Below are 57671 nucleotides of genomic sequence, written 5' to 3'. Positions count from 1 at the left end.
TTTACATTACGCCATTGAGGTCTTTAAATCGTGACTTACTGCGACGGCTTTACGCGTTGGCGGATGCCGTTGGTCTCTCCATAGCCATAAGACATGGCGATACAACACAGAAAGAAAGAAAGGCTATTGCCGTACGACCTCCCGACATCCTTATCACAACTCCGGAATCTCTACAAATATTACTATTGCATCGTAAACTTAGAGAGCATTTAAGAAATGTACGTTTTGTAATTGTCGACGAAATTCACGAACTTATCAATAGTAAGAGAGGTGTGCAACTAGCTATTGGACTAGAACGCTTGGTCGAACTTGCGGGGGAGTTCCAGAGAGTGGGGCTTTCTGCAACAGTAGGAGCCCCTCAGCTTGTGGCCGATTTTCTTGGTGGCGTTGGTAGAAAAGTAGAAATAGTCGATGTGTCGGGAGAGAAGAGACTTGAGATCGATACAGTACTCCCAATGCCGTCAGAGGAGGATCATATAGACGCTGAGAAATTTGACGTAACGCCAGAGACTTTAGCTAGAATTAGAAAAATCGCCGAATACCTAAGGTCTTCAAAAGGCGCCGTGTTAATCTTTACAAATACTAGAGACGGCGCAGAGTTTCTCGCGTCAAAACTAAGGAGTATTTTAGGCGATAGCGTAGAAGTACATCATTCATCTCTCTCTAGAGAGCATAGAATTTCTGTTGAAGAACGTCTTAAAAAAGGTAGGTTAAAAGCTGTCGTAGCCACTTCAAGTCTAGAGCTTGGGATAGATATAGGACACATCGATCTGGTTATACAATATGGTTCGCCAAGACAAGTTTCGAAACTAGTCCAGAGAGTTGGCAGAAGCGGACACGGACTAGACAAAATCTCCCGCGGCATAATTGTGGCGTCTGATTTTGAAGACTTGTTAGAGGCCGAAGTAATTGTAGAAAGAGCGTTAAAAGGTAGACTTGAGGAAGAGGTAGAATACCACGAAAATGCGCTTGATATATTACTTCACCAAATAGTTGGAATCGCTCTGGAAGCTAAAATTGATGGTAAAGAGATAAACCTAGACTACATACTTAAGGTAGTAAGAAGAGCACATCCTTATAGAAACTTGACCGAAGAGGACATACGGCTTGTGCTAGATTTTGCAGAGCGACACAAACTCTTAAGGGGTTTAAAGCCGAGGAGACATAGTATACGATATTATTTTGAGAACGTATCTACAATACCTGATGAGAAGAGTTATAAAGCTCTTGATGAAACCACTGGGAGGATAGTTGGCGAGTTAGACAGCGAGTTTGTCTACTCAATAGAGCCGGGTACAAAGATTGTACTTTCTGGCAGAGTCTGGGTTTTTTCCAGAAAGGAAAATGACGCTGTGTACTTATACCCCGATTTCGATGTCAAGGGTGCTTTGCCTGCGTGGCTAGGCGAACAGATACCCGTCCCATATGAGGTAGCTCAAGAGGTCTGTATAAGGCGAGCCGAGGTTTTGCAAAAAGCGTTGGCGGGGGAAAACGAGCTGGGGTTGGATTTAGAGGGTTTAGAGGCCGAGCTTGTGCCAACCCCTGAAAGGTTGCATATACATGTATTGGGTAATAAGTATGCAGTAATACACAGTTGTTTAGGAACCAAGGGCAATGAGGCATTGGGTCTCTATCTTTCTCACGCACTTTCTGGATATGTAGGGCCTGTTGGATATAGATCAGATGCGTATAGAGTTCTCCTCATTTTTAGAGATTACGTTCCTATAAACGCAATAGAAGAAGTCTTTAGAAAGCCTCAGGAGTTTGTATACAGGACTTTACGAAACGCTATAAAAAATTCTAAAGTATTTAGATATAGATTTTTGCAAGTAGCTAGGAGAGTTGGAATTGTGTCAAAAGATGCACAAGAAATCCCTACGAAACTAATCGAGATCTACCTAGATGATTTGCCAGGGCTTGAAACTCTAAATGAGATGTTTGTAGAAAGAGTAGATGTTAAAGCAATGATATCTTTAATTGAGAAATTATCCAATGGACGCATCCCTATTGTAGTTAGGAAGTTGCAGAGACCTACGTTGTTAGAAAAGCCCATATTAGAAGAGGCGTTACGTCTAGATTTCTCATTTAGAGGACTTTCTAGGGAGTCTCTTGCCGATATTGTTAGGAGGCGTATTTTGAATAAATACGTCACTTTATTATGCCTTAACTGTGGTTGGACACTTATGACAAGAGCAGCCGCACTTCCAGACGATATACACTGCCAAAAGTGTGGCGTTAGAGCATTAGCTGTAATAAAAGGAGTCAATCTAGAGAAGGCAAGAAATATACTGAATAAGTTTAGGCTTAAGCAGAGACTAAGTGTAGACGAGAGGAAGATCTTGGAAAATCTACAACAGAGTGCGGCTATAGTGCTTGAACATGGAAAAGTTGGCGTTATTATACAACTTGCTCATGGAATAGGGCCAAAAACTGCTATAAAGGTGTTAAACAAGGTTTTTGAAGGCGAAGACCTCTGGCTCGCCATATTAGATGCAGAGAGGCAGTATGCGACAACTAAAGCATTTTGGGATTAGCTTATTCGATACCCTTCGACTTTAGAAATTCTTCAAAAAGTCTCTTGACGCGTTCGGCAACCGGCCCTACACCTTCAACACCAATTTCACTAACACGAACTTTGTCGCCTATGATGACGGTGTTTGTCTCTTCAAGATATTTCACCATCCCTGGAAATATTTTTTCTGCTTGTTTTGCAAACTCCCGTAAGTCAATTCTCTTTTCTATGCTGTCTATATGGACAATATATCTATACATAATGAATACTCTTGTATACCTCTCCCCAGTCTTACTAATAGCATTTGCAAGGACTATATTAAGCTGGTTATCTACTGCATGTAGTATGCCTTTATATACCTCCCCGTTAGAAAGGACAACTTGTACCTCTCTACCTATGACGTTATTGAGCTCAGCTACAAACCTCTTGCTAGCTTCTGCTAAAGTTGTTGCCATATTGAGGAGGCGTTGAACGGGCTTAAAAATTTATATGATGCCAATGTAAACTTTCTCACCAACTTTTAGCGGAAGTTCTTTCATAATATCTAGTTGTAGACCACCGATAGATATCCGCGTTATATTATTCCCCACGTAATATACTATGCCCCATGCATATACCTTATACTTATGTAATTCTTTATCCTTTTCTTGCTGTAATACTAATTTTACATTTTCACCTTTAGATAACTTTATGCCAAGTATGTTAAGTGGTAACTCTATAGTTATATCTACGTCGCCCTTCAGTTTTATAGTGTTTGGAAAGTCATTTGATATTTCTTCAACCTTTAGCAAAAATTCCATAGCGCCACTTTTGTATATAGTATAAAAACGTTTATAGGCGGTGTTACGAAACTTTTAGTTAACTCTCTCTCAATAGAAATAGATATAACTACATATTTTAAAATATTGAAATGTCCATGGACACATGATTTGTCCATATTGCAGATCTGACAAAATTATATTAAAAGACGGCGAATACATCTGTACAGAATGCGGAACAGTACTTGGTTTTGAAGTAGTCGCGCCCGTACCAAAGCAGAGTATATCAGTTATAAGAAGACGTACTATATTTCTAAGTCTTGAAAAAGAAAACAAAAAAACTATCAATATGAAATATAGCGATATAGTAAAATTTTATATTAGTAAAATTTCTACAGAACTAGCTATAGAAGATATTAGAGAGGTAGCATGGGATCTATTTCAAAAGCTAGATAAAAGGGTCTATCAGGGCAAAAACCCTAGGGTGATAGCAGCCTCGGTTGTCTACCTAGCCGCAGAGGCTATGGGGGTTCAGATATACAAACAGACTATCGCGAAGATAGTAAATATAAGTAAATTTACTATTAGAGATACAGTTTCGAAATTAAGGAGACATGTTTCTACTACTCACTAAGATCCTAGAGTGTATAGCATGTAAATACTCTTGTCAAGAGAAGGGACTTTGTAGTTTTAATAAACATGAACTTTCTTCAGTCATAGAACTGGCATCAAGAATCTTTTCAAGAGACATAGATGCTACTTTAGATCTCAGATATAAATTATTTGAGAAAATAGACAGAAAAATTGCCATAAGAGCCACGCTGGCCACTATTGGATTGTTAAAGATCGCCGAATTTGTAGAAAGCAACGACATAGAAGATATCCTTGTAATTCCCGGACGTCCTATATACATAACAAAGCATGCTGAAAAACTTAGAACTTCTAAAATTGCTGATATTACACTAGTAAAGAATATGTTAAAACTGGCACATATGAAAGGAATAGAACTAACTACGGCAAACCCATCGATTAGATATGGCGTGAGATTTGGCCCAATTAGAATGAGAATTTCGCTAGATCTGCCCCCAGTGGTTCCAAATCCACAAGCCTATCTTAGGATACATAAGTCTAAAATCACTATAGATAAACTATTAGATTCTAGGTTTATAACTATGGAACAATTACATGAAATTTATAGATTGATAAAAGAGGGGAAACATATTGTAATCACAGGGCCGCCCGGCTCTGGAAAAACAACATTTCTTGTAGCGTTAGATGATTTAATACCACCAAACCTACAGCGAGTCTACATAGACGAGGCTGATGAATTTGATGAAGATCCAAAAAAGAACCAGATAAAGATAAGAAATGTAGACAAGATAAAAGAAGTATATGCATCACTAAATAGAAATATAGATGTCATATTTATCGGAGAGTTACAATATGAGAATCATTTTCACGCATTTAAAACTGCAACAGAGATAGGTATACAGACTTTAGCAACTATGCATTCTACATCTGTAAATGATGCAATAGAGAGACTAGAGAAATATGTTAAATTGAAAAATATTGCCATAATACAGCTTGCCAAACAACCTAAGGAGGCAGTCAAGAGAAAAGTCGTAGAAGTATATGTTAAATGAGTATATAGCCTATAAGATCCAAGAGATTCAGGAGAAAACGTATGTAAAAACTGTACTGATTTTATCATCTATGTCTACTATTAGTGTCATAACTAGTGGAATAGCCTTAGTAACAAACCCGTTGCTAAAATACTTAGCTATAGTAACTCTAACAATCGGCATAGCTATGTCATATATAATACTAAGACAAGGCGAAAACAAAATTAGGAAAGTTCTCATAAATTTTACAAGAGAGCCGTTAGTTCAGAGATATTTTGCAGTGCTTAAAGATCTGTATAGCCCAAGAAACTACTTTAACAAGCTGATTTCAGAGCCTCTTATTGACGATATCGTAGTAAGAGCTGAAAGAAAAAACATAGAGGCATCAACGCCGCTTTTTAGAGCAAAATATAGAGCTTTAAAAAACAGAGCAAGGATTGTAATTTTTGCAACATCTTTTGCAATTACAGTACCACATATAATGGTGACAAAAGATTTTATCTTTGGAATTATTGTACTTATAGTTTTACTACTAGGAAAAAATAAGTTAAGTTAATGACCTGCTAACGGCGGAGCCCGCAGTATGGAGACCTTGGACGTTATCCCTCGCAAGGGTTAATAGGCTGGACAACATGGGGTGGTTCACCTCGTTCCACAGCTTAGCGGCGGCGTATGCAAGACAGTGTAGCTTCCACTTTTAGACCTTAGTGAGAGAAGGCGGATAGTCCGCACGGGGGCATCTTGATAGGGCTGTATCTCCGCTAGAGTCATCTGAGCACCGTCTAGCGGATGCTACATACTGCATATAAACGGAGAAATAAACCTCAATGTACAATAACAAAGACTGTCAAAATATGTAAAAAATGATAAAACTTGGCATATATATGACAGACGTGACAGTTGTAAGTTACGCGTCCCCCACAGCGATTATACTAAAATTGTGTAAAAATATTACTCTAAATAGTTTATCTATACTAGGGGGAAAACCTGAAAAAATTTAGTCAAATTCCTTCTTTTCTTCCTTCTTCTCTTCCTCTCCCTTCTTCTCCTCTTTCTCCTTCTCTAATTTAGATGCCGCGATTATCTCGTCTATTCTCAAAATCATAGACGCGGCTTCAACAGCTACTTTAAGTGCGTTGAGCTTTACAGTCAACGGCTCAATTAAGCCGAGAGCCATCATGTCTACAACCTTGCCTTGATATACGTCAAGGCCGTATCTCCAACCATCTGGCTGCTCGTGTTTGTGCGTCAACTCAGTCAGTATGTCTATGGGGTCTAGCCCGGCGTTTTCGGCGAGAGCCTTAGGTATGGCTTCAAGAGCTCTTGCAAACGCCTCTACAGCATATTGTTCTCTTCCGCCCACTTTTGTCGCAAAGGCTCTAACAGCTTTCGCAGCCTCTATCTCAGCCGCGCCGCCAGCAGGAAGTATGTAAGGCTCCTCAACTACATCGGCAACAACAGATAGAGCATCGTCAAGATTACGCTCGGCTTCGTCGACAAGTCTCTCAAAGCCTCCACGTACTAGGATCGAGACTGCTCTTGGGTTTTTACATTGTTCTACAAACACCATCTTCTCGTCGCCTACACGTCTCTCCTCAACAAGTCCCGCAAAGCCGAGGTCGGCTTCTGTTAAGTCTTCAATATTTGTCACTAGTCTCCCGCCTGTAGCTCTCACTAATTTTTCTATATCACTACGTTTTACTCTCCTCACGGCTAATATGCCAGCTTTAGCTAAGTAGTACTGAGCAATGTCGTCAATGCCCTTTGTAGTGAATAACGCAGTTACGCCAAGCGATTTAAGCTTGTCGACATAGCCCTTGAGGATTTTCTCCTCCTCTTCTAAAAACGCTCTCATCTGTTGTGGATCGCTAATTCTAATTTCAGCATCAATTTCCGGCTTCTCTACCTCCAATGGCGCATCAAGTAACGCTATTTTGGCATTTATAACACGCTTAGGCATTGCTGCGTGAACGACTTCTTTATCAACTATTACACCATAAACAAGTTGAGTATCTAGGAGAGATGCGCCATGCTTCTTAACTATCTGGATGTTGTCAAGATCGACGTAGTATTTCCCATTTCTCTCCTCTGCCACTTGTAACACCGCTTTTACAGCTAAGTCAGCGAAATACTCCTTTACAGTTTCAGAAATCTTCCCACCCATTGATGTCATAGCTATTTTTTTCAGCGTATCTACATCTGTCCTACTTACAGGAACGGCAACTTTACGTAGATGCTCTGTGGCCACATCTAGCGCCTTCTTAAAACCGCTTACTATTACAGTTGGATGGATGTTTTTCTCAAGTAGTTTCTCGGCTTCCTCAAGTAAAGCGCCGGCTAGCACAACCGCTGTAGTAGTACCGTCGCCAGCCTCCTCTTCCTGAGATTTAGAAATTTCTACTAGTAACTTAGCTATGGGGTGTTGAACATCCATTTCATCGAGAATAGTGGCACCATCATTTGTTATTGTTATATCGCCGAGAGAGTCAATAAGCATTTTGTCCATGCCCTTTGGCCCTAGTGTTGTCCTCATAACTTCGGCTATAGCTCTTGCAATCATTATATTTAGCCTAAGCGCCTCTTTGCCAAAAGCCCTCTGCGTACCTTCCTTTAATACAAGCACTGGCACTCCTCCTATTTGAGTCAATACAGCTTGACTCATGGCTTGACAAAAATTGTGTCTATAAAAACTTTTCGCAGAAAGATATTTCGTCGTTACTATATCAAGTCTAGTGTCTGCGCCAAAGGTATAGCGCCATCTTCAGCTACATATACAGTGTCCTCAAACTGTGCAACAAACCCCTTTGATCTCTCTATCAAAACCTCATACCCATGTAGAATACCATTTCTGTACGCTGTTTCTATCTCTACATCTGATATCTGTGGAAACCAACGTGGAGAAAAGGGCAAGGGTCCCGCTTCTGCGCTTATTATATCTATTATGTATTGGTAAGTCTTATGTCGCATACGGGCTAGGCGATATATCGTTACTTCTCCTCTGTCAGCAACATATCCCTCCCCATTTGTGACAAAAGGCTCTATTGCATACACATCGCCAGGCGCAAAGGCTTGGGATGCAGATTTGTCTGAGTAATTTGGTACTACATATCCGGCGTGTAAAATATAACGCTCAATTTTGTGGCCAGTTAAGTTATATATGGGATTGAAGCCAAAGCTCTTGATAGTTTTTTCTATAGTTTCTCCTATCTGCCACGCTCTTACCCCAGGTTTTATAGCTCCTAGGGCAGATTCTAAAGCTTTTTTGGCAGCTTTCTCTAGGTTTGAAAAAATGGGGCTTAAAGCCACAGACACTGCGGCATCTACAATATAGCCGTCACGTTGTGCACCTATGTCAATTTTGACAATACCTGTCTTTGGAAGCCTAAGAGTGTCGTTTCTTTTCGCCGTATAATGAGCCGCCACCTCATTTATACTTACATTAACAGGAAATGCCGGTCTCATACCGCTAGCTCTTATAAAAGCCTCGACTTTTTCACAAATTTCTAGCACAGGTGTATCCGGCTGTGCTAGATCTAGCGCATATTTAAGTGCTTTATACACTACGTCGCCTATTTGACGTAAAGTCTTTAGCATTGAAACATAGGGCTACGGAGTTTAAATACGTGAAGAAGAAAGAATTTATAACCTGAAGAAGAGAGAGACCCCTATGGGAGCTTTAACCATTGTAGCCAAATACATGATAGTGGCACAAATAGATGTAAATGGCAGTGTGGATAAATCCGATATAATTGGCGCTTTATTTTCCCAAACAGAAGGGTTGTTAGGCAAAGATATGGATTTAAGAGAACTCCAAATGATGGGACGTATAGGTAGGATAGAAGTCGAAATATCTGAGAAAAATAGCAAGACAAAAGCCAGGATATACATACCGAGTAATTTAGATCGTTACGAAACTGCATTAGTTGCCGCGCTTATAGAGAGCGTAGAGAGAGTAGGGCCGTATCTTGCCAACGTCAAAGTACTTGAGATAAAGGATCTCCGTGAAGAGAAAAGAAGGAAAATAATCGAAAGGGCTAAAGAACTTGTAAAATTAATAGAAGAAGAGATATTACCAGATACTAAAGAGATTATTGAGAGACTAAAGGAAGATGTAGCAAAGGCTGAGATAATTGAATATGGCCCAGAAAAACTCCCAGCGGGACCCGATGTAGATAAATCAGATTCTATAATAGTGGTGGAGGGCAGAGCCGATGTAGTTAACCTAGTAAAACATGGATATAGAAATGTCATCGCAATAGAGGGTATAAGCAAGGGAGTTCCCCAAACTATAATAGACCTGAGTAAAAAGAAGTCTGTAACTGTGTTTATTGACGGCGATAAAGGCGGCGAGATAGTACTAAGAGAGTTAATAAAAGTCGCGCACATAGACTATATAGCCCGGGCGCCGCCAGGGAAAGAAGTAGAACAGTTGACAGCTAAGGAAATAGCGAAAGCGCTTAGGAATAAAATAACGCTGGAAGAATGGCTTGCACAACAAAAAGCGGCCGGAGAGAAAACAGAGTCACAAATGCCGTCTCAACAACCTCAGCTTACGCAGACACAGCCAACGACTGCTGAGGTGCAAGCTCCCTTTGACCTATCCAAGAAGATAGAAGAGATGCTAGGTACTTTAGAGGCCGAGGTATACGATGCAAATTGGACGCTATTGAAGAGATTACCAGTTAGAGAGTTGCCCGATTTTCTTGCCAACTCAAATGATTCTATATACGCTGTGGTAATGGATGGCATTGTCACACAAAGAATTGTGGACTTAGCCACGAAAAGGGGAGTCAAAGTTATTATAACTGCTAGAGTTGGCCCTCTTACAAAAGTGCCTGAAGATATGAAGATAGTGACTTTTGATCAAATAACGCAGAAAACGTAGTTTTCTAACTTAGAAAATCTAGAAGCGACCTTTCCATTCTCCCCGTTTTAAGATCCGACTCTTTCACCCCTATAACCTCTGCTATTCTCAACGCCGCTGGTATTATCTGTCTCTCTATGTAGTAGTCGATATCTATCTTTTTTATATCGTCAAGGAGTATATACGGCAACGCCCTCTCAGATACTTTTTCGCCTCCTTTAACTATGACATAGCCTATCGTAGTGCCCTTGCCCACTCGATAGCCGTGTCTCTTGAGAATTTGCGCAGCGTGAACATGAGGCGGATACGCCTTATATTCGTCTAACTCTTTGTCTAGAGTTTTCCATATTATTAAATCATCAATGTTAAACTTGTAATTTTTCAGTCGTTCTATTATTTCTCTAATATATTTTATAACGCCATGTCTAGCTTCCACAATATCTCTTGACTTAAGTATAATCTCTATAACTCTTAGCTGAACGTCTTTGGCAAGTTCACTCCAGTCTCCCCTCACGACCTCGAATCCCACAATATCTATACGCCCATCTCTCAATAAGCCAGCGTACCTCTTCTTAGCCTCTGTGAAAAGCACCTTGGCGTAATCCTTGTCCACCTTTATGTCTATGCCGTACTTCTCCTCCACGTACTTGATCAGTTTGTCCACGTCTCCATGTTTTTTGACAAATAGGCTGTCTGTATCGCCATATACAACCACAATGCCCAACCTTCTAGCTTGTTCAATAACGTCTTTTAGAATCGCTCTGGCAAAAGCCGTCACAGACTCGGCTACCTCCCGCTTATACCACCGGGCCCCCACCCAACCCAAGTATCCATAAATGGCATTGGCCATAACCTTGAGGGCACGTTGTCTCTCGTCTAAGATCTTAAACTCTGGCGAATCTGGGGGGTATTTCTTCGCCTCCTCTCTTACCGCCTTTCTAAGCTCCACCAAGCTCTTCAACACCTGAGGGACGAAGCCTGGTGGGCTTCTCCTAAACCTATGCCCCACCTCGGGGGCCACGTTTACACCCTCGGGCGGATCCGGCTCGCCGGGCTCTAGGTACGTATCCGGCGATAGGTTGTACTTCATCATGATGTTAGGGTACATGGAAGAGAAGTCGAGCACAAGCACGTCTTCGTACATCCCGGGCTTTGGCTCAAGCACGATGGCCCCCTTATATGGTTCGTACTCCCTCTCCTCTCTGTTCGGAGCCACCTCGCCCAGGCGGTACGCGTACCTAAGAAGCATCCACTCCACCCTGTTGCCCACACTCGCCGCTGCCACCTGATCCAGCGGTAGCCCAGATACAGAAGATAGTTGTATTAAAAACGGTAGGAGCTTGTCGGCAAGTCCTAGAGTGGATCGTACGTCGTCTAGAACATACCGCTTAAGTAGAGGTCTTTTATTGGGGTCTTTCCAGTATTCGTAAATCTTGTGGCCTGGGATCAACACCCTCTCTTCTCTTTTCATTACACCAAAATATTCAGCAACACGGTCAAGAGTCTTTAGCTTAATCTCCGGGAACTCTTCCACGATGTTATAGAGATCTACATTTGCTCTACCAACGATAGACCAGTGTCCATACACGCTCTGTTGAGGGGGATTGCTCAGTCTATCAACTTTGAGCGGCACGCCAACGGCTTTCGCACGTTCTACTAGATAAGGCCAATCAAAGCCGTTGGAATTATAGCCAACAATTACATCGGGGTCATAACTTCTGATAAAATCCACAAAAGCGCGCACAACCCCCCTATCGTCTTTCCCACTAGCTTCAAAAACCTCCTCGTGCCCATCGTTTGTCTTTATGGCTAACATAACCACGGGATCTCTGATAGGATCGGGAGAGCCACGCTCGTTATAAACCTCGATATCAAACGCCATAACTTTCAATGAAGGGGGAAAGCCTTCGTCAATCCCGTACCACTGAGAGACAACGTATGTGGGAATCCCGCCAAGTCTACCCCCCTCTTCTACTTCTGCCACATTCCAACTACAGGGCACTACCCCCATGTCTATCATATATCGCATGTAAAAACGAATATCTGCTTCATAAACGCCAGAAACCCTTGGTATCGACATTGCGGCTTCTCTAAGTTTCCTGACATCCTCAGGAATTTTAGCAATAACTTTCAAAAACTTCTTAGGCCTTCCGAGGAACCTCCTTTCAACTATTTGTACATCGTCTATTGGTGCAACTCGCGACAACGCAGTCTTTAGAGCAGCTGGTTCACAAACGGCACAATCGACGTAGAAATACGGCTTAAAAGACCTATCGATAAGTACAACACGCTCACCGCTGCTTAAAATACCGAAAATCCTAATCTCAGGAACACTACCAACTACGGCATAAGTAATGTCGAGAGGCCAAACTTTTAGTTCCACAATGCTTGAAACAAATATAAAAATAAGTTGATTTACAGTATATGAACGCTGTGGCGGAATGCTTAAAACAATTACCTCGCAAACCGGGCACGGCGCACAACTATATAATTGAGTGGCTACTTAAAAAGCTAGAAGAGGTATGAAACTATACCTCTCCTTAGCTGTATTAACGGCGATATATATTATCGCTCTTACCCTTGGCGTTACCACAGCTCCTTCATCTCTGTTATGGAACGGGGTAATAGGATTTATGCTATCTATTTCACTTGTACTCTCCGTAATACCTCTGATAGGCCTTCTGTTTTATGAAACAGCTTTGCAGATACTGACAAGCTCTCTAAACCCCCCTGTGGATATAAGCCTATTGACGTGGATTTTAAAAATAGCCTCATTTATAATAAATATCTTGTTTACCATCGCTTTGGTACTCTACGTCTTACAGAAAAAGAGGGCATACGCTAGAAGAGTTATCAAGACATTGTTGTTCTAAGCCGTCTGTCCCTACGCCTAGGGACTTTCTCTAGCTCAGCCTTCGTTGGTAGTTGAGATGCTTCGGGTGTGGTCGTCGGGTATAGGACTACCCCTTCTCTATAGTGAATTTAAGCCGCGTGTCAAGCATAACGACAGCATGAGTCTGTGTATATACACCTTTATCTTTCTCAATCTTCTGCCGAATATCTCGGCGACATCTCCTCTTCTATACCCCTTAGAAAATGTTAAAGAGTGGCTTAGGAGGTCTAGAGTTAAGACATGGGCGTCTTAAGCGTGGAGTCGCTGGACTATCGCCGTCTATAACTCAACGCTTTCTTTACTAGCACAGAATTTTTCAGGAAAACTCACCAATACAAAATCTCTCATCGAATTTCAAGAATTTACGTCAACCCTAGCGCGAATCTCAAAACATGCCATTTAGAAGTCTTCTTGAGAATATTTAGCGGAAAACTGAAGAATAGAATAATATAACACCGGCGCATATGGCTGCGACAAAATAAAAAATGACGAAGCCCCGGCCGGGATTCGAACCCGGGACCTCCCGCTGTCTCGCTGACAGATACGAGGCATACGCGGGGCGTTACCCCAGGGCGCTCCGACCGGGCTGAGCTACCGGGGCTTAAACTAAATATCCTCTATGTTAATAAAGTTTTAGCCATTAATAGCGACTATTTGCAGAAAAGTTTTAAAATGTGTCAGAAGCAAGGGCTGTATGGTTCGACGCTTTAAACCCGCTGTTAAATATAGACGCGGTAGCAGGACACACGGCTGGGGCAGAGTAGGCCAACATAGAAAAAGCGGGAGCTCTGGCGGTAAAGGCATGGTTGGCTTCCACAAACACAAGTGGTCTCTAGTTATGAAATACGGCGAAAGTGGCACAGGATGGCCCTTCTACGGAAAACACGGCTTTAAACAACCCCCCACTATCGCCATCGAGTGGAGGCCTATAAATGTTGGCAGTCTCTCCGACATAATCAAAGAGCTTAAAAAAGAGGGAAAAATCGCAGAGGAGGGGGGCAAATACGTCATCAGACTCTTGGAACTTGGGTACAACAAGCTCCTAGGCGGGGGCCATATAGATGTGCCAGTTATAGTTTATACTCCAGCCGCCAGTAGAACAGCAGTTGAAAAAATTGAAAAAGCTGGCGGAGAGGTGAGAATAATTCCACTCATACACAAATAAATGGATTTTCTAACATTTATACCAACGGTCTCAAGGCCGCCGGGTAGAGTACCTCTTTCTAGAAGACTCTTCTGGACTACAGTAGTAGCCGCAGTATATATCCTAATGACGATCACGCCACTCTACGGAGTACAACATCAACCTCAGCAGGGGACTCAACAAGCACAACAACTACTTTCCATAATATTCGGCACAGCATATGGCACGCTTGCCCACTTGGGCATAGGCCCTATAGTTATTGCAGGAATCTTACTGGAGGTATTTGCTTTCTCAGGTATATTAGGATTAGATTTAAACAAACGCGAAGACCGGCTTAAGTTTACGCTGTTATTAAAATGGACAGCCTTAGGCATAGCAGCAGTTGAGGCAGTGGCATATGTACTAGGAGGACAATTCGGCCCAGTGTCGCCGCTAGTTGGAGCTTTTATCGTAATTCAGCTACTAATAGCGACAGTGATTATAATTCTCCTAGATGACCTAATGTCTAAGGGCTGGGGTATCGGTAGCGCTATAAGTCTTATAATATTCTTAGGCGTTGCTCGCCAGATATTTCTCAGCTTGTTCTCTTGGGATGTCGTAGTAGATGTCAACGGCCAGGCGCATGTTGTAGGGCTAATACCAGCTCTCGGCGCCGCGTTTTATGATCTATTTGCTCATGGAAATGTAGCTTCGCTAATTAGTTTAATAAATAGGCCGGTAGTGCTACAGGGTCAACAATCCGTCACCTATCTCCCAGATATCTTAGGACTACTCTCTACCGTCCTTCTGGGGTATATAATCTTATATCTTGAAATGATGAAGGTAAATATTCCAGTAACAGCTGGACAATATAGGGGGATAAAGTTTAGCATCCCACTTAGGTTCGTCTACGTCTCAGTTTTACCAATAATCTTTACAACGTATTCCCTTCTCTTGCTTGGCCAATTATTATTCCCCTTCAGCCAGTATAACCCTGTAATTTATTACATCGTACGAGTCATATTTCTGCCGCACCGATATTTCTTTGACATACCGTTGCTAATTATACACTACTTAATTTACGTAACGCTTGCTATAGCCTTTGCTTGGATCTGGGTTCAGTTGGCTGGTCTCAGCGCAGAGGACCAGGCAAAACAGTTTACCCAGTCGCAATTGCATGTCCCTGGCTTTAGACAAAGTGAAAAAATACTGGCAAAAATCTTAGAGAGACCTATAAATGCGCTTACAATAATAAGCGGGTTTATTGCTGGATCTTTCGCAGCACTTGGCAACATCCTCGGCGTATGGGGTAGCGGGACCGGACTTATACTTCTCGTCGAAATCGCACTACAATACTATGCATTAGTTATGCGCGAACAGATCCTCGAGATGTATCCAGGTCTAAAGGAGGTATTAGGCAAATAATTTTTAAAACTACAGATTATCGGAATGCTATGGGAGGACGGCAAAGGACAACACTATTTATGACTAGTGAAGAAGAGGCAAAGAAGTTAGGCTTGGAAACAGGAGAGGAGGAAAAAGAAAAGAAGAAAAAAGAGGAGAAAAAATCTGAAAAACAGAAAAAGAAGTGAGTTTTTCAATAGCAGTACCCCACGACTTTCTTTCAGAAGCCCCCGACGAGGCTAGCAAAGTGCGCAAACTAGGTTACTTAGCTAGAGCTGCGGCTATATTTAATGTTGAGACAATAATAATATATTACTACGGTAGTCCACTTAGGGAAGAGATCGATTTCGCCAAAACAATCCTAGAATATGTCGTAACACCACCATATCTTAGGAAGAGACTTTTTAAACTAGATCGACGGCTTAAGTTGGCAGGACTTCTCCCCCCTTTGAAGATACCGAGCCATACCGTGTCTCTTGAGCCAAGAGTTGGCGAAATACGCGAAGGTGTAGTCGAGCGATGGGACGGTTACTTTTCGCTGGTGTATATAGGCGGTGGGAAGTATGCAAAAATTCCAAAGCCTTATCCGGTGGGCTCACGTCTCCTGGTAAAAATAGAGGCGCCAACGGAAAGACCTGATACCTATAGAGCCTCTGTGTATAGAGGCACCCCCCCTGCGTATTGGGGCTACAAAGTTGAGGTAAGGCCTTTACAGAGTTTAACCGAGGGATTTGACGCCATAATTTTGACAGGAAAGGAGGGGAGGTCTGTATGTGAAGCTAAGCCAAAGGTAGGGAAGAAGACGTTGGTTGTATTCGGAGGCCCGAGAAAGGGGGTTGATGAGATATACAAAGAAGCTGGCGTTGAACCGCCTGGCGAGCTTATAAATTTCGTCCCACGTCAAGGCGTTGAAAGTATTAGAACAGAAGAGGCAGTTTTTATCGTCCTCTCAATTCTTAACTTGTCAAAGTGCTAAATCAGCGAAAACCCCTCTAGCCTAACACCTCTTTCAATAGTTCTATGCGGCCACACCTTTACATTTTTTAAATAGGCGCCCTCCCCCACAGAAACGTTATCGGCAATTACCGAATCTTCTATCACTACACCATCCCCTATATAGACATGTCTACCAATAATTGAGCGTCTTATTGAAACTCCACGGCCTACGTATGTACGATCCATTATTACAGACTCTTCAATAGAGCTTTTTTCTCCGATAATTACGTAGTTATCTATAACAGACTCCTTTAAATACGTCTCAGCGCCTATCTGTACGTGTCTTCCTATCAATAAGGGCCCCTCTGCTCTAATTATATTACTTCTGATGTTATCACCGATTTTCTCCTTTAGAGCCTTTGATTGTAAACTTGATCCTTGTATATATACATGCGACACTACCTCCTCGGCTTCTAACTCGCTAGAGTTCAAATGTCTCAACAAGTATCGCACTGCTTTGAGATAACGCTCTGGAGTTCCTATGTCAAACCAATAGCCCTTGGTAACATAGCCATATACAGGCAATCCGCTTTCAATACAAGTTGGTATAACGTCTTTTCCAAAATCCATTCTACCCTCTACGTAAAGTCTCTGTCCTACCTCCCCTCTGAAGAAGTTTCTAAAGTCTTCAGAAAGTATATAAAGCCCTGTATTTACCAAATTACTTGGAGCTTCCTCTCTCTTCTTTGGCTTCTCTACAAATTTTAATATGCGCATGTCCTCATCTACCGCAACGACGCCGAACTCTTCCAAGTTTTCTATCTCTTCCTTCAGCGCTATTGTTAAAAACGCCTTTTTAGACACATGGAAGTTATACATATCTTGTATATCTAGTCTAAAGATGTTGTCACCCTGTACTACAAGCACAGGCTCGTTAATATCGTAGTATTCTAGAGTCGTAAGAACCGCCTCCGCATTGCCTCTAGTCTCCACCCTAGGCATATATCTAATCCTTATTCCTTTACCATATCTTATATAAAACCACTCCCCCTCACGAAAGTAATCATATATATCGCGGTAGTTGTGATAACCCCGTACACCGAAGTAGAACTCTTCTACGCCTTGTTGCGCTAAGTGTAAAATTGAAAGCTCGATAAGCGGTCTGTTGAGAAAACGCACCATAGCTTTTGATGTCTCCACAGTTAGAGGCTTGAGCCTAACGGCCTCGCCTCCTACTGGTATCACAGCGATTTTTACCATGTATTATTTTGCTCCTCCTTTTAAATTTTCTACAGAAAACCACACTAGCTAAGAGCTCTAAAAAATGCAAATTGTCTAGCCTTCTCGTAACATTGTTCCAACATCTCTACCGTATGTTCAATTCTAAATTTCCTATTTACATAGTTAACTATGTAGTGTCGCGGCGGCGGTTTGTAACGACCGACGGCTATCGCTTCTATAGCTCTTCCCAAGTTTTCAACATCCTCTGGCTCAACTAAGAGACCCATTCCGTCTACAATTTCGGGTAGCCCGCCGGTTTTTGTCGCTATAACTGGCGTGCCAAGTGCCATAGCTTCTATTGCCGAAATACCGAAGGGCTCCCATCTAGATGGCATAATTAGTGCCTTTGCTACATAATGTAATGCTTTATAAAGTCTCGGCGGTATCTTTGCCACAGAAAGAGCCGCCCTTCCCCGTCTTTCCCAGACCAAACTTTTTATATATTCTTCATAATCCCGCTCTCCCGCTGGAAGACCTAGTATAAGTAGCCGGGCACTGGGGGCGTAATCTAGGGCTTTCAGAGCCAAGTCTATGCCCTTTTGATATGTTAGCCTCCCCACTGTGAGAAAGAGGGCGCCGGCTTTTTCCAGACCGCCTATTACGCCCATACGTTCTACCTCCTCCACAAGACGCCATGTGTCCTCCTCAGAAATCCCCTCGACGTCTTTAAGAGACCAATCTGTGGCGTTATATACAACACAAGTTTTTGGACGTAGCCACCCTCCATACTTACGTAGAAGCTCCTCTAAGTAGCCGTAGCTAACTGTAGACACTGCATCTGCTTCCACTACGCCAAATCTTTCAACGCTTCCCCACCCCTCGTCCCATACTGCGTTGTAATACTCCCAGCTGTGGCAACAAACTCTCCAAACTGGGTGTTGTCTATTGTACAGCCCGCTCCACTCAGCGTAGTGCCAGGGAAATCTATAATCCCAAGATAGGTGAATTGTGAAGAGAAGCGGCAACGCCAAGCCCCTTCTCTCCGCTAGGTCTTTTAGAGCTACTCCCGCCAATACTGTAGGCCAGTCGTTGATATGTATTAAGTCGGGTAATCCAAAGCGTTCTGCAAACGCCGTAACTGCCCTAGTTAATAGAGATGCTTTCTCCTCTGTATATTCATAAACACCCCATTTGTCAAATATATGGCCTGTGGCATAGTCAAGGCCTTTAAACATCACTACTTTCACGCCTTCTATAAACGTCATCTCTGCGCCTAGGCAATAGGGGTATAGCTTACCGTCTAACCCTCTGCGCTCTCCACATGTTTTAAAGTCTAGAGGGTATAGTTCAAAACCTCTCTTGGGATCTAAATGTCTGCCATGGCTAGGCATTAGTACTGTTACGTCATAGCCTTTTCTCGCCAAACCAACAGCATACTGTCTAACAGCCTCTCCAAGACCCCCCACTTTTACCAATCCGCTAAACTCCATTGTCAGGATATAGACACGTTTTATCTGCTCTGGCGCGTACATATCAGCTAAGTATCCTCCTAGCCTCGTCTGGCGTAAGAAGAAATATGTCGACAAGCCATTTCAATAAGTCTTCATAGTTACGTCTCTTGAAATTCATATCTACAGACTTTAGCTCTTTCAACGAGCATATCCTTACGCCTTGGCCATAGAAACATCTCTCATCGTTAAACACAAGTCTCTCTGCTGCTTCGACATTCCACCTCTCTCTTATTTCTATCAAAAGCGCAACTAGAGCAGCCATATAGACGTCATGCGCCTTATATGCAGAGCCATATGGGCTGAAGTAAGAGTGTACCTCTCCTGCAGGCCCTGTCTTTGTGGCTTGGTAATAAAAGTGGTCGCTCGTAGAGAGCTCTCTCCAAAGCCTCAGCGTCTCGCCACCGAGAGCCTTGGCGTATGGGTAAAGCCATGCAAGGAGGGCAAAGGCGTTGCGTTGAATTTCGTTGCCCAACCACGCAGATAGGTCTCTCTCGTCTGCCCAACTGATGGTGGCCCAAGGGGGCACGTCGTATATGTCGCGAGGCGGATGGCGAGACGCCGCCTCAGAAACTGTAGCGAACCTGAGCCGCGGTCTTTTCGCTATCTCTCTCGGGAGCCACCTGAGAAACTCGTAAATGCCTGACTCTGGCCAGTGGTGTTCTCCAAAGGTTTCGTAGTCGACGGCTATAAACACTACATCGCCTGGAGTGGCCTCTAGCCAAGTTGCGTATTTATCTGCTGTGAGTGGCCACTGATCCCACCACCGTGCCCCAAATCTAAACCCTATGTCGTCGCTAAGTCTGTAATTACGGACTAGAACTCTTACGTCGCAACCCCATGCTTTATAGACGTAGTTGGGAGAGCGCCATCCCAAAACCCAGTCTACCCCCTCTGTAACCACCGTCTCAAAACCCATTGAGTATAGAAAGCACGCAATGTCGTTGTTATAAATAAACTCTGTATTTTCAGCAGCCCTCGGTCTTATGCCAACTAACTCCTCCACAGTTTTTGCCTGTAACTCTATCTGTTCTCTAAATTCTTCCCTATCTATAAACCATACAAGACTATGGTAATAAGTCTGTGCAATAAATTCAGCCGCCTCATGTGAGACAAGTTCGCGAAATAGCTCTAAAACATCTGGGGCAAATTTACGTATCTGTTCAAATGCCAAACCACTTATGCTAAAGGTGACCTTAAACCCCGGAATCTCTCTCGCTATATCAACTAAAATATCCGTGGCCCTACGGTAGACTCTCTCAACGACCCTCTTAAGAATTGACATATTTAACTCATCATAGAAAATTTCTATATCGCTAGGCTTCCTCGGGTAAATTCGGTAGATGTCTGGCCTTATACGGCGGGGCTGGTGAACTTCGAAAAAGAGCACCACATCCATAGAATCATCAACGCAGATCGCTAAATATTTAACAATGAAGTTCTTTAGGCAATGTAACAGGCAGATTTATGTAGAATGGCAATGTTTTTTAACTCTAGCCAAAGCCAACAACATGGCCGGATGGCAGGGAAGAGTCCTAAGAATTGATCTTACTAAAAAGAAAGTTGTTGTACAAGAGCTAGACGCCTCTGTTGCAAAGGCTTTCATAGGCGGGCGGGGTCTTGCAATAAAGTTACTATGGGATGAATTGCCTCCTGGCGTTGACCCGCTGTCACCATATAACAAATTAATATTTGCCGCAGGCCCCCTTGTCGGATTGCCAGGGCCTAACTTTGGGAAACTTGTCGTCGCCGCAAAAAGCCCTCTCACAGGGGGTTATGGCGACGGTAATATAGGCAGTTGGGCTGCTGTAAATTTGAGAAAAGCTGGATATGATGCATTGGTAATAGAAGGCAGGGCAGAAAAGCCGTCCTATATATACATAGAGGGCGAAAAAGTAGAGATATTAGACGCTAGAGACTACTGGGGGCTTAACACTTGGTCTGTGGAAGACAAGTTACAAAAAATACATGGGAAAGACGCCGCGGTGATTACAATCGGCCCTGCCGGAGAGAACTTAGTACGCTATGCCACTGTAATTTCACACAAGGGGCGTTCAGGAGGTAGACCAGGCATAGGCGCCGTTATGGGGTCTAAGAGATTAAAGGCCGTGGTCATAAAGGGCAAGGGCGAAATACCTCTGGCAGATAAGGCATTGTATCAAAAGGTAGCCATTGAAGCAGTGAAAGAGGGTATGGCAAGCCCGAGCTACAGCTTTTGGATGAGACAGGGAACTACCTCAACTGTAGAGTGGGCACAAGAGGCAAGCGTCTTGCCCACATACAACTACTCCGAGGGGCAGTTTGATGAATTTTCTAAAATCGGCGGCAATATGGTGGAGAAGTTTGAGACAGATCTCAAGTCTTGTCCACTTTGTTTTATGGCATGCGGCCACTGGGTTCCTGCCGAATCTGGCACTGTAGAAGTAGATTATGAGAACTTAGCTATGTTAGGCTCTAACATAGGCATTGGCGACCTGTACAAAGTTGGTGAACTTAACAGAATTGCAGATACTATGGGCATAGACACTATTTCTCTTGGAAACGTCTTGGGTTATGTCATGGAGGCTTCTGAGAAAGGCTATGGCGACAAACTTGGTTTTATAATCGAATGGGGCGATTACGAGGTTGCAAAGCAGCTAACATATGATATAGCGTATAGGAGAGGATTTGGCGATTTATTAGCAGAGGGCGTAAAGAAAATCGCTGAGAGGATAGGCGGCGAGGAATTCGCCATGCACGTCAAGGGACTTGAGGTCTCTGCATACGACTGCCACGCTGCGCCTGCAATGGCATTATCTTATGCCACATCACCCATAGGGGCTCATCATAAAGACGCTTGGGTAATAGCTTGGGAGGTTAAGACAGATAGATTTGGCTACACCAGAGAGAAGGCGGCAAAAGTTATAGAACTACAGCGGATAAGAGGAGGGTGGTTTGAGACTTTTGTCGGATGTCGACTACCTTGGGTAGAAGTTGGGCTCTCCCTAGATTGGTATCCCAAACTTTTTAAAGCTGCAACAGGCGTAGACGCAACACCGGAGTATTTCAACAAGGTGGGAGATAGAATTTATACGCTTATCCGGGCGTTTTGGATAAGAGAATACGGGTGGTGGAGCAGAGAGCTAGATATGCCGCCAGTTAAGTGGTTTAAACAACCGCTTAATAAAGGTCCTCTGAAAGGTTCACGCCTAGATTACGAGGGGTATAATAAGCTCCTAGACTATTACTATGAGATACGCGGATGGGATAAACGCGGCGTGCCTACAAAAGAGACTTTGACGAGTTTGGGTCTAGAATATGTAATACCGCAACTTGAAAGAGTAATAGATCTTCAATAGTTTTAAAGGGGGGTTTCCCCAGCAATGTGATTATTTCAATTACGCCAGAGCTTGGAATAGAGGTTGTAAAAAATTTCGCGGGAGGACTCGGCGTCTTAGAGGGCGACAAATTCTATGCAGCTGCAAGGCTCGGGGTGCCATATACAGTCATTACACTTTACTACCCAGAGGGATATGTGAAATATAGAGAGGAAAACGGAGAGTTAATCCCAACTGCCGAAGGTAATACATTGGATAAACTGTCATTTTTAGACAACTCTGAAGTAGAGATTAGAGGAGACAAAGTTGTAGTCAGTTACTATACATATCGGCTAAACAGCGCAACGGCGGTATTTATAAAAGTTGAAAAGCCTGACTGGGCTGTTAAAGCAACTAGGAGACTATATTATGAAGATACGGAAGCTGAGCGTTTTTATAAGTATGTTATTTTGGCTAAAGCCGCAGTTGATTATATAGAGCGCTTCGTGGGGTGGGACAACGTCAAATATCTAGACTTGCAAGAGGCATACACAGTATTTACCCTACTCTACAAGAGACATCCAAAGGCCAGGCTTATAATTCATACACCAGCCCCCTGGGGCCACCCGACATTTAACAAGAGGTTTTTCCAAGAGGAATTTGGATATGATATGGCTATGAATCCTGTCGTTTTAACAGAGGTAGGACTTGCGATGGTTTCAGAGGGCATCGTTGTGTCAAAAAAGATGAAGAAAGTGACGTGTAACACATTTCCCCACCATTGTCATAAAATCAAGCAGGTTACAAACGCCATCGAAATTACGAGGTGGGAACACCCCAGTATTACAAATGTAGATAGCCCCGAGCAATTAAGAAAGGCTAGAGAGGTTGTAAAAAGAGAGACGCTGAAAGCTTTGGGAATAAATGTACATGACAAAGTAGTAATTTCGTGGGCTAGACGTATCACACACTATAAAAGGCCACATTTCGTGCTTCAGCTTATAGAAGACATAAATAAAGATGTCGTATTTATACTAGGGGGTCGCGCACATCCCAATGACAAATATGGCGTTGAAATGATGAACCAGTTTAAAAAAGCCGCAGAAAACATGGACAACGTATACTACTTCCCAGACCTAGACATCGACACTGCCAAAAAGATAATATGGGCCTCAGACATATGGCTATTTACGCCATTTAGCGGCTGGGAGGCGTCAGGCACCTCCTTTATGAAGGCCGGCGTAAATGGAGTGCCGTCTGTAGCGTCTCGCGATGGCGCAGTTATAGAAGTTATAAGAGATGGATACAACGGGTGGCTCTTTGGCGAAGATAGAGATAGACTGTTGCCGCTAGACAGCCCAGATATAGACCGGAGAGAGTACCACGAGTTTAGAAAAAAGGTAGAAGAGGTGTTAAATGTCTACAACAGTGAGAAGTATTGGGAAGTTGCATACAACACATACGCAACGTTTAGACAGTATTTCTCTATGGACCGTCTTTTTAAAGAATACAGCTACATATAGCTTTTATCCTATACAACAAAGTCTACTGTGGAACGTGTCTTAATAGTGAGGGTAGGCGAGCTAACCATCAAGAGAGGCAAGACACGTGTAGAAATGGAAAGACTTTTGCTAAAAGCCGCCAAAGAGGCGGCAACAGAATGCGGCAACGTTAGATTTGTCAGAGAACCCGGGAGGATATATGCACTCGGCGATATCGACTGTTTAAGAAATAAGCTCTCGAGAGTATTTGGCGTAAAGTCTGTAAGTCCGGCGTATGTAATTATTTTCGAAAAGATAGAGGATATTGTAGATGCAGCGTTAAAACTCTGGGGTAGCGCGGTGGCGGGGAGAAAATTCGCCGTGAGAGTGCATAGAGTTGGTGAGCATAGCTTTACGTCTAGAGATATAGCTATTGCAGTAGGCACCGTGTTAACAAAAGCAGGAGGCAAAGTGGATTTGGAAAATCCAGAAGTTGAGCTTTTTATAGAAGTGCGTAATAACCGCGCGTTTCTATACACAGAAGTTATAGAAGGGCCTGGCGGCCTTCCCATAGGCTCAGAGGGAAAGGTCTTGGCGTTGGTATCAGGCGGAATAGACTCGCCTGTCGCCGCGTGGATGATGATGAGGAGGGGGGCTCATGTCGATGTCTTTTACTGTAACCTAGGCGGTACATTTGTCGCCAGGCTTGTCGTAGAAGTTATAAAGAGACTTCTCTCTTGGTCCTACGGCTATAACGCCCGCGTAGTTATTACAGACTGTGCACCTATAGGCCGCACGATACGTAGAAATGTTAAAGAAGAGCTGTGGAATATCGCTTTTAAGCGCGCATTATATCTCACAGCCCGCAAAGTGGCAGACATAGTTAGGGCAACTGCACTAGTGACGGGCGAATCGTTAGGGCAAGTATCGTCGCAAACTTTACAAGCCCTAGCTGCGGTTGAGAGAGGGCTAGATATTCCAGTTATGAGACCCCTAGTAGGGATGGATAAAGATGAAATTATACAACTGGCCAGGAAGATAGGCACATACGAGCTGTCTATAAAGATACCGGAGTATTGTGCCATATTTAGCAAGAGACCTAAGAAGTGGGCCACTAGAGAGGAGATAGAGGAGATAGACTTAGCGATATACGACGCAGTAATAGAGGTTGTGAAAAATATAAAAATTGTCAAGAAACGAGAACTAGATAGCTATATAGCGTCTCTATCCCCCCCGCAAGACATAGAGATAGAAAGCTTGCCTCCAGACGCCGTTTTGATAGACTTACGAGACCAAAAGTCTTTTCAAAAATGGCATCTCCCAGGAGCTTTAAGAGCTGACCCAGACGACGTACTAACATTAGTAGATAGACTGGGGCACGATAAAACCTACGTCTTTTACTGCTACAGCGGAGGTCTTAGCCTAGACGTCGCCGAGAGTCTCCGCAAATTTGGAGTAAAGGCGTATTCGCTTAAACTACGTAAATAGACTATTGAAATCCCATATATGGTGTCTGGTTTTCCCAGATAGCCAGCCCGCGGATACGCCTTTTGGCAACTGCAGACGAGGCGGTTGAATCATTGGAGCCCGGCAACGACCCTCTGCAGTGCGCCAGACCTCAGAGTCGGAGAAGTCGTTCATAAAGATAGTGATAATGAGAGTGAAAGTGTTGTTTAGTCTTTTCCGTCCCCGATATAGCCCTCTTGCCTATATGTGTAGCACATTGTTGCGACCGTCGTTAGATTATGAACAGAGTAGAGCATCCTCCTGTTTCTCTTTGGTGTTGTAAGTTCATCATATCATTGAACCATCACCGTCACACCATCCAAACATAATGATCCTTTCCCCAGCTCTCTAGACAGTCGGTATCCGATCGCGACGAGACAAATCATTTTTGCCATTCATCGCAGAGATACGACTTCTCGCAAGTCTGATTTTTCAGACTGTGGCGTACCTCGTCACACAGTCGGCAAAGGGACACGACATCACATATCGCATATAATTGACGTATATAAGTTCTCATAATTTATGCAATGTGAATATTTACTACGACAGCGGTATATATGTTGAGGGCCGTAAAACTAGGTTTGTTGTAGATCCAACAGGGCCGATAAAGAGAGATGTAGATTTTGTATTAGTTACACATGGTCATAGCGACCATATATCTCGTTATGTCTTAAGACAGTTGGTAGTCGCAACTCAAGAAACTTTCGTTGCCATGTATATCCGTTTGGGCAGTCTACCTACAAGGCGTATAACTGTCGCACCAGGCAAATTCTTAGAGTTAGACGGTGTACATATAGCAGTGTTGGAGGCAGGACATATATTGGGCAGTGTTATGTATCTTGTAGAGATAGACGATTTACAAGTGCTTTTTACAGGCGATTTCAATACCACAGGCACAATTTTAACAGACGCAGCTGAGCCCGTGGATAAGCCAGATATACTCGTCATGGACGCCACTTATGGAGACCCAGCCTATATATTTCCAAATAGAGCCGAGGTATACAATGAGTTACTAGATGTAGTTGAGAGATATACTACTAGCGGCAAAGTGGCTATAGTCGCATATCCGTTAGGCAAAGCACAGGAAGTCGCAAAGTTATTTGGAACCAGAGCTGGAGCGCACATCACGGTGGCAAGATATAATAGAGCCTTAGGTATTCCAACTGGCATGGAAAAAAATGTAGTAATAGTACCAAGCTTAAGGTCTGCACCAACTGGGTATTTCAAGGTAGAGGTTAGTGGTTGGTATGCAGAAGAAACTACAAAGAGAGAAGCAGCTAAAAGGGGAGTATATGGAATCCCTTTAAGCGACCATAGCGATTTTCCCAGCCTAGTGGAATTTGTAACAGAGACGTCTCCTAAATTAATATATACCGTTTATGGCTTCACAGAGAGATTTGCAAAACATCTTAGAAGACTTGGTTATAGGGCGTATACAATACCTGGCATTACGGGACTTGCGAAATTTTTCTGAGACATATTGATAAGAATAAGCATAAATGGCTACACTAATGTAGTTATTTTAATGTACATACCTAGGTTCATGTGTACCCAACATCCTGATTCTACAGTCAAAATAACTGCAGTAGAAGAGATAGAGGAGGCTATTATAGCATATTTAGCCTATGAGTGCGATGAAGTAATGGTAGATTATGAAGGTAAAGCAACCCCTTATTCTCAGCCCAGAGATATAGTCGCCAAAGCGCTGTCTCTTGGTATACCTCTTGGAGAAAGATATTTCATTACACCTAGGATTCCCAACCCCCGTCTAGAAGATTTTGAACGAAGTATGCTTGCGCTAGAGGCGGCGGTGATGGCTAACAGCTACTCTCAACGAACTGCAGGAATAAGTGCAGTTAGATGGGTTATTCTCCCGATGACCGAAGATTTTGAAACCTTGGCATATGTATATAAGGCTCTTGATCTTAAGATACGAAATCTAATAGATTTAAATGCGATAAAGGAGGAGACGCCAATAGAGCTTATACCATTGATAGAAGACGCCGCCAAACAACTGCACATTAAACAGTTTGTAAAAACGCTTTTCCGCGTGGCTGCAAATAGTGGCCACATAATTGAAAATATGCGAATATTCCTAGGCAAGTCTGATTCAGCCGTTAGACATGGACATATCGCGTCTTCTCTAGCAATTATTCACACACTTCAACAAATAGATGAAATAAATAGAGACAGCGAATACAGAGTATGGCCAATCTTAGGCATGGGCTCTCCGCCATTTAGGGGAGGTTTAAATAACCCCCGACTTGCGCCATATGAAACTCTCCAGTACTCCGGCTACCGTACTGTCACAATACAATCTGCAGTAAGATACGACATATCTTATGCAGAATTTGAAAAAGTTAAACTCGCTTTGTTACAGCCTCCAAGTTTGCGTAAAGTGGAAGTCAGGGGAGAGTGGATAGAGGTGGCGTCAAGGATGTATAAAGATTTCATAAGACCGCATATACCTAAGTTGGTAGAACTCTCTTCTGCTATCCCATCGACGAGAGAAAGAGTCAGCTGGAAACAGTACGGTAGAATGTTAGACAATAATCTACAGGTTCCCAGGGCAATAGTGTATACTGCAACATGGTATTTCATAGGCTTACCCCCCGCACTCTTAGATGCACGATTTATAATATGGGCATATAAGACAGGGGAAATAGACCAAATACTCCGCACATTACCCGCCCTCATACACGAATGGAAATACGAGACGTCTTTCTATTGTAGAAAAAGAGTTGAAAAAATCCTCGGCGGAGAGGCGACAAAAGAAATCGATACTGCACTAGATATATTGGGAATTACTCCAGAACGTAACGAGACGTATATTACGCTACTACTAAACGCCGAGACGCAAGCACATGCATTAGCCCTCGGCAGGATAAGGGGCTTCTTGGGTTAACAGATCGGCTTGGAGAATCCGATGTACTACAGAATGTTGTATGGCTTTAGTAGAGAGAGACGCGTCACCACGCTCTTGAGCCTATCGAACTAGTGGGTCTTTCGGGTCCGTCTCCTGTTCTGGGAATCTCTGGCATTGATGGTATTTTCAGCACGGGCATAGAAGGCTACATATGTTTAGTAACTAACCTCCTTAAGGTGCTTGAGAAGATGTGCAGAGAATTCGTCATTGAGTTCGTCGACTACGGCTTTCGGCACGGCATGACAAGGCAGATCTCCCCTTAGGAAGGCTCTGTATAGAAAGCTGAGGGAGGAGTACCCAACCCTCCCCTCTCACTACGTCTACACCGCGGCGCAGGACGCGGCTACCCGCATAAAGAGCTTTCTCGTGCTGAGACAGGAAGGGAGGGCTAAGACGGAGAGGCCGAAGGTGAGGAGAGTGAACATTTGAGTCGATGACCACCTCTGGAAGCCGAAGTGTTACACAGCCGTGAGGGTAGCCACCCACAGGGGGTAAATAACAATCTCCCTCAGGCCAACGAAGCTACTCTAGCGTGACTTCAACGGCAACTGGACGTTGAGAACGCAACCCCGGCTCAGGCTAGACGAGAAAAGGCGTGTTGTCTACGTCCTATTCGTCTTCAAGAAGGTGGGGGGGGGGGGGGGGGGACGTCGTCGCCGTAGACCTCAACGAGAACAACGTCACTGTGAAGGCCGGCAGTAGAGTGTACATCCTTGAGACGAGGATTAGAGACATCACACTTGGCTACCACAGCCGTAGGGAGGTTATGCAGTCTGTGAAAGGGAATCGGCACGCGAGCCACGTGTTCTTAAGCGCAACGAGCTGGATAAGAAGGCGGTGTCTGTAGGAGAGCGGCAAACCACGTCGCTATGGGGTGGAGCGCCTCGGCGCCGCAATCGTGGTCGAAAATCTGCCTAGGAGGCTGAAGGACGTGACGTAGACGACCTAGAGCTGAGGGACGGAGTATGCCGAGCCGACTTTAAGAACATGCCTAGGGAGATTATACGTAAGGCGAGGGAAAGGGGATACCGGTGGTAAGGATAGACTCAAGAGGAACCTCTTTCACCTGCCCGCGGTACAGAGACTTGTGAGGAGTAATGTCCCCAGCGCCCACGCCCGAGACATCTCATATGTCGATGAGAGAGTAGGCGAGAAGAAAGTCCCTAGGCGTAGAGACAGACGATAACAGATATAATCTTCTGTTTCAGCAACTTCGTGATGAGAATCATGCCCAAAGGCAAAATGCCTGATCCTGGGGTAGCTGATCTTTAATAGTTTACTTAATAAAGCTAAGAAACGCCGATAGGAAAGCTTATATATGGAATTAACTTTATGACTCATGGCTACCAATAGAAGAGATTGGTTAAAAATTGTGGCTTCTTTCGTGGTAGGCGCCGTCTTAGGCTCCGGAGGCACATATTTGGCGCTACAAAGTATTAAGTCTACAGTTGAAAGAAGTACCGCCAGTGCTACTACAACCAACGTTAGGGAAGCTGCGCGTACGACAACAGGACTTCCCAAGATGAAGATACACTTTATATACGTAGGACCCATCGGCGACTACGGCTGGACTCATGCACATGAAATGGGCAGGAGGTATCTCGAGAAGAAGCTATGTCCAAATCCAAACAAATTATGTATCGTAGAAACAGCGTATACCGAGAACGTCCCTGAAGACCAAGCATATGTCTATATAAAGAGGGCTGTCTCTGACGGCGCCCATATGGTATTTACCACCTCTTACGGTTTTATGGATGCCACAAAAAAGGCGGCAAGAGAATATCCAGATCGCTTCTTTGCCCATTGTTCTGGCTTCTTCAAAGACCAAGACGAGTGGGCTGCTCTCCCTAACTTCGCCGAATATTTCATAGACCTCTACGAGGCTTACTACTTAAACGGGATTGTTGCAGGGAAGATGACAAAGACAAATAAATTGGGTTACGTTGCCGCGTTTTTAATTCCAGAGGTAATACGTCACATGAACGCCTTTTTAATAGGCGCTAGAGAGGTGAATCCAAAAGTGACCATGGACGTTATACAACTTGGTTCGTGGTATAATCCCCAGGGCGCGAAAAAAGCCGCGATAACGTTAGTCGAGTCTAACGGCGCAGATGTCTTAGCATTTACGGAAGATTCGCCCACTGTATTACAAACAGCTGAGGACTATCAAAAACAGGGGAGGACTGTGTGGTCTTTTTCACACTACAGCGATATGTCACAATATGGGCCAAAAGCCCATTTGACAGGCCAAATCGTAAACTGGGGACCTCTATATGTAGAGATGGCTATAAGAGCGTATCTCGCATGGGTCTCAGGCGAGATGTCTATATGGTCAGAGTGGCCGCCTGAGAGACCACGGGACTACTGGTGGAGTATGAAGAATTCTTATACATACTACGATTACAAGAGAAATCCTGCAGATATTATTCTTCCGCTTAACCCAGCAGTACCCGACGATGTAAAAACCTATGTTGAACAGAAGAGGAAAGAAATTATTGAAGGGGTCTGGGACCCCTTCACAGGCCCCGTTAGAGACATTAAGGGGGTAGTTAGAGTTCCAGATAGAAAACGGTTAAGCAAAGACGAGCTTTATAACATGGACTGGTTTGTAGAAGGCTACAGACAGCTACCGACCTAATTAATGGTCTCTTTAAGGGCTATAGGAATTAGGAAGGTTTTCCCCGGTGTTATAGCACTAGACAACGTAGATTTTGAAGTTAAGAACGGCGAAGTCCATTGTCTCCTCGGCGAAAATGGAGCTGGGAAGTCCACTCTGTTGGCGATTCTCTATGGTGTGTACCTTCCCGATAAAGGTGAAATATATATTGACAATAGGAGAGTTGTTATAAAATCGCCACGTCACGCAACCGAGCTTGGAATTACGCTTATTTCTCAACACTTTGCGCTAGTGGAAACACTTACAGTAAGAGAAAACTTGAAATTGGCCGGCATAGACGTCTCAAAAGCTGTAAAAATAAGCAAAGAATTTGGCATTGAAGTTCCTTTTGATAAATATATAGAAGAACTTACAGTTGGAGAGAGACAGAAAGTAGAAATAATTAAAGCATTAGCTCGTAATAGCAAAATTCTGCTTATGGATGAGCCAACATCGCTCTTAAGCCCCAAGGAGACGAAAACGTTTCTGAAGACAATTAGGAAACTCGCCAACATGGGTAAAACAGTTGTATTTGTGACTCATAAGATTAGAGAAGCTATAGAAGTTGCAGATAGGATAACAGTCTTAAGAAGGGGGCAGAAGGTGGGAACATACGAAAAACCGTTTGACGAAACGTCTCTTCTAGAAGCTATGTTTCAGGGTGTGGTAAAGAGGCGGTTGGATAAGCCGTCGGTCTCTGGTGAGGTGATATATAAAGCCGAAAGGCTGACAGGGGAGAAAGTACGTGAGGCCACAATAGAGTTAAGACGTGGCGAGCTTGTGGCTATTCTCGGCGTAGCAGGAAACGGACAAGAAGAGCTCATGGAGCTTCTCTCAGGGTTTAAAAAACCGAGGAGTGGAGACATATATATAGACGGAAGGAAGATAACTGGCATGCCGTTTTCGGAATTTCTAAAAAATGGAATATCTTATCTACCTGAGGAGCGAAGTCGTGCATTAGCTAAAGACTTAAGTATACTAGATAATTTCAAAATTAGATGCATAGATCGTTGTATTGAAAAATTGTTAGAAGCAAAGGAGATTCTGGATATAGATTTTTCAGACCCTCATGCGAGGGCAGCTACATTATCCGGCGGCAACCAACAGAAGATGCTAATTGCGCGGGAGGTCTGGCTTAGGAGACCTTATATATTGGTAGCTTCATATCCTACACGTGGGCTTGACGTAGAAACGGCAGAAAAATTCTACTCATTTATAAGAGAGTATGTCAGAGGCGGCGCAATTATAACTCTTGAAGATATAGAAGAGGCCGTGGAGAGAGCCGATAGAATTTACATAATCTCACGCGGTGAAATTGTTTCATCTTTCACGCCGCCCTTTGATATTGACGATATAGCTGAAGCCATGGCGACATGAGATTAATACAAAGGCCGTCCCCCTCTCCTATTTATTACGGAGTCGCAACTTTGGGCTCTTTAGCATTTATATTAGCTATAGTGTTGGCGTTTACAAGAGACGTGGGACAAACTATAAACGCCTTAACAACCATAGATCCTTATTACATCTCTAGAGTTTTCCTAGTGGTAAATATCATCGGTATATCCGGCGTTGTCTCATATCGAGCCGGCCTATGGAATATCGGCCAGGAGGGACAGGCAATCGTAGGAGCTTTGGCGGCCATAGCCGCAAGAGATCCCGCAATAGCGCTTATGTCTGCGCCAGCCAGCGCGGCGGCATGGACGTTACTGCCAGCGGCCCTGAGAACATTCGCTAATGTAAATGAGGCAGTTACCACATTTTTAATGTCTATAGTTGCCATATACGTCGCTCGCTACTTTGTAGAGGATATACTACGAGATCCTGCTAAAAAAGGCTTTATTGTCACTATGGAAGCCCCAGGTCTCGACATCTTTTCTGCTATGTTAACTACTACCGCAGTTATAACCTCTGTGATGTTCCTATATAAAACAAGGCTGGGTCTTGTCTTACGTCTTCTATCATCGGGAGAGGAGATTGTCAAATACGCGGGTAAATCGCCTAGATTCTACAGTTTTTTTGCACTTATTCTTAGCGGAGCGATCGCAGGAGTGGGGGGCGCTGTTGAAATAATGACAAGAGAAACAGGCCGCTATATGACACTACAACAGGTAAGCACAGGATTTGGCCTCTATGGAATATCGGCGGCTTGGCTCGGCGGTCTCAACCCGCTGGGCGTTGTGGTAGCATCACTGTATATCGCATGGCTTTGCCAAATTGCGGTCAATCTAAAAACTATGGGTTTTTCCGCGCTTGTGGCCAATGCGCTAGTTGGTATTGCAATGGCTTGGGGTATCGCTGGATATGTTATGCATAAGTATAAAATAGTATGGCGCTAGAGCAGACTATTTCAATAACATACGAAGCTTTAAAAAGCGCAACGCCTATGTTATTAGCTACACTCGGCGCCATCGTCGGCCAGAGGGCTGGGGTTTTAAACCTAGGTCTTGAGGGCGTGGTTTATCTCTCGGCGGCGGTTGCTGTAATTACGGGACCGCCCTGGGGCTTCCTAACAGCAGTTATAGTAGGTGCTCTATATAACCTCCTCTATTACGTGCTTTCAAATGACTTAGCTATGAATCAAATATTGTTAGGCTTTGCATTTACAATGGTGGGATATGGAGTGGGTTCGCAAATAGCTAAAGGCATGGTGGGAAAGCCTATAGAGAAGCCTATAGTTTCTGGAATAGAGACTTATCTAGCTGCAGTAGCTGTGGCTGTGGCACTACACGTGTTTCTAAAGTCGAGAATAGGACTTGCCATAAGAGCCTCGGGCGACGACCCCGTCTCGTTGGACTTGATGGGCGTAGACGTTTATAAGGTAAGAAAAATGGCTGGATTTTTAGAGGGCGTATTGGCCTCTTTAGCTGGGGCATATCTAGTGTTGTTGTATTACGGTAGTTGGACAGAGCAGTTAGTTATGGGATGGGGTTCTCTTGCTGTTGCAACCGCCATGATCTCGCTATGGTCGCCTCTTTTAGCAACGGCATCCTCAATAATACCCTCGTTTTTTATCTCATTGACATATATAATGCAGAGGTATATCCCTATTTCGCCACATATATTAAACACGGTTCCTTACGTTGTTTCCATAGCTGTTTTAGTTATTGCACAAAAAGTTGTAGGAAAGGCCAAAGCGCCGCGGTGGCTTGCGAAACCGTACATAAGAGAAGAGAGGACATGATTTTAGTCCCTCTTACGCAACGCCCAACTCTTCCGAGGGCTAAGACTGGGAAGAGGCCGTAATGGGGTATCCGAACTTCTTTAAAGTATCAGGTGTTTTATAGGCTAGGGCAGCTGCGCCCACAGCTACTTCATCATCTCCAAAAGAGGCCTTTAAAATTTCTGGCTCTCGTAGGCTTAGATAATCCCTTAGCCTAGCGGGGAGTTCACGCGATATTATGTCCCAATTGTTTAACGCTATAGAGCCCCCTACTATGAGCAATTCGGGGTCGTAGGCAGCTACGACAGTAGCAATTCCGGCGGCTAACGCGTCTAGCCATAGATTTATAAACTTTCTGGCTTTTTCGTCGCCATGTCTATACCTTCTAAATATTTCCTCTGGGCTTGCCGGAGCGTCGCCAGTAGTCTCTTGATAAACCCTAGGTATATGCGCGCCGCCTACATAAGCTTCAAAATGGCCACGCCCCCCACAGCCGCATCTCCTCGCCGATTTAAAGTCTATAACCGCATGTCCAAGCTCATGGGCATTACCATCTTTGCCCAATAGCAAATTACCATTTACTATAGCGCCTACGCCAACTCCAGTAGACAGCGTTATATAAACCATATTTTCAACATTATACTTAAACACGTATTCGCCCCATACAGCTGCTACACAATCGTTGGCAACTACTATAGGTTTTCCAAGCTCTTTTAAAGGTTCCACCAGTGGAAATCTACGCGTTGGGGAGTTTGGCGAATTTACAACCCACCCGCTCTTAAGATCCAGCGGCCCTATAGACCCTACTCCCACGGCGTGAAATTGCCATCGCTTTACTATATCAACAATATCAGCAACAGGATTTACACTAGTCTTAACTTTAACTCTATTTACTATGTTACCATATTCGTCTATTAATAAAGCCCTAGTCCAAGTAGCTCCTATATCTATTCCAAGAAATAGACGCACATATATTTGTTTCAGCGCTGAATAAAAAAATTTGCCCACCGGTATATATAGATCTACATTTTAACTATGTAAATAAATTTTTTAAATAGGGAAAAAAATATGCCTATGGTCTACATAACTGGTTCTTACATAATAAATGCGTTTCTTGAAAATACACTTATAACCATAAAACGCGGCGTAGAATTGGCTGGATTGCCTGTAGAACTATATGAGATCTTGTCTAGGCCTAGGCGTGTTTTGGTTGTTAATATTCCTGTGAGGTTGGATGGTGGTGGTTTTGAGGTGTTTGAGGGTTATCGTGTGCAGCATTGTGATGTTCTCGGCCCGTATAAGGGTGGGGTTCGTTTTCATCCTGAGGTTACTCTTGCCGACGACGTCGCCTTGGCTATTTTAATGACGTTGAAAAATAGCCTAGCTGGCTTGCCGTATGGCGGCGCTAAAGGCGCAGTACGTGTAGACCCTAAGAAACTCTCGCAGAGAGAACTTGAAGAGCTTTCTAGAGGATATGCCAGAGCCATAGCCCCCCTCATAGGCGACGTAGTCGACATCCCAGCGCCTGACGTTGGGACAAACGCCCAAATCATGGCGTGGATGGTAGACGAATATTCAAAAATAAAAGGCTACAACGTGCCCGGGGTATTCACCTCAAAACCACCAGAGCTATGGGGAAACCCAGTGAGAGAATACGCCACAGGCTTTGGAGTAGCAGTAGCGACAAGAGAAATGGCAAAAAAACTATGGGGCGGAATAGAAGGAAAAACAGTAGCGATACAGGGTATGGGTAATGTGGGGAGGTGGACAGCGTATTGGCTAGAAAAAATGGGCGCTAAGGTGATAGCTGTGTCTGATATAAATGGCGTAGCTTATAGAAAGGAGGGACTTAATGTTGAATTGATACAAAAAAACAAGGAACTTACAGGGCCTGCTCTCGTGGAACTGTTTACGACAAAAGACAATGCCGAATTTGTTAAAAACCCAGATGCCATATTTAAACTAGACGTCGACATTTTCGTCCCCGCCGCTATTGAGAATGTCATTAGGGGTGATAATGTTGGGCTTGTGAAGGCTAGGCTTGTTGTTGAGGGTGCTAATGGCCCTACTACTCCTGAGGCTGAGAGGATTTTGTATGAGAGGGGGGTTGTCGTAGTTCCTGATATCCTTGCCAACGCCGGCGGCGTGATTATGTCGTATTTAGAGTGGGTGGAGAATCTCCAGTGGTATATCTGGGACGAGGAGGAGACTAGAAAGAGACTTGAAAACATAATGGTAAACAACGTCGAGAGAGTATACAAGAGATGGCAGAGAGAAAAAGGATGGACAATGAGAGACGCAGCAATAGTAACCGCATTAGAAAGAATATACAACGCCATGAAAATAAGAGGGTGGATTTAGTAGCTTGAAACCTTTAACTGTTGCATTTATCAGTCTTCTGCGAAACGTGGGTTTTTTTATCATATAGGGTCTTCGCGCAAGCCTTGTATATAGCCAGAAATCTAATAAAAGCTAGGACTATAAGAACCCCGTCCTTTAAATCACCTAAAGGTCTCTATAGCATGTTCTATCGCTTTTTCCACGTTAACGCTTATTCCTAAATCTCTTAGGTCCGGCATTGTGCAGGGAAAACCACCTTTACCCAACCATTCCTTCCAGACTATGTAATTCATAAGAAACAGTTTTTTCAGGAGTATCAAGAGACTGTTAGTATGTTAGAGCATTTGATTAACGCTTCGCAGAGCCAGGTTTATATTTGGGCCGGCGAGGCGATGTTGGAGTTAGAAGCCACAGTTGCGAATTCTGTAAAGTCTGGTACAAAAGTTCTTGTTATTGATAACGGGGTCTATGGCTCAGGGTTTGCGGAGTTTGTGAGAATGTATGGCGGGATCCTCAATAGGGGCTGACGAAATAAAGTTTGACCAGCGGGGAATTGGCGTATTAATAGGAGGGTCTCAAAAGGCCTTAAATTCGCCACCGGGATTGACAATAATGGCTGTCAGTAGGGACGCTTTAGATAGAGCGAAAGAGGTAGACAGGAAAAGTTGATCTAGGTCTAGGTTTGTAGTTTCCCTTACCAGAGCGACCTTGACGGCATGAGATATCTCAGAGGGGCCCGGAGTTGAAATTCTATGTTCGCTAAATCTCCTATACATTATCTCCTCTTTCCTGCCAGCATAAAAAGTATTAATGACATAGCAAACATCGCCACGCCGAGGAAAGCCAAGATTATGCTACGAAAGTCTATCTCTCTTATAAATACCGTTTCTGTGTAGGCGCGTGTTGTTGTAATAGTCGCAGTTACAACCTCCCTCTCTGTAACAGTTTGTACCACTGTGTAGGTATACGTAGTAGTTACCGGGACGCTCACAGTTATTGTAGAGGTAGTGGTTTCAGTCTTTGTCACAGTTATCGCCGGCGTGTAGTTTCCAACAGCAGTAATTCTCCAGGGGGGATATACGCCATAGTAATACAGCCTTATTACATAGTCATCACAGGGATTGAGATTTCGTATAGATATGACCCTCTCAACGCTGTAGTTGTATGCCTGGAAGTATACAGCGATGTTATTCATCATTGTACTCTTTAGAGAGACGACAGCCATGGGAGGCTCTATAGACGATGTACGATTTATAACTCGGAGACTTGGCGTCACAACACAAGAGACGTTTGCAGGTCCTATGCCCCAGATCTCTATCCTATCCACCTCCCTGTCGCCTTGGATGAGAGAAAGCGCTATGGCTTTTACACCATATGGCACAGAACATATATTATAGACCTCTACGCCGTTGCCAACGTTGCAAAAGCCCTTCCAACTGTCGTCATACCAATATAGTTTGAGGCTGACTGGCGGCTCGGCGTTTGTATGAGCCCAGATATCTAGGTAGAGCCACTGTGGCGCCATACACAGACACTGTCTTAACGATATTGATAATTTATCAATATATCCAGCTGATAACAAAAGGGAAAGAAGGAGTAGGAGAATAAACTTGCGCATTAAAGTACACAATAATTAGTTCTTATAAATTTGAAAAACTTCTTTTATTTGGTCTTCTAAAAACCACTCCAGCACGTAATCAAGCCTACTAGCTATATACAGAGCTTTTTTATACGCCTTTTCCCATGACGTGTGTTTCGCTATAAGTACCCAGCCGTCTTCAATAATTCTTTGTTTTGTCACAAGGACCCTCTCCTCCTTAGGGTTTAGATATACTCGGAACATATACGTATACGTACACAGGTTTATAACCCCCAGGTATTACAGCTTACAATTATCCCCTAAGTATGTTGAAACTTTTTGTGAACTCTTGTCACGCCTTTTCAATATCGGTTATCTCATAGAGAGCCTCCGCCAGCGCTTTATAACTAGGGGATACTACGGCTAGGTCTTTAGCTACGTGAGCTGCCATAGAGAGAAGACCGGTTTCAATATAGTGTAGCAACTCTTGTTTCAGGGCGTTTACGTCGTTGTTTATTAACCATCTCACAAGTGGAGAATCTCTCCATTTAACTACTTGATCTTGGGTATAAACCCTGTGTCTCACCACGGGCGCAGTCTCTGAAAGGTCGGCGGACCTGTTGATGTTTTTTAACCAGACGGGATCTATCCCATGTCTCTCAGTAGATAAAAACGTTGTGTGTCCCAGCCTAAATATATCATCTATACGACTTCTCCTGACTCGCGCCAAAAAATCTAGTATTGTCTTCAACTCCGCAGGCGATGCCTTAAATACCGCAGATTCTACTCTCCCGTTGGGAAAAACCCATACTGAAAATGGCGTGTCTACCGTCAGTAGCTCTTTAAACACCTTTGGTTTTAGAAATGGCATATCGCAAGGCGCAAACAGAAGCTCATCGTCAAACAAATGCGTCGCAGAGTCTACAGCTGCTAGAGGCCCCGAGAATCTAGTGCTATCTGGTAGGACGGTTTCGCCTGGATAGAGATTTGCGTTACGGCCAGCTGCTATAACAACGCGGTCTGCCACTTGTCGACCAACTTCAATAACGTAATCTATTAGGCGACGCTCTCTATATACAAACGTACATTTATCTCTACCAAATCTCGAAGAAAGGCCGCCGGCGAATATAACAAACAAAACCATACAACTCATAGCATCTATCTTTAAAATATGCTACATGGCCTACTACATGAGGCGGATAATTTTGTTTCTAGTCTTAGCTTTATTTCTGTTAGCCCAGCCAATAAATATAATATTTGTATTTCATAACCACCAGCCTTGGTATATAGACCTAGAAAAAGGCGAGCTACTACTGCCATGGGTGAGAATGCACTCTGTTGGAAATTATCTAAAAGTGCCCCTTCTTGTAAACCAAAGCGGCGTTTCCGTTGCATATACTCTTTCTGGGAGTTTAATTGAACAGATAAATTGGTACGCTAACAGAACTTACGTCGACGCTAGATATAAGATATCGCAAAAGATCGCAGAGGGGAAGCCTTTGACTCTGGAGGAGAAATACTCCATGTTGTTAGTGCCCGGGGGATTCTTTGATATAAATTGGCAAAATATTGTGTATAAACACCCAAGATACACTGTATTGTTAGGGATAAGAAATGATGCATTTAGTAAATGTCCACCTGGAAATATAACATGCATCGTGTCTAGGTTCAGCGAGCAAGACTTTATTGACCTAGCCACGCTTTTTAACCTTCTCTGGATAGACCCATACATAGCACGACAATACCCAGACGTTTGGGCTATGAGAAATAAAACCTCCTTTACGCGCAACGACCTTAAGAGAGTCTTAGAGGTACACATGGACCTAATCTCAAAAGTTTTGCCTTTATATAGAGCTTTGGCACAACAGAAGAGGGTAGAGCTCGTGCTAGTGCCATACTCACATCCTCTAATGCCTCTTTTGGCAGACATGGGAGCTTTAGAAGACCTAAAAGTTCACATAAGACTCTCGCAGAATCTCTTTGAAAGATATTTAGGAGTTTCGCCCACGGGTGTTTGGCCTCCTGAACTAGCAGTTAACGATGATGTGCTCAGACTTTTTACAGAATCCGGCTTTTTATGGACTATAACAGACGAGGACGTATTGAAGGCAACCATGCCCGGAGCTAGCCACTTCGGTCTTTACTATGTAGATTATGGAGGACGACGTATATACGTTTTCTTTAGAGATAAAACACTGTCTGACGGCCTAGGTTTTAGATACGCCTCTATGAAGCCAGAAGAGGCCTTGGCCGATTTTATGAATTATCTAAAGAGGGTGCCACGAGACGAGTGTTCAGTAGTCGTAGTTGCATTAGATGGCGAAAATCCGTGGGAAAACTATCCAAATTTTGGAGATGATTTTTTTATTAAATTCTTTGGAGGACTCGCACAATTGGAGAAAAACGGCACCATCAAGCTATGGAAACCTACAGACTTTGTAAAGAGATGTAGCGAAAAAGCTACGCCATTACCACAACGTGAATTTGAATATTTCAACCTAAAAGTAGATATATCCGTATATACCTCTATACGTGATCTACCAACCCGTATTGTCCAGGGTAGAATTGCAGAAGGCTCGTGGTCTAGTGGGGGTAGTTTAGCCATTTGGATTGGCGATGTAGACGAAAATGTTTGGTGGATGTGGCTAAAGAAGGCTAGAGAAGATGTAGGTCTAAATTTGAAGTGGGATGTACTTTTCCCATTGTTAGTAGCTGAAGCCAGTGACTGGCCGTTTTGGTACGGCGGCGAAATGGGTTCACCACAGACCTTTGACCCTGTTGCAAAATCTGCACTGATAGCATTTTACCGACGGGCTGGTTTACAGCCGCCTATGTATCTTTTCTCCTTGGCGTATCCCGGCGGGACCCCCCGCGAAATAGTTGGAAGGGGCGATGGAAAAGTAGCTCTCTACGAAGGGCTTACGGTTTATGTAAATACGACACATATATGGATAGAGGGCGCGGGGTGTGGCGTAGTCTATTTCTCAAATCCAACACTTCCGAGGTCGCCATATTTCTTCAGAGGCGCTGTATATGGAATACATGGCGAGAAATTACACATATATGCCGATATGGCTATCGATAGCTGTAATAACACAGTATATCTCTCAGACGGCGGTAAGTTCTATCCAGTTGGGAAAGCGGCTAGATCGTACTTTATAGGCGCGCAACCTGGCGACAAACTCTACGTAGAGTTTAATGGCCTTGTATATGTGCTCACAATACCTGAAAGCCCAGTGCAACAAAAATTGTTAATGGAAGTAGCTGATCCGCTTGGAGACGACTTTGGCACTGGTAAATACCGCTATCCTAAGAACCCCGTCTTTAAACCCGGAGTTTTTGACCTATTAGGATTTACGCTATATGACCTGGGCGATAGGCTAAGGTTTATGTTTAGAGTGAGAGAACTTGGTGGAAACCCATGGAGCGGGCCTGCAGGATTTTCGTTACAGTTTTTCCACGTCTATATTAATAGAGGACGTGGAGAGAGAAATGACACACTTGGTCTAGGAGTGACTCTTTGTAAAGAGGCGATGTGGGATGTGGCCTTATTAATAGGCCCTGGTTGGAGCGGCGGTAATCGTATAGTTTATTCAGATGGCTCATTTATAGATGATGCTATGGCTATAAGGCCAGGCCCTAATAATACAATTATCGCAGATGTTCCCAAGAAGTACATTGGCGAGTTTGAAAAAAGTTGGAAATTAACTGTGTTTCTCACATCGTGGGACGGCTACGGCCCAGACAATATACGGAGATTTGGCGTAGTAGAAGATGAGTGGACTGTCGGCGGCGCAGACGCCGCCGCGGTGTTGGCAGGAGTGGCCCCGAGAGTGTTTGATGTATTAGCACCTACTGTAGATGCCCAGGTTAGGGCACTAACTTCCTACAAAGTGTCCAGACTGCCTAATGGCACATACGTAGGCACACCAGCCTCTGTGTGTATATTTTACACACAAGAAAAGCCAGCCGCGACAATTACTGCAACAATCACCACTACAGTAACACAGACAAGCCGTGAGACAGTTACTACTACAGTTACTACAACACAGTACTTAACGGAAACTCAGAAAGAAACTGTAAGAGAAGTTAATTGGGTAGCTACAGCTATAGTCTCAGTGTTAGCTTTTATACTTGGTTTAACACCTAGCCTATTGGCAAAAAGAGAGCGGTAACATATAAAAACTAAATATATCTCTTTTAGATATGAATAGAAACTTGCTAATTGGTGTCGTAGCGATTGTAATCATTCTCTTGGGAATAGCCGCTTATTATACAACTCAACCACCGCAAGTAACGCCTACGACTACGTCTGCGCCGCCGATTACTACGCAAACTACGACACAAACAACACCTCAACAGATTACAACACCGACGTATACTCCTCCGCCAGAGACAACTACAAAAACAACGACTGTACCGTCGACTACTACGCCATCACCTACACAAACCACTCCTGTTAAGAAAGTGATAGTTAGAATATGGCACGTTCTAACGCCAGAAGAAGAGGCCGTCTTTAAAGAGGTGGCTAGACTTTATATACAAAATCACCCAGACGTTCAGATAGTGTTTGAAAATAAATCTCCAGATCTCCAAACCGCTGTTCTTGCGGCTATATCTACAGGCGAGAAATTCGACTTGTTTATATGGGCACACGACTGGATAGGCCTTATGGTAGAGGCCGGAGTTTTGAAACCTATCGATAATGAGGTTGCAGACATAATACAGAGGTTCGCAGTGCCTATACCGCAGTATAAAGGACATATTTACGGCCTACCATTTACTGCCGAAACTGTCGCCCTTATATGCAATAGAAAAATAATACAAACGCCGCCCAAAACTTTTGCAGACTTGGTCAAGATAATGCAACAGTTCTATAATCCTCCAAAGACATATGGCATAGCATATTTTGTAGACCCCTACTTCATCTCTGCTTGGGTTCACGGGGCTGGTGGTTATTATTTTGATGATGTTACAGAAAAGCAAGGGTTGACAAATCCAAAAACAATTGCTGGTTTTGAGTTTTTCAAGAAGAACATAATGCCTTATATAGGGCCGAATCCCACCGATTATAATACTCAGATAAGTATCTTTCTTGCCGAGCAAGCCCCATGTATGGTAAACGGCCCCTGGAGTATAGGTACTGTGAAAAAAGCGGGTATAGACTTCTTCGTGACGCCATTACCGCCAGTTAACGACACATATGTGCCTAAGCCATACGGAGGCTTAAAGATGTTTTACGTCACTATATACGCCTCTAAGGAGGCTATAGACTTCATAAAGTGGTTTACCACAGATCCCCAAGTGGCCAAGGTATTAGTGACAAAACTAGGCTATATCCCCGTGATAAAAAACATAGATGTCCAAGACCCCGTAGTCCAAGGCTTTTATGAAGCTATTAAAAACGTACGCCTTATGCCAGTTTCTCCAAAAATGCAACCAGTGTGGGGAGCTGTCACTCTTGTAATACAGAACTCTATAGTGTCAGACCAAAAGACGATTAGGCAGGCTGCGGAAGACGCAGCAAAAGACCTTTGTGCAAGAGGACTTTGTTAATGCGGCCGCTATTATTAATACTCCCAGGCCTTTTTCTATTTCTCTTTTTTAACCTCTGGCCAATAATATACTCAATTTACATATCTTTTACAAATGCCAATATCCGTAATTTTCCACCCCCACCGCCGTGGGCCCCTGAAGAGTTAAAACAAGCCCGGCCACCTCCAGATTTTGTCGGTCTAGCGAATTATGCTTCAATTTTTATAGGGCCGGCATCTCCTGGATTTCTAAACGCAATTATCTGGACTTTAATCTTCACAGCCATTTCTGTCCCTACAAAAATAGCCCTAGGCGTCTTTCTAGGTCTTTTGATGTCTTCTGAAAAAGTGTTAGGCAAATCTATAATGAGGACGCTGTTAATAGTGCCGTGGGCGTTGCCCCTAATACTCTCTGTAGTGGCTTGGCGCTATATTTTTGACCCGACATACGGTGTTGTAAACCAAATACTTTATACAATAGGAGTTTCTAAACCCCCCGACTGGTTTGTAGATAAAGACTATGCATATATGGCAATGGTAGTGATAGAGACGTGGCTAGCTTATCCATTTATAATGACCGTTGTAATGGGAGCCCTTGCAAACATTCCTAGGGCGGCTTTCGAAGCTGCAGAAATAGACGGCGCTGGAAGATGGGCTATTTTTACAGAAATAACACTTCCGCTAATAAAAAGACCTCTTATCTATGCTACTGTTATGACCACGGCGGCGTCATTACAATTTTTCCTAGTGGCATTTCTATGGAACTTTATACAGCTATATGACCGCTTCATGCTTACATATGGCTACTACTGGGCGTTCGGTTCACCATTTAGAGAATACGGATTAGCTGCAGCTATATTGACAATATCTGCGTTTTTAATCTCTATCTTTATGGTATTAGCTATAAGAATTTCTGGATTAATGAGAGGCATGTATGAAAGTTAAACTTTTCTATACTTTAACCGCCGCAACAGCCACATTTCTCTTGTTTTACCCAGTACTTCAGATAGTGTTGCTTTCTTTAAACAAAATACCATATCTTAGGATAGGGGGTGAATTTATACCAACTATAGAGTCATTTCAATGGGTACTTCAACAACCAGACTTTTGGCGGGGGTTGCTCAATAGTATAATAGTTGCAGGAACCACTGTTGTAATCGTTATAGCCTTGGCATTACCTGCAGCATATGCATTTAGCCGCTATAGTTTTAAAGGCCGTAACTCGCTTCTCTCGTTTTATGTGGTATTTACACAAGTTTCGGGAGGTTTGGGAATAGCTGGACTAATCGCGCTTTTTGCAATAGTATCAGCCTTAGGACTTAGAAATAATCTATTGGCGCTTGCGTTAATATATGCCGCCGGGGCGATTCCGTATCACACATGGTTGCTAAAGGACGTATATTGACACCGTGCCAAAATCTGCCGAAGAGGCGGCAATTATAGACGGTGCCGGCGTAATTACGCTACTTACCAGAGTTGTTTTTCCAATAATGGCGCCAGCCCTAGCAGTTTCTGCGATTCTGACCTTTATAGGGGCGTGGGGCGAATTAATACTTGCTAATCTCTTTCTGTCTGGCGAAAATAGGACGTTAATACTGTGGATATATTCTCTCATACCAAATGTCTATTCTGTACAATGGAATAGATTCGCTGCAGCGGCACTTCTCTATGCTATTCCGCCGGTTGTACTCTATGTGCTACTCCAGAGATTTCTCAAACGTGGCCTTACATACGTTTATTGAAAAAATTAAATTTGTAGTTGGTCGAGAAATCTAAGTCTCTTTGGAATGGGTGGATGTGTGGAAAATATCTCTTGGATTACTGAATAGCTAGACCGCTTAATTTCCTCTATCTCGCTTCTTGTCACAGTTATAAATGGATTAGCTACTGCATTTACAAGAGCGTATATAAAGAGCGCTCTAAACTTGTCTCCGCTGATAGTTTCATGAGCCTCCGGGTTAGAGAAGTAGAACTTATGAATCTTGGCTAGTGCAAATTGCATAGCCTCCTTACCCGCTGCTTTTGCTCCAGCTGTGTCTGCGTAATACTCTCTTAGTCTACTAAAGGCAAGGACTAACAATTGCACTAAGAATGAGACGACAACTGCTAAAATGCCTACGGCTGCCAATAACATTGTGTTGTTATTTCTGTTGTTTGAAGAAGACAATGCAATACGTACAGAAGATACACCTAGGTAATACAATATGGACGGCAATACTCCAAAGAGTAGCATTAGCGCATTATCTCTGTGAAGGTGATGGCCAATCTCATGTCCTATCACTGCCTCAAGCTCTCTCCTGTCTGTTAGAGCCAACATACTACTTGTGACCGCCACGTATCTTCCAGTTAAGAAGTTGCCATATGCAAACGCGTTTGGGGGACCGTCTACTACCACAGCTTTTATTCTAAACGGGGCGCCGAGTCTTGAAGCCACCGCATCTACGATTTCTTGTAATCTTGGGTCAGGCCTAGCGCCATATGTGACATTTATTAAAAACGGAGACACAATATACGTGATTAAGTTCATGAGAACAACAAAGAAGATCATACCTAAGATAAACCCCCAGCCGTATTCTGCCAACGCAGGAGCCGCCACTATTACAATTAGGTATATAACAAACGCTGTGGTTAGTACTATAAGTACAGCAGTAAGTGCCATGGCACCGTATAGAGTGAAACGTCCAGATATAGATGAAGCAACCTTAGGCGCAATAACCACAGCAATAATAATCATAGCTATATAGCCTAGGAGGTATAAACCAAAGGCTATTGGGTCAAATATTGGAAACATGTTCCGCTTATCACGTTCAGCTTAAAAACTTTTCAGCCGGTACGTGAAGTCTTCACGCATCAGAAACGGGGACTTTCGTCACGGGCGGTCTAGACTATACAGTTTAATAAATGCAACTATGTGAAATACTATGACTTGTGTAGATGAGCAGACTGCAGAAAAAGTTGCTAAAAGAAAGGCGTTAGGCAAGCTTGGCGTCCTTAGACGCTCGGTAAAAGTCTTTAGAATTAGAGTTGGCGACGATTGGATTTTTGGTTTTGTAAAACACAAATTTAGAGAGGGGGGCTTTCAAATAGCTGTAAAGCTTATATATATCGACTGTAAGGGGTCTGCGCTTGAGAAAATACCACTTGATCTAGAGGAGAAGATTAGGAGATATATAGAGGAGGGCACCGCAGCGCTTTTAGAAAGAGAGCTGTCAAACATAGTTAGATGAGGATAATCTTCCACAATCTGGTTACACTTGAACAAGCTATCGAGAGACTTTTGAAATTTGCAAAGCCTTTAGGAAGCGAGGAGGTAGATATTACAGAGGCCTATGGCAGAGTCTTAGCAACCGACATAGTCGCGCCTGTAGATGTACCTCCATTTGACAGATCTACTGTAGATGGTTACGCCGTAATTGCCGAATCTACATATGGCGCGTCAGAGCTTACGCCAGTAGAGCTAGAGCTTGTGGGGCGGGTAGAGGCTGGCGAGTGGCCAAGTGTCGAAGTACATATGGGAGAGGCTGTAGAAATCGCCACAGGGGCGCCATTGCCGCGGGGAGCAAACGCCGTCGTTATGGTTGAGTATTCACAGGAGAGGGACGGCAAAGTCCGTGTCTTCCGCTCTGTGGCGCCAGGAGAGAATGTTATGTCTGCTGGATCTGACATATCGGCAGGAGAAGTTGTTTTAAAAAAATGTACAAGACTAACGGCTAGAGAGATAGGCGTTTTAGCCGCCTTAGGCATTAGAAGAGTCTCTGTAGTTAAGAAGCCACGTGTCTCTATTATATCTACAGGCAACGAACTGATACCCCCCGGCGCGACGCTTAGCTTTGGTAAACTATACGATGTAAATAGTTATTCTCTTGCAGCTGCTGTAAGAGAGGCTGGCGGTATACCGATTTTACACGGCATCGTTAAAGACGACGAAAAAGAGTATAGAACTACATTACAAAAAGCTCTTTTAACAAGCGACGTTGTTTTAATAAGCGGGGGTACCTCGGCGGGAGTCGCAGATCTAACATATAGAGTGTTGGAAGAGCTTGGCGAAGTGCTTTTTCACGGGATTATGGTTAAACCTGGAAAACCGACTCTGGCGGCTGTTGTTAACGATAAGGTAGTAGTGGGGTTGCCTGGGTATCCTTCCTCTGCTTTAATGATCTTCCATATAATAGTACGGCCATATCTCTTACAATTACAATGTCTAGAGCCAGAGTCGGCGATGGTAGTGAGGGCAAAACTCGCATATAGTATAGAGGGTGCCAAAGGTAGACGTGCACTTTACCCCGTAGTGTTAGTTATGAGGGGACAATGAATATAGAGCATACCCTCTATATGCTGAATCTGGAGCCATATCTGTCCTAGCTAGATCTGATGGATATATTACAGTGCCAGAAAATGTAGAGTTTCTACAAGAGGGCGAAGAAGTAGAGGTATATCTATTCGAGCGGTATAAACCAGCAGAGCTATATTTCATAGGTAGCCACGACCCGCTTCTAGATTCTATACTTGCAAAACATAACGTCAAAGCTGTATATGTAGGCTCTATGGGCGGCTTAATGGCGTTAAAACGCGGAGAGGCAGATATTGCCGGTTGCCATATATACGACCCAGAGACGGGAGTTTACAACATCCCGTTTGTAAAAAAATTGGGGATTAGGAATGTGGCTGTTGTAGGCCTTTTCGAACGTGAACAAGGCTTAATATTACAAAAAGGCAATCCCAAGAGTGTTAGGAGTATAGAGGATTTCATACGTCCAGACATAGTAATTGTAAATAGGCCAAGAGGCACAGGCACAAGGGCGTTATTAGACGCTCTATTAGACAGCCTAGCCAAGAAATTAAATATGCCACTTGAAGAACTTACGAAAAAGATAAAGGGTTATACGTATGAAGTTAAAACACATACAGCTGTAGCTGCCGCTGTAGCGCAGGGTAGAGCGGATGTAGGCATAGGCGTAAGATTTGCTGCTGAGCTTTACGGCCTTGAGTTTATGCCGTTGGGTTGGGAGCAATACGACTTGGTCGTAAAGAGAGATGTCTTAGATAAAGCTCTTGATATAGTAGAGGAAGTGTTACAAAATCTACCGCCTGGCTATAGGAGATACGAATGGTCAAACAAAATAAAGTTTGAAAATTAGTCCACTAGCTCCCCTTTTGTCACGCCGGCCTTCCCCGGGGAGCTCGGGACATGTCCGGAGCCGTGGCCCCAGCCTCGGGGGTCCGGCCGGTTGCTACATTTGTTGCGCCCGTACGCCCGGGCACGGCCGTGCCCCTCTCGTCTCCGCCCCGTCCGTTAAGGGCGTCTGGCGGAGACGGGCTAAACCCTTGCCCCCGGGAGAGGGTCGGGCGTTGCCGCTAAAAGGGGGGCACAAAGGAGCGCGGACTAAATAACCCCTTTTTAATCCACTGGGCCGAGAAGTATTACCTCTACTTCTTCACCCTCGTCATATCCCTCACGGTTCTCTGGCACGATTAATAACGCATTACCTTTTGTCAGGGTCGACAATATTCCGCTTCCTGTAACTGCCAGAGGCTCTGCGTAAAGACGCCCGCCCTCTTTGTATACTCTCACACGTACAAAACTTCTGACGTTAATTGGAGTTGTTACTCTTCTAGTAAGTACAGCTCTTGCCGTTGGGAGAGGCTCTTCTCTTGCGCCAACCATTTTTAAAATTATGGGCTTTACAAAAACCTCAAACCCGACAATAGATGCCACTGGGAATCCAGACAACATAACTATGGGCTTCCCGCCTACAACTGCGGCACTGTTGGGTCTGCCCGGCCTAGCCGCTATGCCATGTATTAACACCTCAGGCTTTAGATGAGACACCGCCTTTATTACATAGTCAGGCTCTCCGACTGATACACCGCCTGTAGTTATGACTATATCAAAGCGGTTTAACGCCTCTTTTATAGCTCTATATATTATCTCTTCGTCATCTGGCACAATGCCCATGTAGTATACGTCAACGCCGAACTCCTTGAGGATTGCTGTTATCACGTGACGAGTGCTATTTATTACTTTGCCAGGAGGAAGAGAGGCCTCTTCTAACTCCACAAGTTCGTTGCCGGTGGATATTAACGCGGCAGTTATCTTATAAACATAGACTTGTCTCACGCCTACTGACGCCAAAACACCTAAATCCCAAGGTTTTATCTTCTTTCCACGTCTTAAGACTACCTCCCCCGCTGCAATATCCTCTCCCCTCCTAGAGACGTAGTAAAAACGTGGGACTGGCCTATACACCTCTAGGTAGCCATCTCTTTTTACCGCCTCTTCATATGGAACTACTGCATCTGCACCTTCGGGAAGCGGAGCCCCCGTAGCAATTTCTACAGCTTCGCCTGGTTTTAACACGTTTGTATATGGAGAATTAGGCAACGACTTACCCACAATTCTTAATAAAATGGGATTTGTACGAGATGCGCCCAACGTATCTTCAGACCGCACTGCATAGCCGTCAAACGCCGCTCTATCAAACGGAGGTACATCTATGGAAGATATTATATCTCTAGACGCATATAGACCAAGAGACTCCGGAAGCGCAACTAAAGTCTCTTGGGGGACATGTGTTATTGCGTTAAGGACAATTCTCTGCGCCTCTGCAATAGGCGTCAAACTTTTAAACCCTCTCACATTAGGCGGAATCTCGTTTATTTAAATAGGTTGGAGGATATAAACGTGGATCCGATGTTAATCGAGGCGCGTTATCAACGGGCCGTCTTTCGCGGATCTGAAGAAACAATACTTAGAGATTTCCAGCTTAGATATGGCGAAATGTGGCGTAGTATGTGGGACGCCTCTGCTAATGTATCTGAAGAAGATGTTCAAACTGCCGAGAAAAACGCCGATGTTCTCATAGAGTTGGTAAAGTCAAGAATAGACGACATAGATACAGCAGCGCTATACGCAGCCTTTGGAAGAAATCTCTCGCTAGAGAAGGAGCTAGAGCTAGGGCTAGAACTATTGGAACGTCCCGGCGGTTTAGAAAAACTCTTGCAATGGGGTTTGATAATGCATTACGACGACGAAGTAGTAGCTGCACCGCCCTATTTAGCAAAGTTGTTAATTTATCTCACACAGAGGACGCCATCTTTACAATACGACATTAGAGAAGAGCTAGAGCCTTACTCCAACGACGGCGCTACAATGGCATTTTTAGAAGGCTTATTAGTTGGCGACTTTAATATAGAGCTACATAGAGAGTTTTATGGAGAGCCGCCTCGCAGAATAAAAATCGGAAGAGCGGCCATATATCGCAGCGACGTCGGACTTGTCGTAAACCCAGCCTACTCTTCCGACGAGGTGTTAAACGCGATACTCCAGATAAAAGAAAGGAGGGCCGAGGCACTTGCCAGAGCGCTTTCATTACATGGCGAGTATGAATTCAGTAAGGAGTATAGATGTGGTCTCCAGTATCTCTCGATAGACGGCACTGCGGAAAAAAGCGGTGTCATAGCGATATGTCCCTGGCTATCCTATAGACGGAAGCTGTGGAAAATACACAACCTAATTTTGGTAGTAGAGGGGAAAAGACCAACACCCCAGCCACAGACGAGAATAGGAATTATATTTATAAAGGGGGGCGAGGCTGAAGTTGTAAAGCCACCAGTAAAGTCGAAGTTGTTTGAATACATAATAGATACATTATATAGCGCCGGCTTTTCAGTATTAGAAGACTAAATAGGTGCCGTTTTCTAACTCTCTCCCTGGCAGATCTATATGTCTCATCAATGTAGATGAAACAACTGCTTTGGCATCCTTTGTCTCTATTAAATAGAGCGCATAGTACTCCCTAGAGCCTTTGTAGAAAGTATATACATGAGCCTTAAGACTGGGAAACTCGAGCACTGCTACGTTAAGAGCCGTCTTCGCGTAGAGGAGAGCCTCTTCAAAAGCTCTCTGCGGCAAATGCCACCGCCTTGCGATAAATAGCGCTAGGATATAGCTGTCGGTATAAAGAGATGGGTCAACGCTTATTTCAGCTGCCATAGCGTTTTTATCCACCGAGCCGTTGTGAGCCACAAAGAGGATGCGACCATCTGGCGTATATACAAGATATGGATGTGCATGAGCTGGACCTTTGGGCTCGCCAAGAGAGGCCGCTCTTACATGCGCCAAGACAGCCTCTTTCATAGGCACTACAACGGGGTCCTCCCACGCCGGACGCCCCGATTTATAATGTATAAAGTCGGTGGCAGATGCCGCCACAAAGCCCCAGCCATCTCCGTGTTGTTTTTTCTCGTCTTGTTTATAGGGGTCATATTTGGCGGCGAGTTTCAACGCAGCGGATAAATCCAGAGGGCCCTTGGAGATGAAAAATCTACACACTACGCATAAGGTGGGGACCTCTTGGTATACGATTTAGCAACGATTAATGTCGTAGTTGATCTAATGCCCTCTATCTTTCTAATTTTTTCCCTTACTACATTTCTAATTTTTTCTATATCTTCGGCATCTATTTTAACTATCATATCATAAGGACCATAGACGAAGTATACTGCTTTTACCTCTGGAATAGAGACAAGTCTTTCCATCACATTATCCTCAGAACCTATGTCTACATTTAGGAACACAATAGCTTCCATAATATTTAATTCGCTAAACTATTTAAAGCTTATCTACTTCTTGATTCTAAATACCTCCTGATAACTACGGCAGTAGATAGATCAACTTTATGCTTTTCCGTAAGTCCCGTATCGGTATCTGTAAACTCAACTATATACTCAATGCCATCGCCTTCTCCTTTGTAAACCTTAATTAGAGTGTTTGGCTTACACATAGCTGTGAGAGAGGTGGCGTTCTTTTCTACTATCGAGCAGTCTACATACTTAAACACCTTAGCCTCTACTGGAGTTCTGCTTATCGGCCCTATTGGCGTCTCCTCATAATAGTACATTTTACGTCTCCTACTCACGCCACACCACTAAAACCCCTATAAAAATCTTGACCCAGACTGGATATATACAGTTTAAACAAATCCTCATAGGCCCTATTTCGTAACTGACTATATAGTTGAAGGGGGCATTACCCGCTTCCGCCAGTCGTCTACAATCTCTAGAACAATAAACGTCTCAGTACGTTGGATATCTTGGTTTGAGGCTAGATAGGTTACTAGAAACGTAGAGAGTTGTTTAATATCTCTCGCCCAGACTTTGAAAAGGAGGTCATAGGGTCCTGTTATAATATAGGCCTCTTCTACAAACGGCATCCCTCTCTCGCCGTTGCATTCTGCAAGCACTCTTTCGGCAACTTCAAGTTGTAGCGGCTTATTCTCCTTGTGAGCAACGCCTCTCCGTACGCTAACTAACACAAAAGCCAACAACTTATAACCTAATGTAAACGGGTTTATCACAGCCTTATAGCCCATTATGATGCCTTCACTTTCTAACTTTTTTATACGGGCTGCAATTGTAGTTTTAGGTTTCTTTAATTCTTCGCTTAGTTCTTGTAATGTCTTTCTACCATCTGCCTGTAATAATACTACTAACTTGCGGTCTATCTCATCCACAAGATTAGGGAAAGTCCTGGAAATTATAGTTTACTTCTCAAAATATTTCTTAACTTCTGTGATAAGTATACAGCAAATGGGAATTTTTCCTAGTCGCTATAGAGTTTCCCGTGGTTGAAGAGTATAATTACTTAGTATTCTTGAAACCAGAAGCCCAACGGTCCTTAGATATTGTCTGTTTATCTTAGCTAGGCGATGTGCTAATCTAAGCCTAATGGGATATCTTCTAAAAAGAGGACATAAATAACTTGCCGATAGATTTTTTGGAAATTCCACATAGAGCACCCAGTCAGACTTAAAAAATGTGCCGTAGAGTCCGCCTAGATCTACAGGTACTAGATAAGAACCTGGTGGCGAATGTGCTAACAATACGCTAGCGACTTCTCTCTCCCCTATGGATTTCGCTAATTTTACAAATATCTCTCTCTTGTCTTTATCTGGTATCCTAGGCCCGTACCTAATGAGACGAGGATCTTTAGAAACGCCTACTACTTTTGTTATATTTGCATATGGAGTTATAGGTCCGTCCACTAATATCACCTCTGCATCTAATGTCTCCGCAAACTGTAGCTCGTTCTTCCTGGCCTCTATATGTGGATCTTCCCCAATTCTTCGTATATAGAACCTCCTTTTGATATCTTTGCCGACCGCCACTATTGACTGTATTAAGACATCTATGTTACTTATGCGTCTTACTAAATAGCCTGAGTCTACGGCATAATAGTCGAAATTTCCCTCTCCCTCGCACGGAATTACCAACTTCTTTAATTCCTCTGGTATACCAATTATGGTTTGTACATGTTCTAATTCTGCAAATTTTAGGACTTCAGAAAGTAGCTGATACATCAATACAGCTCTTCGACAAGACGGTTGAAGAGTCTCTGTAATTCCTCACGGCTCAAGCCCCCCACTATATCCGCTATATGTGGAGGTAATGAATCAATTTGACCAACAACGTATTGACTGATTAAAGTCAGAGTAGGAGATCGCTTATATTTACGTCTCTCGGCAATCACAAGCTCTTTTAATTTTTTAAGTACGGCGTCTGTAGCGATATTTGTTTTAGTTAAGGTCTCAATTAGTTCTCTTTCTAAAAGACCGCTCTCTTCATATAACGTAAGTGGTATACCTCTTATATAAACTCTCCCCATTACAACCGCCGCAACAGGTTTCCTAGTGTACTTCCCTAGGCCTATCGGAACTCCCTCACTTACTGTCCCAATAGCAACTATAGACCTCAGTTCTCGTCCGCTTAATATTATAACGTCGTAAAATTGTGGCCTCCCTCTGGCATCTATAATAACATCTCCTTGGGCTATATCGCTATCCCCCCTAATTATGCTAATCTTAAGCAACATATTTTTTCTCCACTGCCCCAACTTTGTGAAGTCTCTCTAAATATTCCTCTACGCTGGGTTTTTCAAGTCCTACTTCTTTAGCTAATTCCTCTACGTCTAAGACAGCGCCTTTACCTCTACGGGCTACTGCTTCCAAAAGTCTTGCGTTTATGCCCAATTTCGACGCAATTGTGACAATAGCTTTCTCTAAGTCGTCACCAACATCTCCGAATTTAGCTTTTAACCACTCCAATGCAGTCTTTCTTTCCCTCTCTAGTTGTATAATCTTTTCATACCGTTTAGATATCTCAAAGGCGTAGAGCCTTAGAGTTGAAATGTAGTCATCAAGCCAAGGCTCGGGGAGTTCTAACAGTATTTCTAAATCTCTTTCTACATCTATCTTCGACCGAATGTATTTCGCCATATGTTTGATCTCACCCCAGATTTTCAAAACCTCTTCAACCTTTTGAACTAATGCTTCTTCTCTCTCAACGTCTTGTGGTCTGATTTTCACAACATCGATAAATTTCGATCTCTGAGGATATCTTTCTAATATTGTCGAAATTCTTCTCAGAAGTTTTGCCCTCTCTTCGGCTTCGCGCTCTAGTTCTCTCCTTATTTCTTCATACCTCTCCTTTGCTTCTATAAGCTTTTGTAACGCTTCTCTAAGAGCCTTGGCATAAGTCTTTCTATCCTCAAAACTAGTTCTCACCTCGGTGACGTCTATTTTCTTAGACAACCTAATTGTGCCTAGTGGCGTTTGTTTCTCTATTACGACCTCACTAAAAGATTTTATCTGATCTAATATATTTCCAAGATAGCGACGCGCGAGCTCCTCGTTAAACTTGTAGAGATAGTCGCCGTTAGGTATCAAGACGCCTCTAAGTTTCATCAACTCAATTACGTCGTCTTCTCTAATCTCTCTCCACAGATTGGTGGGAAACAGCGCAACAATTATCGACCTTAATTCTTTTTCATGGATAGACTCTTCAAACGTGTTTAGTAAAATTTCTTCTATAAGCCTATACGACTTGAAGCCCTCGACTTCTTGACCCTCGTCAAGCGCTTCCGCTACCTTAATCAACGCTGATTGTTTTTTCTCTTTACTCTTTCTCAAAGCTAGTGTATAACGTATGATGTTTTCTCTAGCTTTTTCTCTACCTAAACGAATCACATCTACAAACTCTGGGAATTTAGAGCTACGCCTTAGTAATTTATTTATTTCAAATCTGATAACTTCATGTTTTAGCTTTTCAATCCTATCTGCACCATATATCTGTATTGTGACATAATTGGCAGCAGGCTCTGGATAGTATCTTTTCCAGTACGCAGACATTAGGGGCGTCACTGCGGCTTGGATAGTCTCGCTAAGTAAAACTCTGCTTGTTATAAATATATTTATATAGTCTATGACATATCCACCTACGGCGCCTTGCGCTATTATGTTTGTTAGATCACCTATTACTTTTTTCAGCTCGTCTTCTCTATCGACGTGGATAAAGATATAGCTCTCACGTATTCCCATGTTATTTTGCCATATGGCATATCCGCAACAAATCCGTAGACGTATACCATCTATACCTATTATGTGTTCAACCTCCTCTAGTAGAGACATATAATTCTCCAACTTCTGGCTTAGCTCTCTTGTAAGCGTAGCCACAGACTGTACCTCATCTATTCCCACGAGTTTTGCTATATCGTCTAAAACCAGATATTTCTTTCCAATCAAATATTTTGATATATCTAAGCTATCTTCTGTAAATACATATATATATAACTTTCCATGTTCAATTAGTGAATAGTAAAAATATGGCTCATATGAGACGTTTTTGGGATCTTTTAAATCTATGTCTTTGCCCCTGGTTAGTAAATACTCTCTAACTGTCACTAAAGCCTCTTTGTCTTCATATGGCACTCTATAGACATAAACCTCTTTAGAAATTGGAGTCTTCTTTTCAAAAGAAATTCCCGCAAACGCCAGCTCTAAAACTTCGTCATCTAAATCAGGGTTTATACCCTCTTCTCTTAGTAGATACGCTAGCCTTCCACCTTCTTTCTTAAGTTGGAAAAGCCTCGCGGTTAACTTCATAAGAGACCTTGGCGTCACTTCGCCTTTTCTCTTGGCCAAGTGATACAGAGCCGCTAGTTCATGCAACGTAAATGGGCTGAGGGGGTCGATATCTCCTTTCTCTATTTTTCTTAAGCGTTCTTGCGACGAATAAGCTGAAAGCCTTTGTTTTACGGTTTCTACAAATTGCCAAAATGGATAGCGGGTATCTAGTACAATCTCTTTATAGACTCTTCCGCTAGTTATGTCAAATACATCCGGTATTACGTTTTTTAGTATTGTATAGTAAAGCTGAGGCGTAAGAGCTATGATTATTGCTATTTTGTTAAATCTCTCTGGATCGCCTAACATATGGCGGTACGAGCGGGGTTCTAACAACGCTCTTATATATGTCGCCACTTTCTGAATCATTTTTACAAACTTTTCGTCACTTAAAGCACCAAGTTTATGTACTGCCGCAATACGTGATATTTCATCTGCCTCATCTATTAATACTAACATAGGCTTGTTTTTTTCCTTGGCAATAGTCTGCGTCAAAAACTCACTATCTAGTGAAAGAGCGAATCTGACGATCGCAAAACCCTCCTCGGCTGCAAGTTTTTCAACCTCGTCTAGCAGTTCACTTTTGCCCCATCCATATGGCGCAATTATAACAGCTAGGACGTTGATATTTCCCTCCTTGACAACTTTTAGCACATCGGCGACTTCCTGCAACTCTTTTTCAAACCCTACACTCCTGTGAAGCCTTATAAGGTGAGTAACTCCGCTGGGGCTAAACGGCATATCAACGAAGGCATACACATTTGTAATGGGGCCCCCTGTATATATTTGCAACAGCTAAAAACCACGTTTAATAGCAGCAAAACGCATCTCTGTGTGCTAAGGAGGTGTCAGTCGTCAGACATACCGGGTATATATGAGGTTGAGGTAAAATCGTTTAAACAAGATGATATCTATAGCATAGAGCTATTGAAATTTCTATGTTCCTATTGTGGCGAGAATTCCTATGTTTATATAGTTGGCGGCAAAGTCGCGGGTTACATAATAACATGTGTAGAGACTAATGCAGCACACATAATATCAATTGCTGTCGCACCAGAATATAGAGGATTGGGCATAGGTAAGATGCTACTTTGTACAGCACTTAAGCTCTTGACAGAATGTAAAACCTCTGAAGTATTTCTTGAGGTTAGAGTTTCAAATACGCCTGCGTTAAGACTTTACGAATCCGCCGGTTTCCAACTGGTCGAAGTATTGAAGAATTACTACAGCGATGGTGAAGACGGATATAGGATGTCGCTGAAAGATAAGAAAAAAGCTCGCGAATTTTGTAAACATTAACTAAAAATGTGGATAATTCTATAAATAATGTACTTAAGGTAGTTCTTCTTCTTCAGATAGTACATCCTTATGTATTCCTCCAGAGTTATTTCGC

The 57671-nt window shown here is 43.4% G+C and carries 52 protein-coding genes, 1 tRNA gene and 1 pseudogene (2 of these 54 running past the window's edge); 31 read left to right on the top strand and 23 right to left on the bottom strand.

Annotated features, from left to right (window positions below; all coding sequences use genetic code 11):
• Positions 1-2534, top strand: partial view of a DEAD/DEAH box helicase gene (locus ACZ49R_RS04565; RefSeq protein ID WP_464733921.1) — the 3' portion only. The gene continues 217 nt to the left of window position 1, outside the view; 2534 of the gene's 2751 nt are visible here — the last part of the coding sequence; its start codon lies off the left edge, out of view; the stop codon is at positions 2532-2534.
• 1 nt (position 2535) lies between these two features.
• On the opposite strand, the gene ACZ49R_RS04560 is transcribed toward ACZ49R_RS04565, so the two are convergent.
• The gene (locus ACZ49R_RS04560; RefSeq protein ID WP_011762704.1) at positions 2536-2967 is read right to left on the bottom strand and encodes an Lsm family RNA-binding protein; all 432 of its coding nucleotides are present in this window, start codon (positions 2965-2967) and stop codon (positions 2536-2538) included.
• Positions 2968-2997: 30 nt separating this feature from the next.
• Positions 2998-3312, bottom strand: a complete 315-nt coding sequence (locus tag ACZ49R_RS04555) for a hypothetical protein (RefSeq protein WP_011762705.1) — start codon at positions 3310-3312, stop codon at positions 2998-3000.
• Between the two features lie 124 nt (positions 3313-3436).
• Here ACZ49R_RS04555 and ACZ49R_RS04550 point away from each other — a divergent pair, with 124 nt between their 5' ends.
• From ACZ49R_RS04550 to ACZ49R_RS04540, 3 genes are all read left to right on the top strand, one after another.
• Positions 3437-3904: a TFIIB-type zinc ribbon-containing protein gene (locus ACZ49R_RS04550; protein ID WP_464733920.1), complete on the top strand. Its 468-nt coding sequence runs from the start codon at positions 3437-3439 to the stop codon at positions 3902-3904.
• Positions 3885-4913, top strand: coding sequence for an ATPase, T2SS/T4P/T4SS family (locus tag ACZ49R_RS04545; protein WP_464733919.1), 1029 nt, complete (start codon positions 3885-3887; stop codon positions 4911-4913). The genes ACZ49R_RS04550 and ACZ49R_RS04545 overlap by 20 nt, the downstream gene beginning before the upstream one ends.
• 70 nt (positions 4914-4983) lie before the next feature.
• A complete protein-coding gene (locus tag ACZ49R_RS04540) occupies positions 4984-5448 on the top strand; it encodes a hypothetical protein (protein WP_464733918.1) in 465 nt (154 codons plus the stop codon).
• Positions 5449-5889: 441 nt separating this feature from the next.
• Here ACZ49R_RS04540 and thsB read toward each other — a convergent pair whose 3' ends face one another.
• Together thsB and map are read right to left on the bottom strand one after the other, a co-directional pair.
• Positions 5890-7554, bottom strand: a complete 1665-nt coding sequence (gene thsB / locus ACZ49R_RS04535) for a thermosome subunit beta (RefSeq protein ID WP_011762709.1) — start codon at positions 7552-7554, stop codon at positions 5890-5892.
• 56 nt (positions 7555-7610) lie between these two features.
• Positions 7611-8486, bottom strand: coding sequence for a type II methionyl aminopeptidase (map, locus tag ACZ49R_RS04530; RefSeq protein ID WP_464733917.1), 876 nt, complete (start codon positions 8484-8486; stop codon positions 7611-7613).
• A 73-nt stretch (positions 8487-8559) separates the two neighbouring features.
• On the opposite strand from map, the gene dnaG reads away from it, so the two are divergent.
• Positions 8560-9777, top strand: coding sequence for a DNA primase DnaG (gene dnaG, locus ACZ49R_RS04525; protein WP_464733916.1), 1218 nt, complete (start codon positions 8560-8562; stop codon positions 9775-9777).
• A gap of 4 nt (positions 9778-9781) precedes the next feature.
• Here the strand turns inward: dnaG and ACZ49R_RS04520 are convergent, their stop codons facing one another.
• Entirely contained in the window at positions 9782-12139 is a 2358-nt protein-coding gene (locus tag ACZ49R_RS04520) for a DNA-directed DNA polymerase (RefSeq protein WP_464733915.1), read from the bottom strand.
• 139 nt (positions 12140-12278) lie between these two features.
• On the opposite strand from ACZ49R_RS04520, the gene ACZ49R_RS04515 reads away from it, so the two are divergent.
• Positions 12279-12629, top strand: coding sequence for a hypothetical protein (locus ACZ49R_RS04515; RefSeq protein ID WP_011762713.1), 351 nt, complete (start codon positions 12279-12281; stop codon positions 12627-12629).
• A 512-nt stretch (positions 12630-13141) separates the two neighbouring features.
• Here the strand turns inward: ACZ49R_RS04515 and ACZ49R_RS04510 are convergent.
• Positions 13142-13250, bottom strand: a tRNA-Thr gene (locus tag ACZ49R_RS04510).
• Positions 13251-13343: 93 nt separating this feature from the next.
• Between ACZ49R_RS04510 and ACZ49R_RS04505 the strand changes: the two genes are divergently transcribed.
• The 4 genes from ACZ49R_RS04505 to ACZ49R_RS04490 are packed head-to-tail and all read left to right on the top strand — an operon-like array spanning position 13344 to position 16152.
• The gene (locus tag ACZ49R_RS04505; protein WP_011762714.1) at positions 13344-13814 is read left to right on the top strand and encodes an uL15 family ribosomal protein; all 471 of its coding nucleotides are present in this window, start codon (positions 13344-13346) and stop codon (positions 13812-13814) included.
• Positions 13815-15197, top strand: coding sequence for a preprotein translocase subunit SecY (secY, locus tag ACZ49R_RS04500; RefSeq protein WP_464733914.1), 1383 nt, complete (start codon positions 13815-13817; stop codon positions 15195-15197).
• Positions 15198-15226: 29 nt separating this feature from the next.
• Positions 15227-15364, top strand: coding sequence for a hypothetical protein (locus ACZ49R_RS04495; RefSeq protein WP_464733913.1), 138 nt, complete (start codon positions 15227-15229; stop codon positions 15362-15364).
• On the top strand, positions 15361-16152 hold the full coding sequence (locus tag ACZ49R_RS04490; protein ID WP_464733912.1) for a putative RNA uridine N3 methyltransferase: 792 nt from the start codon (positions 15361-15363) through the stop codon (positions 16150-16152). The genes ACZ49R_RS04495 and ACZ49R_RS04490 overlap by 4 nt, the downstream gene beginning before the upstream one ends.
• Here the strand turns inward: ACZ49R_RS04490 and ACZ49R_RS04485 are convergent.
• Genes ACZ49R_RS04485 through ACZ49R_RS04475 form a run of 3 tightly spaced genes read right to left on the bottom strand, consistent with a single transcriptional unit; the run spans position 16149 to position 20240 of the window.
• Complete coding sequence (locus ACZ49R_RS04485; protein WP_464733911.1) at positions 16149-17372, bottom strand: sugar phosphate nucleotidyltransferase; 1224 nt, start codon at positions 17370-17372, stop codon at positions 16149-16151. The two genes, ACZ49R_RS04490 and ACZ49R_RS04485, sit on opposite strands and share 4 nt — an antisense overlap.
• Positions 17373-17416: 44 nt before the next feature.
• Positions 17417-18865: a glycogen/starch synthase gene (locus tag ACZ49R_RS04480; protein ID WP_464733910.1), complete on the bottom strand. Its 1449-nt coding sequence runs from the start codon at positions 18863-18865 to the stop codon at positions 17417-17419.
• Position 18866: 1 nt separating this feature from the next.
• The gene (locus ACZ49R_RS04475; RefSeq protein WP_464733909.1) at positions 18867-20240 is read right to left on the bottom strand and encodes a glycoside hydrolase family 57 protein; all 1374 of its coding nucleotides are present in this window, start codon (positions 20238-20240) and stop codon (positions 18867-18869) included.
• A gap of 112 nt (positions 20241-20352) precedes the next feature.
• Here ACZ49R_RS04475 and ACZ49R_RS04470 point away from each other — a divergent pair, with 112 nt between their 5' ends.
• The 10 genes from ACZ49R_RS04470 (at position 20353) to ACZ49R_RS04425 (ending at position 33887) form a co-directional block, all read left to right on the top strand.
• Entirely contained in the window at positions 20353-22179 is a 1827-nt protein-coding gene (locus tag ACZ49R_RS04470) for an aldehyde ferredoxin oxidoreductase family protein (protein ID WP_464733908.1), read from the top strand.
• Between the two features lie 26 nt (positions 22180-22205).
• On the top strand, positions 22206-23660 hold the full coding sequence (locus tag ACZ49R_RS04465) for a glycogen/starch/alpha-glucan phosphorylase (RefSeq protein WP_464733907.1): 1455 nt from the start codon (positions 22206-22208) through the stop codon (positions 23658-23660).
• A 27-nt stretch (positions 23661-23687) separates the two neighbouring features.
• Positions 23688-25106 carry a tRNA uracil 4-sulfurtransferase ThiI gene (gene thiI / locus ACZ49R_RS04460; RefSeq protein WP_464733906.1) on the top strand — a complete coding sequence of 473 codons (1419 nt, stop codon included), beginning with the start codon at positions 23688-23690 and terminating at the stop codon, positions 25104-25106.
• Between the two features lie 547 nt (positions 25107-25653).
• Positions 25654-26598, top strand: a complete 945-nt coding sequence (locus tag ACZ49R_RS04455) for an MBL fold metallo-hydrolase (RefSeq protein ID WP_464733905.1) — start codon at positions 25654-25656, stop codon at positions 26596-26598.
• 6 nt (positions 26599-26604) lie between these two features.
• On the top strand, positions 26605-28029 hold the full coding sequence (gene ppcA, locus ACZ49R_RS04450; RefSeq protein ID WP_464733904.1) for a phosphoenolpyruvate carboxylase: 1425 nt from the start codon (positions 26605-26607) through the stop codon (positions 28027-28029).
• Positions 28030-28645: 616 nt separating this feature from the next.
• Positions 28646-28897: a hypothetical protein gene (locus ACZ49R_RS04445; protein ID WP_464733903.1), complete on the top strand. Its 252-nt coding sequence runs from the start codon at positions 28646-28648 to the stop codon at positions 28895-28897.
• 492 nt (positions 28898-29389) lie between these two features.
• Positions 29390-30688, top strand: a complete 1299-nt coding sequence (locus ACZ49R_RS04440) for a BMP family ABC transporter substrate-binding protein (RefSeq protein WP_464733902.1) — start codon at positions 29390-29392, stop codon at positions 30686-30688.
• A gap of 3 nt (positions 30689-30691) precedes the next feature.
• Positions 30692-32083, top strand: a complete 1392-nt coding sequence (locus ACZ49R_RS04435; protein ID WP_464733901.1) for an ABC transporter ATP-binding protein — start codon at positions 30692-30694, stop codon at positions 32081-32083.
• Positions 32080-33042, top strand: a complete 963-nt coding sequence (locus tag ACZ49R_RS04430) for an ABC transporter permease subunit (RefSeq protein ID WP_464733900.1) — start codon at positions 32080-32082, stop codon at positions 33040-33042. The genes ACZ49R_RS04435 and ACZ49R_RS04430 overlap by 4 nt, the downstream gene beginning before the upstream one ends.
• Entirely contained in the window at positions 33033-33887 is an 855-nt protein-coding gene (locus ACZ49R_RS04425) for an ABC transporter permease (RefSeq protein ID WP_464733899.1), read from the top strand. Before ACZ49R_RS04430 ends, ACZ49R_RS04425 begins: the two co-directional genes overlap by 10 nt.
• 39 nt (positions 33888-33926) lie before the next feature.
• On the opposite strand, the gene ACZ49R_RS04420 is transcribed toward ACZ49R_RS04425, so the two are convergent.
• Positions 33927-34835, bottom strand: coding sequence for an ATP-dependent glucokinase (locus ACZ49R_RS04420; protein WP_464733898.1), 909 nt, complete (start codon positions 34833-34835; stop codon positions 33927-33929).
• A 105-nt stretch (positions 34836-34940) separates the two neighbouring features.
• On the opposite strand from ACZ49R_RS04420, the gene ACZ49R_RS04415 reads away from it, so the two are divergent.
• Both ACZ49R_RS04415 and ACZ49R_RS04410 read left to right on the top strand, forming a co-directional pair.
• The gene (locus ACZ49R_RS04415; RefSeq protein WP_464733897.1) at positions 34941-36227 is read left to right on the top strand and encodes a Glu/Leu/Phe/Val family dehydrogenase; all 1287 of its coding nucleotides are present in this window, start codon (positions 34941-34943) and stop codon (positions 36225-36227) included.
• A gap of 311 nt (positions 36228-36538) precedes the next feature.
• A complete protein-coding gene (locus tag ACZ49R_RS04410) occupies positions 36539-36733 on the top strand; it encodes a hypothetical protein (RefSeq protein WP_464733896.1) in 195 nt (64 codons plus the stop codon).
• 248 nt (positions 36734-36981) lie between these two features.
• Here ACZ49R_RS04410 and ACZ49R_RS04405 read toward each other — a convergent pair whose 3' ends face one another.
• From ACZ49R_RS04405 to ACZ49R_RS04395, 3 genes are all read right to left on the bottom strand, one after another.
• A complete protein-coding gene (locus ACZ49R_RS04405; protein WP_464733895.1) occupies positions 36982-37824 on the bottom strand; it encodes a hypothetical protein in 843 nt (280 codons plus the stop codon).
• 15 nt (positions 37825-37839) lie between these two features.
• Positions 37840-38049, bottom strand: a complete 210-nt coding sequence (locus ACZ49R_RS04400) for a hypothetical protein (protein ID WP_011762733.1) — start codon at positions 38047-38049, stop codon at positions 37840-37842.
• Between the two features lie 88 nt (positions 38050-38137).
• Positions 38138-38929 carry a molybdenum cofactor guanylyltransferase gene (locus tag ACZ49R_RS04395; protein WP_464733894.1) on the bottom strand — a complete coding sequence of 264 codons (792 nt, stop codon included), beginning with the start codon at positions 38927-38929 and terminating at the stop codon, positions 38138-38140.
• Between the two features lie 46 nt (positions 38930-38975).
• Between ACZ49R_RS04395 and ACZ49R_RS04390 the strand changes: the two genes are divergently transcribed.
• Genes ACZ49R_RS04390 through ACZ49R_RS04370 form a run of 5 tightly spaced genes read left to right on the top strand, consistent with a single transcriptional unit; the run spans position 38976 to position 45061 of the window.
• Entirely contained in the window at positions 38976-41960 is a 2985-nt protein-coding gene (locus tag ACZ49R_RS04390; RefSeq protein WP_464733893.1) for a glucodextranase DOMON-like domain-containing protein, read from the top strand.
• A 31-nt stretch (positions 41961-41991) separates the two neighbouring features.
• Entirely contained in the window at positions 41992-43341 is a 1350-nt protein-coding gene (locus ACZ49R_RS04385) for an extracellular solute-binding protein (protein ID WP_464733892.1), read from the top strand.
• Positions 43341-44264 (top strand): carbohydrate ABC transporter permease, encoded by a 924-nt coding sequence (locus ACZ49R_RS04380; protein ID WP_464733891.1) that lies wholly within the window; start codon positions 43341-43343, stop codon positions 44262-44264. The genes ACZ49R_RS04385 and ACZ49R_RS04380 overlap by 1 nt, the downstream gene beginning before the upstream one ends.
• Positions 44254-44724 carry a hypothetical protein gene (locus ACZ49R_RS04375; protein ID WP_464733890.1) on the top strand — a complete coding sequence of 157 codons (471 nt, stop codon included), beginning with the start codon at positions 44254-44256 and terminating at the stop codon, positions 44722-44724. The genes ACZ49R_RS04380 and ACZ49R_RS04375 overlap by 11 nt, the downstream gene beginning before the upstream one ends.
• Before the next feature lie 4 nt (positions 44725-44728).
• Positions 44729-45061 (top strand): ABC transporter permease subunit, encoded by a 333-nt coding sequence (locus ACZ49R_RS04370; protein WP_464733889.1) that lies wholly within the window; start codon positions 44729-44731, stop codon positions 45059-45061.
• Positions 45062-45066: 5 nt separating this feature from the next.
• Here the strand turns inward: ACZ49R_RS04370 and ACZ49R_RS04365 are convergent, their stop codons facing one another.
• On the bottom strand, positions 45067-46110 hold the full coding sequence (locus tag ACZ49R_RS04365; protein ID WP_464733888.1) for a zinc metalloprotease HtpX: 1044 nt from the start codon (positions 46108-46110) through the stop codon (positions 45067-45069).
• A gap of 130 nt (positions 46111-46240) precedes the next feature.
• On the opposite strand from ACZ49R_RS04365, the gene ACZ49R_RS04360 reads away from it, so the two are divergent.
• Positions 46241-46546, top strand: coding sequence for a hypothetical protein (locus ACZ49R_RS04360; RefSeq protein WP_464733887.1), 306 nt, complete (start codon positions 46241-46243; stop codon positions 46544-46546).
• Positions 46543-48457: pseudogene (locus ACZ49R_RS04355) on the top strand (molybdopterin biosynthesis protein). The gene ACZ49R_RS04360 and the pseudogene ACZ49R_RS04355 overlap by 4 nt, the downstream one beginning before the upstream one ends.
• Before the next feature lie 260 nt (positions 48458-48717).
• On the opposite strand, the gene ACZ49R_RS04350 reads toward ACZ49R_RS04355, so the two are convergent.
• On the bottom strand, positions 48718-49956 hold the full coding sequence (locus ACZ49R_RS04350; RefSeq protein ID WP_464733886.1) for a molybdopterin molybdotransferase MoeA: 1239 nt from the start codon (positions 49954-49956) through the stop codon (positions 48718-48720).
• A 54-nt stretch (positions 49957-50010) separates the two neighbouring features.
• Between ACZ49R_RS04350 and ACZ49R_RS04345 the strand changes: the two genes are divergently transcribed.
• Entirely contained in the window at positions 50011-51003 is a 993-nt protein-coding gene (locus ACZ49R_RS04345) for a hypothetical protein (protein WP_464734096.1), read from the top strand.
• On the opposite strand, the gene ACZ49R_RS04340 is transcribed toward ACZ49R_RS04345, so the two are convergent.
• From ACZ49R_RS04340 to ACZ49R_RS04310, 7 genes are all read right to left on the bottom strand, one after another.
• On the bottom strand, positions 50992-51651 hold the full coding sequence (locus ACZ49R_RS04340) for a class II glutamine amidotransferase (protein ID WP_011762744.1): 660 nt from the start codon (positions 51649-51651) through the stop codon (positions 50992-50994). The two genes, ACZ49R_RS04345 and ACZ49R_RS04340, sit on opposite strands and share 12 nt — an antisense overlap.
• Positions 51651-51908, bottom strand: coding sequence for an Lrp/AsnC family transcriptional regulator (locus tag ACZ49R_RS04335; RefSeq protein WP_464733885.1), 258 nt, complete (start codon positions 51906-51908; stop codon positions 51651-51653). Before ACZ49R_RS04335 ends, ACZ49R_RS04340 begins: the two co-directional genes overlap by 1 nt.
• 29 nt (positions 51909-51937) lie before the next feature.
• A complete protein-coding gene (locus ACZ49R_RS04330; RefSeq protein WP_011762746.1) occupies positions 51938-52237 on the bottom strand; it encodes a hypothetical protein in 300 nt (99 codons plus the stop codon).
• 90 nt (positions 52238-52327) lie between these two features.
• On the bottom strand, positions 52328-52831 hold the full coding sequence (locus tag ACZ49R_RS04325; protein ID WP_464733884.1) for an Lrp/AsnC family transcriptional regulator: 504 nt from the start codon (positions 52829-52831) through the stop codon (positions 52328-52330).
• A 96-nt stretch (positions 52832-52927) separates the two neighbouring features.
• A complete protein-coding gene (locus ACZ49R_RS04320; protein ID WP_464733883.1) occupies positions 52928-53677 on the bottom strand; it encodes a DNA double-strand break repair nuclease NurA in 750 nt (249 codons plus the stop codon).
• Positions 53677-54189: a hypothetical protein gene (locus ACZ49R_RS04315; RefSeq protein WP_464733882.1), complete on the bottom strand. Its 513-nt coding sequence runs from the start codon at positions 54187-54189 to the stop codon at positions 53677-53679. The genes ACZ49R_RS04320 and ACZ49R_RS04315 overlap by 1 nt, the downstream gene beginning before the upstream one ends.
• A complete protein-coding gene (locus ACZ49R_RS04310) occupies positions 54179-57037 on the bottom strand; it encodes a hypothetical protein (protein WP_464733881.1) in 2859 nt (952 codons plus the stop codon). The genes ACZ49R_RS04315 and ACZ49R_RS04310 overlap by 11 nt, the downstream gene beginning before the upstream one ends.
• 75 nt (positions 57038-57112) lie before the next feature.
• On the opposite strand from ACZ49R_RS04310, the gene rimI reads away from it, so the two are divergent.
• Positions 57113-57577 carry a ribosomal protein S18-alanine N-acetyltransferase gene (rimI, locus tag ACZ49R_RS04305; RefSeq protein ID WP_053240337.1) on the top strand — a complete coding sequence of 155 codons (465 nt, stop codon included), beginning with the start codon at positions 57113-57115 and terminating at the stop codon, positions 57575-57577.
• Here rimI and ACZ49R_RS04300 read toward each other — a convergent pair.
• Positions 57574-57671: the 3' portion of a hypothetical protein gene (locus ACZ49R_RS04300; protein ID WP_464733880.1), read on the bottom strand. The gene runs 31 nt beyond the window's last position; the window shows 98 of its 129 coding nt (coding positions 32-129); its start codon lies off the right edge, out of view; the stop codon is at positions 57574-57576. The genes rimI and ACZ49R_RS04300 overlap by 4 nt on opposite strands.

The organism is Pyrobaculum organotrophum, from assembly GCF_055384425.1.
The sequence above is the reverse complement of the archived record's forward strand: the minus strand, read 5'-3'. Positions and strand labels throughout refer to the sequence as shown.

Coding starts and splice junctions, on each gene's coding strand:
- ACZ49R_RS04360 (WP_464733887.1), top strand. CDS start 46,241: ATGACTTGTGTAGATGAGCAGACTGCAGAAAAAGTTGCTAAAAGAAAG.
- dnaG (WP_464733916.1), top strand. CDS start 8,560: ATGGGAGCTTTAACCATTGTAGCCAAATACATGATAGTGGCACAAATA.
- ACZ49R_RS04485 (WP_464733911.1), bottom strand. CDS start 17,372: ATGGTAAAAATCGCTGTGATACCAGTAGGAGGCGAGGCCGTTAGGCTC.
- ACZ49R_RS04555 (WP_011762705.1), bottom strand. CDS start 3,312: ATGGAATTTTTGCTAAAGGTTGAAGAAATATCAAATGACTTTCCAAAC.
- ACZ49R_RS04395 (WP_464733894.1), bottom strand. CDS start 38,929: ATGGTTTTGTTTGTTATATTCGCCGGCGGCCTTTCTTCGAGATTTGGT.
- ACZ49R_RS04475 (WP_464733909.1), bottom strand. CDS start 20,240: ATGGATGTGGTGCTCTTTTTCGAAGTTCACCAGCCCCGCCGTATAAGG.
- ACZ49R_RS04545 (WP_464733919.1), top strand. CDS start 3,885: ATGTTTCTACTACTCACTAAGATCCTAGAGTGTATAGCATGTAAATAC.
- ACZ49R_RS04385 (WP_464733892.1), top strand. CDS start 41,992: ATGAATAGAAACTTGCTAATTGGTGTCGTAGCGATTGTAATCATTCTC.
- ACZ49R_RS04470 (WP_464733908.1), top strand. CDS start 20,353: ATGGCCGGATGGCAGGGAAGAGTCCTAAGAATTGATCTTACTAAAAAG.
- secY (WP_464733914.1), top strand. CDS start 13,815: ATGGATTTTCTAACATTTATACCAACGGTCTCAAGGCCGCCGGGTAGA.
- ACZ49R_RS04515 (WP_011762713.1), top strand. CDS start 12,279: ATGAAACTATACCTCTCCTTAGCTGTATTAACGGCGATATATATTATC.
- thsB (WP_011762709.1), bottom strand. CDS start 7,554: ATGAGTCAAGCTGTATTGACTCAAATAGGAGGAGTGCCAGTGCTTGTA.
- ACZ49R_RS04400 (WP_011762733.1), bottom strand. CDS start 38,049: ATGTTCCGAGTATATCTAAACCCTAAGGAGGAGAGGGTCCTTGTGACA.
- ACZ49R_RS04440 (WP_464733902.1), top strand. CDS start 29,390: ATGGCTACCAATAGAAGAGATTGGTTAAAAATTGTGGCTTCTTTCGTG.
- ACZ49R_RS04390 (WP_464733893.1), top strand. CDS start 38,976: ATGAGGCGGATAATTTTGTTTCTAGTCTTAGCTTTATTTCTGTTAGCC.
- ACZ49R_RS04435 (WP_464733901.1), top strand. CDS start 30,692: ATGGTCTCTTTAAGGGCTATAGGAATTAGGAAGGTTTTCCCCGGTGTT.
- ACZ49R_RS04560 (WP_011762704.1), bottom strand. CDS start 2,967: ATGGCAACAACTTTAGCAGAAGCTAGCAAGAGGTTTGTAGCTGAGCTC.
- ACZ49R_RS04410 (WP_464733896.1), top strand. CDS start 36,539: ATGTTAGAGCATTTGATTAACGCTTCGCAGAGCCAGGTTTATATTTGG.
- ACZ49R_RS04335 (WP_464733885.1), bottom strand. CDS start 51,908: ATGGAAGCTATTGTGTTCCTAAATGTAGACATAGGTTCTGAGGATAAT.
- ACZ49R_RS04495 (WP_464733913.1), top strand. CDS start 15,227: ATGGGAGGACGGCAAAGGACAACACTATTTATGACTAGTGAAGAAGAG.
- ACZ49R_RS04505 (WP_011762714.1), top strand. CDS start 13,344: ATGGTTCGACGCTTTAAACCCGCTGTTAAATATAGACGCGGTAGCAGG.
- ACZ49R_RS04345 (WP_464734096.1), top strand. CDS start 50,011: ATGTTAATCGAGGCGCGTTATCAACGGGCCGTCTTTCGCGGATCTGAA.
- ACZ49R_RS04550 (WP_464733920.1), top strand. CDS start 3,437: ATGATTTGTCCATATTGCAGATCTGACAAAATTATATTAAAAGACGGC.
- ACZ49R_RS04415 (WP_464733897.1), top strand. CDS start 34,941: ATGGTCTACATAACTGGTTCTTACATAATAAATGCGTTTCTTGAAAAT.
- ACZ49R_RS04430 (WP_464733900.1), top strand. CDS start 32,080: ATGAGATTAATACAAAGGCCGTCCCCCTCTCCTATTTATTACGGAGTC.
- map (WP_464733917.1), bottom strand. CDS start 8,486: ATGCTAAAGACTTTACGTCAAATAGGCGACGTAGTGTATAAAGCACTT.
- ACZ49R_RS04315 (WP_464733882.1), bottom strand. CDS start 54,189: ATGTTGCTTAAGATTAGCATAATTAGGGGGGATAGCGATATAGCCCAA.
- ACZ49R_RS04540 (WP_464733918.1), top strand. CDS start 4,984: ATGTCTACTATTAGTGTCATAACTAGTGGAATAGCCTTAGTAACAAAC.
- ACZ49R_RS04405 (WP_464733895.1), bottom strand. CDS start 37,824: ATGCGCAAGTTTATTCTCCTACTCCTTCTTTCCCTTTTGTTATCAGCT.
- ACZ49R_RS04320 (WP_464733883.1), bottom strand. CDS start 53,677: ATGTATCAGCTACTTTCTGAAGTCCTAAAATTTGCAGAATTAGAACAT.
- ACZ49R_RS04365 (WP_464733888.1), bottom strand. CDS start 46,110: ATGTTTCCAATATTTGACCCAATAGCCTTTGGTTTATACCTCCTAGGC.
- ACZ49R_RS04480 (WP_464733910.1), bottom strand. CDS start 18,865: ATGTACGCGCCAGAGCAGATAAAACGTGTCTATATCCTGACAATGGAG.
- ACZ49R_RS04425 (WP_464733899.1), top strand. CDS start 33,033: ATGGCGCTAGAGCAGACTATTTCAATAACATACGAAGCTTTAAAAAGC.
- ACZ49R_RS04375 (WP_464733890.1), top strand. CDS start 44,254: ATGAAAGTTAAACTTTTCTATACTTTAACCGCCGCAACAGCCACATTT.
- ACZ49R_RS04380 (WP_464733891.1), top strand. CDS start 43,341: ATGCGGCCGCTATTATTAATACTCCCAGGCCTTTTTCTATTTCTCTTT.